The sequence below is a fragment of the Lactiplantibacillus daoliensis genome (genome assembly GCF_005405005.1).
Lineage (GTDB): Bacteria > Bacillota > Bacilli > Lactobacillales > Lactobacillaceae > Lactiplantibacillus > Lactiplantibacillus daoliensis.
Map to the genome: position 1 here is coordinate 346,027 of NZ_BJDH01000002.1, position 57,671 is coordinate 403,697.

Here is a 57,671-nt window from a genome sequence, read left to right on the forward strand (position 1 = left end):
CATCATCAACTAAAATAATGTGTTTGCCATTAATATCAACGGGAATTTCAGCACCATTTAGTTTAGCTTGACCTTGCACATCAATCGCATGATGATCATCACGATACAACGTAATATCTAAGGAACCAACCGGCACGTCCACGCCTTCTAACTGCTTCAAGCGTTGAGCCAAACGTTGGGCTAAATAAATCCCCCTCGTTTTGATCCCAATAAAGACCAAGTTTCCGACCCCTTTGTTTTGCTCGATAATTTCATACGTGATCCGCGTTAGTGCGCGGCGCATCGTCATTGCATCAACGACTTCTCGTGCCATGTTAGTCAGCTCCATTTCTATTTGATGTTCACCGAGAGGAAGAAAAAAGAGTCCCCTGTTTTTTCCTGCGAAAAAGCTGGGAGACTCCTAGTTACCGTTCCCCTTATTAGCCTCACAGGACTAATTTAAAGGTGCTGTTTAATTGAAATAAGTGTAACCAAATGCAGCGTGACTGTCAAGGAAAAATCAGTGAAAGTCGCTGATTGTCACCCAGATGATTGCCGCTCGCGGTTATTGTCGGTAACGGGCGAACGAAAAACAAGTTCATGCCTGGAAACTTTGTCAAAACCGCAACTCTCCTGAAGTCCTCCCTCACAGCACACCGATTCTGACTGACGGCGCATCGCAGCCAAATCCATTTTAGTTAATAAGCAATTGCATCGATCAATTAATACACCTTTAATCATTTTTTCATTTAATTATAGTCAAACTGCCAAATTATCGGTATACTACTTGTGAAGGATAACTAATTTTAGGGGGGGAACGACCATGCGTTTACAAACATTATTAAATACGCCGTCAATGCGTCAGATGCGGGTAATCGCGGGAATACGCGGTCTTGACCGAGAAATTAATAATATCGGTATGATCGAATCACCAGATATTGCTGATTATTTGAAAGCGCATCAGTTTTTGATTACCAATGGCTACCCTTTTATTAACACCACAACCGATCCAACTGACTTAATTACTGCCATGCAAGACGCTGGTTGCGCCGGGCTTGGGTTCAAGGACCAACGTTACTTAGACCATATGCCTCAAGCAGTCTTAGAATTGGCAAATAAATTAGATTTCCCAATTATCGTGACGCCGGCTAAGGAACTCATTTCCGAAACCATGCGAAAAATGCTCACCATTATTTTAAAGTCACAAACGGATGAATTGAGTCGGATTGTTGCCGTTAACCAGACGCTGGCTGATTTCTTATTAAAAGATCCCACTCATGCGACGGTTCTTAATAAATGTAGTGAACTCATTGACCATCCGCTATTTCTCATGGATAGCCACTTTCGAGTTGTCAGTGCCTCACCGAGCCTGCCAATGACTCGTGATAGCCTCACCGACTACTTGCGCAACCAGACTCACATCGACTATTTCAATCTACATACTCGTCTGAATTTGACGTACAATCAGCAGCTGGTGACGATTATTCCACTGTTCTCGGCTTATAAAGAAAATAAAGCCTTTGTGGGTGTGCTCAACCTTGACGCAGCTAATTCGACGGATCAGATGCTGACCCAAGTCGTCATCAATACCTTAAGCTTCGTCAATAGCCGTGTCGACATGCTGAACGAATCGGCCTTCCGTAATCAAAGTGGCTTCTATTTGAATGTCATGGACGGGGGGATTTCAAATGACCTGATCAACAAGACGCTTAAAAATCGTCAAATTGATCCCACAACTAAATTTCACTGTGCCACCATTTTAGTGACCACTAATCACCAGAGCATCCTCAGCAATCATTTGCTGGAACAAGTCCAACAGCTAACGCTCTGGTTCATCAAGGAATTTCAAGCACCGGTCATTGCCTTTTCGCTCAAACAACAATTAGTCCTCCTCATTAATGATGAACAAAGCGCACAACATTTCTTAACGGCTTTGGTAGACTTCATTCAGCCTAAATTAGACAAACAAACTCGTTTAATCGCCGGTTACAGTTATTCAACCTTACCATTAACCGAACTTGCAACCATCTATAATGAAGCGGCTGAAGCTTTAGCACTGAGTCGAAATAGCCCCAACGCCGTCACGATCTATCGGCCAAAATATGTCAAAGAACTAATTTCATTGATTCCTGATAATGAAGCCACCTCTTTTGTGGAACGCGTCCTCGGTGGTCTAGTTGGTGGTGTCAGCGCCAATGAACAATTAAATTTATTAGACACACTCTACGGTTATTTTTATTATCATCAAAATATTGCTGAAGTGGCCGGTCATTTATCAATTCACCGCAACACTGTCATTTATCGCTTGAAAAAGATTGAGAAGATGCTAACACTGAACCTCGACGACCCCGAACAGACCCAAACACTTGAGATGGCCGTGATCCTTTGGCACAATCAAGCCCAGCAAAAGTGAACGTTTACATTTTTAAATTATTACCGTTTCCGGATTTTCACGAACATTAATTTGTTCGATTCTGATTGTCTTCGGTTTTTATCTATGTTAAGATTGTCCCATTCAAATACGAAAAATTGCCTATATAATGTCATGATATGGATGACGAGTTTCTACCCAGCGCCGTAAACGCTGGACTATAAGCAGACGAGGACATCCCGTTTGCCGGGGTGTCCTCTTTTTTAGGCAATTTCGCAGAGTTGAGGAGGAGAATTTTTTGAAAGAACCAGCTGCAACCCCTAAAATCTCCAACGTCAAAGCGGCGATTTTAGGTTTTCAACATTTGTTGGCAATGTATTCAGGTGACGTTTTGGTGCCGTTGCTTATCGGAGCCGCGTTACACTTTACGACCGAACAAATGACTTACTTAGTTTCAATCGACATTTTCATGTGCGGCATTGCCACATTCTTACAATTAAAACGAACGCCGATGACCGGGATTGGCTTACCCGTTGTCTTGGGCTGTGCCGTTCAAGCAGTCAATCCACTCATTCAGATCGGACAAACCTATGGATTAGGCACGATGTACGGCTCAATTATTGGTGCTGGTATCTTCATTTTCTTAATCGCCGGCTTATTTTCAAAAATTAAAAGCTTGTTTCCACCCGTTGTCACTGGTTCCCTGATTACAATCATCGGCTTCACTTTAATTCCAGTGGCCTTTGAAAACCTAGGCGGCGGTGATGCCACGGCTAAAAACTTCGGTAACTTACCAGCTTTAGGTATCGGCTTTCTGACGATTGCAATTATTTTATTAATTAGTGTTTTTGCTAAAGGCTTCATGAAATCCGTTGCCATTTTGGTCGGGATTCTAGTTGGGACACTGCTAGCCGGCATGTTTGGCATGGTATCGCTCAAGCCTGTGGCCGAAGCCAGCTGGTTTCATCTGCCAACCCTCTTCTACTTCGGCACGCCCAAATTTGAATGGTCTTCCATCTTGACCATGATTCTCGTGTCTTTGACAACGATGGTTGAATCGACCGGTGTGTTCTTCGCACTCGGCGATATTACCGGCCGGAAAATTGAAAGTGAAGATTTAAAACATGGCTACCGTTCCGAAGGGATTGCTGTCATTCTAGGTGGTTTGTTCAATACTTTTCCTTACTCAACCTTCTCCGAAAACGTTGGGGTATTGCAACTGTCTGGCGTTAAAACCCGCAAACCAATTTATTTCTCAGCTGCTTTCTTGGTGATTTTAGGACTCTTACCTAAAATCGGAGCCTTGGCAACCGTCATCCCTGACCCCGTCCTCGGCGGCGCAATGGTCGTCATGTTCGGAATCGTCGGGATTCAAGGCATTCGGATGCTGGCACAAGTAGACTTCCGGAATAACAACAACTTGCTGGTAGCCGCCGTTTCGATTGGTTTAGGTTTAGGCGTTACGGTTCGCACCAATATCTTCCAATTCTTACCAAGCTCCTTGCAGATTATGTTAGGCAACGGGGTCGTGGTTGGAAGTTTAGCCGCGGTTGGCCTAAATCTGTTATTTAATCGCCATGCCGTTGAAAAAACAGTTGATGAAGAATCAATTGGCTTAAATGAAGAAAACAATTAACTTTATAAAAAAATATTGACCGGTCCAGTCGCAACAATTGCGATTGGACCGGCCTTTTGTTTACATTGATTTTTATGATTTAAGCCTTACTACCTGTCAGCATAAAACCGGTATGTTATACTGGATAATTGTTGAATTGTTAACCTTTTATAATGTAAGGAGCGGGACAATATCTTAGAGCAATTATTTCATTTAAGGCAACGACGCACTTCCGTCCGAGCTGAACTCATTGGTGGTTTGACCACCTTCTTAGCCATGTCATATATTTTGGCGGTAAACCCCGAACTATTAGGCAGTACCGGGATGAACAAAACGGCGGTCTTCACGGCAACCGTGTTAGCCGCCATCGTTGGCTGTTTATTGATGGGACTGGTTGCTAATTTTCCAGTCGCCTTAGCACCCGGCATGGGCCTCAATGCCTTCTTCACGTACACCGTCGTGCAAGAATGGCATATTCCATGGCAAACTGCTTTGGCTGGTGTATTTGTCGCTGGGATGCTATTTATTTTATTAACACTCTCGAAGTTGCGTGATAAATTGATCAACTTGATTCCGAGTGCATTAAAATACGCCGTTTCAGCCGGTATTGGTCTCTTCATCGCCTTCTCCGGCTTGCAAACTTCTGGCATTATTGTTGCCAACAAGTCGAATGCCGTAGCGTTGGGCAATCTGCATAGTCCAACCGTCTTACTCGCAATCTTTGGGATTATCGTCGGGGTTATGCTGGTGACCGCGAATGTCACCGGTGGTATCTTCTGGGGCATGTTCATTACTGCCGTAGTCGGCATGATTTTTAAAGTCATTCCGCTGCCAACTGGTATTATCAGTGGTGTTCCAAGTGTTCAACCGATCTTTGGGCAAGCCGTCTTACATCTAACAGACATTAACTCATTTCAAATGATTATTGTGATCCTAACCTTCTTCATCATTGGCTTATTCGATACGTCAGGCACCTTAGTCGGGGTAGCAACTGAAGCCGGAATGGTCGATCACAAGACTGGTGAAGTTGACGGCGTTGGTAAGGCCTTATTCAGTGGCGCCTTGGCAACCACGATTGGCGCAATCTTCGGGACCTCTCCAACGACCGCCTATGTGGAATCAACTTCCGGGGTCGCGGTGGGTGCTCGGACCGGTTTATCCTCCGTTGTCGTCGCATTTTTATTCGCCGTTGCAGCATTTTTCTCACCCCTTTTAACCGTAATTACGTCGGCTGTCACAGCTTCCGCATTGATTATTGTCGGGATTTTAATGTTGTCAAATGTGCAATATATTGATTGGACGAAATTTGAAATTGCCGTTCCTGCCTTCTTTACCATGATTATGATGCTGTTAACTTACAGTATTTCTGAAGGCTTGGCTGTTGGTTTTATCTTCTACCCAATCACCATGACGGTCAAAGGTCGTTGGCGTGAAGTTAATGCGCTGATGTGGACAATGATGGTTGTCTTCATCGCTTACTTTGCTTTTGTGGCTTAAAAAATAGTTTACGATTTCATTACCTGTTTCAATCATATGAACACTAAAAAGGATTCAGAAATTCATCAAAAATTTCTGAATCCTTTTTAGTTATGCCTTGAACGATTGTTAAATTAATTTTGTTTCTTTAACCGAAATAGTCGAATCAAGCCCATCCAGAGACCAAAGAATATGCCACTGAACACTGCATTCCGAATATTACCGGCTAGGCTTAAAACATCAAAAAAATTACTACCAGCTATCATCACATCAATCACGCCAGACAAAACATACGTGGCAACGCCAAAGTAGACGCCCAGCCCAAGTGCCTGCCAACCAATTTTTCGACGTGCTTGCCTAATTGATGGCTGTCCAACTTCTTGATCCGTCAAATGCGCCCGATGACTAGCAATCATCACATAAGGCGCAATGATTCCCAACGAAAATAAGACATTCGCCAGTATCAAACCGACTAAAGCTTCATAGGGTGATTGCATTCCCCACACCCCGGCGATGGCGGTGGCAAAAATCATGAAGATAAAACTAGCTAAGAAGGCATTCGTGCTGATTCGCCCCACCACTTGACGCTTATATTCATCGTAATTTCCCGTAATGCCAAAGAACCATTTGACCACCAAATCATGTAAACTTCCCCTATTTTTCATGCACTTGTCCCTCCCAAAATAGCTGATTAAGATCTGTGTGCAATACTTGCGCCAAACGAATACAAAGATCGAGTGATGGATTATATTTGTCGTTTTCGACCAGATTGATGGTTTGACGTGCAACCCCAACCGCCTGTGCTAACTCAAATTGGGTTAATTTTGCTGCCTTACGATAATCTTTCACCCGATTCAACGCAATCACTCCTTTTAAAATGTCATATATATCTGACATCTAAAGTCTAACAGCTACGGTACAAATGTCAACTATATATGACATTTAATGGCAAAAAAAGAGTCTAGAATAAAATTCCAAACTCTTTTATGACTTCAAATATTCATCGTTCCCGTTTTCCTAAGCTATACTCAGTGGCAACCGGTCTTTCATCCACTCTCTGATCATTGGTTAATTAGTCGCCCCAAACTTCTTCCGCAATCGATTTGACTAAAGCAATCTTCGCCCACTGCTGTGCTTCAGTTAAAACATTACCTTCTTCAGTTGAAGCAAACCCACATTGCGTGCTTAAACATAGCCGATCCAATGGAATATATTGAGCCGCCTCATGAATGCGATCAATTACTGTTTGACGGTCTTCCAAGTCACCGGATTTAGAGGTCAATAAACCTAAGACCACGAGTTTGTTATCACTGACCAATTTCAATGGTTCAAAACCACCCGCGCGGTCACTGTCATATTCAAGATAGTAGGCTTTGACATTTTCCCGATTGAACAAGGGATCAGCCACGGAATCATAACCACCGGCGGATGCCCAAGTTGAATGGTAATTACCACGACAAATGTGCGTATTAATAGTCAAATCAGCCGGTAAATCCTTGATAGCTTCATTATTCACTTCCAAATACAATTGTTTATTCTGATCCAGCACTGCATCGTTACGGGCTGAGACTTCCCCAGTTTCAGCGCCTTTAGCGTGGTTACCAGCTAACATGCCCCAAGTACAATCATCTAGTTGAATCGTCCGTGCGCCCACGGCGTATAAATCTTCAATGACTTGATGGTAGGCCGCCGCTAAATCTTTAACAACCGCCGCATCGGTCGCATAGACTTGCCGCAATGCCGCCACATTTTCTGGCCGTTGTAATTCTGCTAAACATTGGGCTGGCGCAGGAATGGTTTGCTTGATTTGCGTGCCAGCGCTGACATGGTCACGGACAAACTTGAAATGTTCAACAAACGGATGGTCGGCGCCAGTAATTTTGCCACTAACATAAGCTGATTCCGCCCGGGTTTCTTCGTCATGGAAAACGTAGCCTTGTTCAAGTTGCTTCTTGGTGATTCCTTGCAAGCCCCAGAAAAAGTCTAAATGCCACCAGCTCCGACGAAATTCACCATCGGAAACAGCTTTTAGCCCCGCCGCTTCTTCTTTTTGAATCAAATCAATAATGGCCGCGTCTTCAACCTTTTTGAGTCCCGCGGCATCAAGGTCACCCTTTGCAAATTGCGCGCGAGCAGTCTTTAATGCGGCTGGTCGTAGAAAACTCCCCACGAAATCATAGCGAAATGGTGAAGTGGTCCGATTAGAAAATATTTGTGTTGTTGTCGTCATAATAAAAGCCCCCGTCAAATTTTGTTTTAATCATAATCAAAAAAATCGCCCCTTCTAACCACCAATGTGATTAAAAGGGACGATTTGACTGCGCGTTACCACCCTAACTTCGCTAATTGCTAACACAATTAGCCTCAACGGTACCGATTGATACCTGGCAAGCTAACGGTTGCAACCGGTCAGTCAGCGTGAACCGCCTGACATGCTCAGAGCTCATCTTCACCCTCAGCTTAAGACCCGTTTCCACTCCTCGGGCTCACTGTACTTAAGCATAAGACCTACTCTTCTCTTCAACGCAAATATGAGATTACGATTAAATGATGATTAAACTATAAGTCGATTTTTCATAATTGTCAAGAGACTTTCTATTACTTTTGTACTAGTCCTTTAGCACCAATATCATGACGATAGACCAACTCACCCGTTCGTAACTGGGCTAGCTGCGTATAAACCGCCTGCTGAGCTGCTGCCAAATTATGGCCGTGTGCCGTCAACATCATCAAACGACCACCGGCGCTCACCAAGGCCTCTGGCTTTCCAGCAACACTGGCATAGTAGGCACCAACAACTGTCGGCACTGGTACGTCAGCTTTAGTTGGACCCGGATACCCAGGCGCAGCCAAAACTACTCCCAGATAAGTGTCGCTTGTTTGCCAGCGGACACTTGGTTGCCGATGTTTCAACAAGTCACAGATCAACTGATAAAAATCGCTCCGCAGTTGCGGCAATAAGATTTGTGCTTCGGGATCACCTAACCGCAAATTGTATTCAATCACTTGCGGCCCTTGTGGCGTTAAAATGCCGCCAACATAAATGACACCCTCAAAGCTCAGACCATCCGCTTTAAGACCTGCAATGGTTGGTTCAATGATGGTCTTCACGGTCTGCGCTAATATCGCGGGCGTCACTTGTGGTACCGGCGAATAGGCACCCATCCCACCGGTATTAGGACCACGATCATCGTCCAACAATCGCTTATGATCCTGCGCTGTTGGCAATAACACATACTTATCACCACCGACCAAGACCATTTGCGAAAATTCAAATCCCGCCACATAATCCTCGATCAAAACCGTATCAGTGGTGTTGAACGCCTTGACCAGGGCCGTTTCTGCTTCGTCACGAGTCATCGCAACCGTCACGCCTTTACCAGCGGCTAAACCATCAACCTTAATCACTTGTGGAACCACATGTTCACGACTATAAGTAATCGCACTCGTCAATTCACGAAACAGACGATAACCAGCTGTCGGAATTTGATGACGCGCCATGAATTGCTTCGCAAAAACCTTTGAACTTTCAAGTCTTGCCGCCGCTTCGTTTGGTCCAAAAACAGCTAAGCCAGCTGCTTGAAAGGCATCAACAATTCCCGCTGCCAGTGGAGCTTCTGGACCAATTACCGTCAGTTCAATCGCATTTCGACGGACAAACGTTATGAGCGCTGAAAAAGCCATTTCATCAATCGCAACGGTCTGGATACCATCCAATGACATGCCTGGATTGCCTGGGGCACAGTAGACTGTCTCGACTTGAAGACTCGCTAACAATGCTTTGGCGATGGCGTGTTCACGCCCGCCATTCCCCACAACTAAAACTTTAGCCATGTCTTGCCACCCTTTCGCTTAATGTCTGAAGTGTCGAACGCCAGTCGTGACCATCGCAATGCCATACCGGTTGGCCATATCGATAGAATCCTGATCTTTGATACTGCCACCAGGTTGAACGATGGCCCGAATGTCATGTTGCGCGGCAAATTCCACACAGTCATCCATTGGGAAGAAAGCATCGGAAGCAAGAATCGCGTTCTCGTAACCTGGCTTACTCATGGCTTTTTCAATCGCAATCTTGGTCGAATCGATTCGGTTCATTTGACCTGAGCCAACGCCTAATGTTCGGTCAGCAGTCGTGACCACAATCGCGTTACTTTTGACATGTTTAACCACTTGTTGGCCAAACGCTAAGGCTTTTAACTGGGCATCAGTGGGTTGGGTCGTCGTCACAACTGTAAAGTCTGCCGGTGTTTCAAAGGCTTGATCGACTTCTTGACGCAATAACCCACCGCCAACGGAAATGGTTTCAAATTTATCCGCTGTATGGGCCTGATCAAAGTTGACTGTCAATAAACGGACATTCTTCTTCTTGGCTAAGACCTCAAAGGCATCCTGATCAAAGCTAGGGGCAATAATAATTTCCAAAAAGATCTTGTGCATCTTTTCTGCGGTTGCTAAATCAACTGGGCGATTCAAGGCGATAATACCGCCAAAAATAGAAATCGAATCAGCCGCATACGCTTTATCCCAGGCCGCTTCAATCGTGTCTCCCAGTCCCACGCCACATGGATTCATGTGTTTCATCGCCACAACTGCGGGTGCGTCATATTCACTAACCATGTGTAGAGCAGCGTCTGCGTCTTTTATGTTGTTATACGACAATTCTTTCCCGTGTAATTGGGTCGCACCGGTGATTGAAAATGGCGTTGGTAACGCATTTTCATAGAATGACGCCTGTTGGTGACTATTTTCACCATAACGGAGCGCTTGCTTCTTGTCATAAGTGAGCGTTAATTTGTCAGGAAATTCATCCGTCGTCAAATATTGCGCAATCAACGCGTCATAGCTAGCCGTATGTTGGAAAACTTTGGCAGCCAGACGTTGACGCAGTTCTGGTGTCACCGAATGCGCCTGCAAATCGGCTAAAATTTGGTCATAATCGGCGGGATCAACAATTGGTAACACTGCCGCAAAATTCTTGGCTGCTGAACGTAACATTGATGGACCGCCGATATCAATTTGTTCAATGGCTTCTGCTTGCGTTACATCTGGTTGTAAAATAGTTGCCTTGAATGGATATAAGTTCACCACGACCATATCAATTGGCGTAATCCCAGCTGCTTTTAGTTGGGCCATATGATCAGGTAGGTCGCGCCGTGCCAATAGCCCAGCATGAACTTTAGGATGTAACGTTTTAACCCGACCATCTAACATTTCTGGGAAACCAGTCACTTCTTCAATCCCAATCACTGGCACACCAGCTGCTTCTAAAGCTTTTTTCGTTCCACCAGTTGAAATCAATTCATAATCGAGTGCCACTAACCCTTTTGCAAAATCAGTCAATCCTTGTTTATCAGAAACACTTAATAAAGCTCGCTTTGTCATTAGATAGCTCCTTCATTGATGAGTGATTGTAAAACGTCTGGATAAAATTGATGTTCTGTTTGATGTATACGCGCCGCCAACGTTTCAATGGTATCTTCCGGCTTTACCGGAACCTGCCGTTGCCCGATAATTTGTCCCGTATCGATCCCGGCATCAATAAAATGAATCGTGACGCCAGTTTCCGATACACCGGCAGCAAAAGCATCTTCGATCCCGTGCCGACCTGGGAATTTAGGCAACAACGCTGGATGAATATTAATAATTTTATGCGGATAAGCCGTTAATAATGTTTGACCGATAATCCGCATATATCCTGCCAGTAAGATGGCATCAATCTGATGCCGTTGTAACGCTGATAAGATAATGGCTTCAGCCGCCGCTTTATTCGCATAATCGTGAAAATTGACCACTAGGACTGGAATCTGATCGGCTTGCGCCTTTTTGATCACCGGTGCCGCGGCTTCATCACAAACTAACAACGCAATCTCGGCGGCAATCGGCCGGGTTTGAATCGCTTGTTGTAGTGCGACAAAATTAGTCCCATTTCCAGAAGCAAAAATCGCAATCTTTTTAAGCATGGGACGCCTCCTGAAAAGTCACCGGCTCGCCATGATCCGTCACTTGACCAACTTGATAAAATACTTGCTGTTGTTGCGTCAAGCTAGCGGTCACAGTCGCCAATTGGTCGGGATGCACAATCAAAACCATCCCTAAACCTAAGTTAAAAGTCGATCTCAAATCGGTCGTTGATAAGTTTCCAAGTTCACCTAAGAGCGACATGATCGGCGGGATCGGCCAAGTACCGACCGTAAATTGTGCCGATAATCCAGTCGGCAAAGCTCGCGCCACGTTCTCAATTAAACCGCCCCCCGTAATATGGGCAATACTAGCAACACACTTTTGTTGCAGTAACGGTAAGATTGCATCGACATAAATCTGAGTTGGCCGTAACAATTCTGTCTTCAAATCATGACCTAATTCTGGAAAAACATGGCTCAACTCAAACTGATGTTGCTTGAACAAAATATCTCGTACTAAACTAAAGCCATTAGAATGCAGCCCATTCGATGGTAATCCGATCAGAATATCACCGGCTTGGACGTTCTCTGGACTGAGTAAGTCAGCCTTATTAGCGATACCAACTGCAAAACCGGCGAGATCATAATGGTCCTGACCATACATATCTGGCATCTCGGCCGTTTCACCACCAATTAAGGCAGTTCCGGCTTGCTGACAGCCAGCGACAACGCCTTGCAAAATTGCCTTCACCCGGTCGGTATCGGTATGACCAAGCCCTAAATAATCCAAGAAGAATTGTGGCTTAGCACCCTGTGCCAAAATATCATTCACACACATTGCCACTAGATCAATCCCAATTGTGGTGTGCTGATTGGCCGCAATCGCAACCAGTAACTTGGTACCGACCCCGTCCGTACCTGCCACTAAAACTGGCTCGTTGCCAACTGCCTCGGCAGCTAACGGAAACAGGCCTCCGAAAGCACCTAGTTGGGCGTTACCACTCAGCTTCTTGACTTCTTTTAAGACTTCATAACCGGCATTTAGGTCGACGCCGGCTTTTTTATATGCGTCGCTCACCTAATCACCCCTCGACTGTTTGGCCTGTAACTGACGTTGTTCTTCATCATATTCTGCTTGGTAATCATACAGTGGTGTTGGGTAATCACCGTTAAAGTAGGCCATACATAAGCCACCATACGGCGCATCAACTTTTAACCCAACCGCATCAATGACGCCCTGTTCACTCAAAAATCCTAGGGAATCAGCCCCAAAGGTGTGACACATTTCAGGAATCGTCTGTTGCGCCGCAATCAACTCTTTGGTCGTTTGAATATCGATCCCATAAAAACATGGGAAACGTAATGGTGGCGATGCGATCCGTAAATGAACTTCTTTCGCACCGGCATCCTTAAGCAGCTTCACAATTCGGCGGCTAGTTGTACCCCGTACAATTGAATCATCAATTAAGACGACCCGTTTGCCAGCGACAACGCCCTTAACTGCCGACAACTTCATCCGCACACCTTGTTCACGCAATGCCTGGGTGGGTTGAATGAAGGTCCGTGACGAATATTGATTCTTAATCAGACCCATTTCATACGGTAAGCCACTGGCCTCCGCGTATCCAGTCGCCGCCGACAAGGATGAGTTTGGCACCCCAACCACAATATCAGCGTCAACCGGTTGTTCTTTTGCCAACGCAGCTCCCATTCGTTTACGAGCAGAATGCACATTAACGCCATGAATATCGGAATCAGGGCGAGCAAAGTAAATATATTCCATTGAACAAATCGCTAACTGCGTATCCGTGGTGTAGTGGTCAATTTTCAAGCCTTGATCATCAATCGTCAGTAATTCACCAGGATGAACATCTTGAATGAAGGTTGCCCCAACCGTATCTAAGGCGCAAGTCTCGCTACAAACGACGTACCCACCGGTGGGTAATTTACCCACTACCAATGGCCGAAAACCATTCGGGTCTAAAGCTGCGAACAGTCGATCATTGGTTAACAACAAGTAGGCGAAACCACCATGTACTTGGCGCAATGCATCTTTCAACTGATCAGTTAAACTGCCAGCTGGACTGCGCCGAATCAAATGCATCAAAATTTCACTATCGGAACTCGCATGGAAAATGGCGCCATTTTGTTCCAGATTCCGTCGCAATGAAACGGCGTTCGTTAAATTGCCGTTATGAGCCAAGGCAAACTGGGAATCACTGAAATTAAATTCTAATGGTTGAATATTTTCAACCCCATGATTGCCAGCCGTTGCGTAACGGACATGACCCACAGCCGCTTCACCAGTTAGTCGAGCTAATCGGGCCGGGTCTCGGAACACATCCGCTAATAAACCCAAGCCGCGTTCCGATTGCAACTCACCATGATCATTAGCGGTAATACCGGCACCTTCTTGACCGCGATGTTGTAAAGCATGCAAGCCAAAGTAGGTCAGTTGGGCCGCATCCGGGTTCCCCCAAACACCAAAGAGCCCACACTCTTCATTTAACCCTTTTACTTCAGTAGGCATGGTAAGGCTCCTTCCCATAACCGTTTTGCAAAATCGACCTTGATATCAAAATTTTGATCAGCGGTTTCAATAAATAATCGATTATCTGCGGTCGTAGTTCCGAGATAGGTCGCATAGGGTTCCATCAAGTTTTCAAAGGCTGCACGCTTGGCGGCTGTCACGGAAATCACGAATCGTGATTGTGTTTCTGAGAAGAAATTGGCGGCTGGCAAGTCACTCTTCAGGTTAACGCCAAAACCATTGCCAAAACAGGATTCTGCGATGGTCGTAATCAGCCCACCTTCTGAAACGTCATGGGCACTGGCAACGAGTCCTTTTTGAATCGCTCGTAATAATAAACGTTGGTTTTGATTTTCAGTAACGAGGTCAAACTCAAAGAGTTCTCCTGAAATCGTCCCCGTTAACATTTTTTGTAATTCGCTGCCGTTAAAGTCCGCGCCAGTTTCACCCAGCACATAAACCGCGTCGCCAGCTTGTTTGAAGTCTTGGGTCGTAATGTCTCGTTGATGTTTGATCAACCCAACCATCCCGATCATTGGCGTTGGATAAATTGGATCGCCATTTGATTCGTTGTTTAACGAGACGTTGCCAGAAATTACCGGCGTATTGAACAGTTGGCAAGCCCGTGCAATTCCCATTGCGGACTCATCTAAATCATAAAATTGATCAGGTTTTTCCGGATTACCATAGTTTAAGCAATCCGTAATACCAAGTGGTTGTCCACCAGATGCCACAATATTTCGGGCGGCTTCGGCAACGGCAATTTCACCACCGACACGTGGGTTCAAATACAGATAACGACCATTAACGTCTGTCGTCATCGCTAAAGCTTTATCTGTGTAACGAATCCGAATGACCCCAGCATCAGAACCAGGCTTAACCACAGTGTTAGTTTGAACCTGCGAATCATACGTGTCATAGAGACACTTTTTCGAGGCAATCGTCGGTTGTTGCAATAATTTTTTCAACGCACCGGTCGCATCCACAATTCGTGGCATAAATTGATGATGACTTTGCTTGTTCAAACGACTCGGCCGTTTCTTTTCCCGTTGGTAAACCGGTGCTTTCGTCGCTAACGCATCGACTGGAACATCTGCAACCAAATTGCCATGATGGAATAACTGATATTGATGTCCATCCGTGACTTTCCCGATGGTAACCGCGTCAAGACCATACTTGTCGAAAACTTTAGTAATTTCGTCCTCTGACCCAGCTTTGACACAAAGCAGCATCCGTTCTTGTGATTCTGACAACATTAATTCAAAGGCCGTCATATCACTTTCACGTTGGGGCACTAAGTCCAGGTTTAATTCCAGGCCACTTCCGGCCTTGGAGGCCATTTCAGCGGACGATGAAACTAACCCAGCCGCACCCATATCTTGAATGCCAATCAAGACATCGCGATGCTCATGAATTACTTCCAGGCAGGCTTCCATCAATAATTTTTCCATAAATGGATCACCAACCTGAACTGCGGAACGTTGTGAGGCTTTCGCATCGTTGAATTCGGCTGAGGCGAAGGAAGCCCCATTAATTCCGTCACGACCAGTTTTGGCCCCAACATAAATAACGGCGTTACCGATCCCCGTTGCCTGCCCTTTTTGAATATCCGCTTGATTCAAAATACCGACACACATTGCGTTCACAAGCGGATTTTTTTGGTAACTTTCATCAAAAACAGTATCGCCACCAACGGTTGGAATCCCAATACAGTTCCCATAGCCACCGATTCCAGCGACAACCTGTTCAATTAAGTATTTGGTATGAGCGTCATTCGGTTCACCAAACCGCAAACTGTCCAATAAGGCGATTGGCCGGGCACCCATTGAAAAGATGTCTCGAATAATTCCCCCAACACCTGTCGCCGCGCCTTCATAAGGTTCAACGGCTGATGGGTGATTATGACTCTCGGCCTTAAAGACCACGGCTTGACCGTCGCCAATATCAATAATCCCGGCACCTTCACCAGGACCTTCCAGGACTTGCTCACCTTGCGTCCAGAACTTTTTCAGCACTGGTTTGGAATTCTTATAAGAACAATGTTCGCTCCACATCCCAGAAAATAGCCCAGTTTCCGTATAATTTGGCAACCGACCTAGGACTTTTTCAGCAATCAGCTGATACTCCGCATCTGTCAGCCCCCATTCTCGATAAGCTTGACTGTCGCGCAACGCTTCTGGTGTTAACTCATTATTTTTAAGCATGGGTAACCTCCTCGCGATGCGCTAACAGTGACTTAAAGATGCCAAGACCATCCGTTGATCCCAGAATGGCTTCCACAGCACGTTCTGGATGGGGCATCATACCCAAGACATTTCCTTGGCGATTGATGATCCCAGCAATATTAGCGACACTCCCATTCGGATTCGTCACGTATTCAAAGACGATCTGATTGTTGGCTTGCAATTCCGCTAAAGTCGCTTCATCACAATAGTAATTGCCTTCGCCATGCGCAATTGGTAACTGCAAATGTGCTTCAGTGGCGTAGTCACTCGTGAATTGCGTCTCAACATTGCGAACAATTAACTCACTCGTCTCACAAATAAATTGTGCTGAACGATTGGCTTGTAAAGCCCCAGGTAACAGGCCAGCTTCGGTTAAAATTTGGAAACCATTACAGATTCCCATAACTGGTTTACCACTGGCAGCAAAAGCTTTTACCGCCGTCATAACTGGTGCAAAGCGCGCAATCGCACCACTACGTAAATAATCACCGTACGAAAACCCACCCGGCAAGATCACGGCATCATAAGACGTTAAGTCCGTCGTGGTTGCGGGCACTAAATCTGCGTCAGCCTGCAAAATATCGCGTAACGCATTGACCATATCGTGGTCACAATTGGACCCTGGAAAAACAGGTACGGCAAATTTCATGGTCGCTTACGCCTCCATCTCAGTAATTTCGTAACGATAACTTTCCATATTCACATTGGCTAACAAACGATCACACATTTCATCGACTTCTGCCTCAACCGTCTTTTTACCGGCGGTCAGTTTGATTTCAAAATATTTACCTAATTCAACGGAATCGACATTAGTGTAGCCGAGACGATGTAGCGCATCATGCACCGCTTCACCCTTTGGATCTAAAATTGATTCTTTATAGGTCACATAGACTTTTGCCAAATACATTATTGTTGGCTCCCTTCGACAGTGGCTAAACGTGCCAGCACTTCTTGATAAACCGTTGTTAAATCGCCAAGATTTTTCCGGAAAACATCTTTATCAAGAGACTTTTGCGTTTTTTCATCGACTAAACGACAGCTATCGGGTGAAATTTCATCGGCAAGTAAGACTTGACCGGTAGTCGTCAGCCCAAACTCAATCTTAAAGTCGACGAGTTGCACACCCATTTCGGCAAAAATGGCTTGTAATCGTGTATTAACGAGTAATGCTTGACGCTTCATCTCCGCCACCACTTCGTCGCTAGCAACTTTGAGAGCTGCGACCTGCGAGTCATTGATAAAGGGATCATCAAGCGCATCACTTTTATAGAAGAATTCCAAAACAGGTGTTTCAAATTTAGTCAAATGAGCGACGGCAAATTTTCGTTCAAAGCTGCCGGAAGCGGCATTGCGCACGACCGTTTCCAACGGAATCATCTTGACGCGCCGGACTAATTGGACATACGCAGAGGGTTGATCAATAAAATGGTTGGGAATGCCGTGTTGGGCGAGATCTTTAAAAATCAAGCTAGAAATTCGATTATTCAGTAAACCTTTTTGATCAATAGCGACTTTTCGTTTGCCATTCAATGCCGTTGCTTGATCCAAATACTGAACCCATAAGACCTCAGGATCGTTGGTCGCATACATTTCTTTTGCTTTACCGGTATAAAGTAACTCGCCTTTTTCAACTGCCGTCATAATTATTGTTCTCCCTTCAACTGTTGTAATGCCTGTAATGCTTGGTCAACGTTCGGATCTAAGACCGTAACGTGGCCCATTTTCCGTTGTGGTTTAATCTCAGCCTTACCATAATCATGAAAATGCCATTCCGGATGATTAATTAAGTTTTCCCGAGCAACAGTTAAATCTGCCCCCAATAAATTGCGCATGACTGCTGGTTCAAACTGTGTCACTGCTGGGATCGGTAAACCGCAAATACTACGAATATGTGCTTCAAATTGAGAAATATTGCAAGCTTCAATGGTGTAATGACCAGAATTATGTGGCCGAGGTGCTAGTTCATTCACTAGCAAAGTGTCATCTGGTAAAACGAAGAATTCAATTCCCAAAACACCGCGCAAGTTCAAGGCTTCTGCAACGGAAACGGCAATTTTTCGAGCGGCCGCATGAACAACTGGCCGCACATTTGCTGGTGCAATGGTCGTGTGTAAAATGTGATGTTGATGTCGATTCTCGACAAGTGGAAAGGTGGTCACCACCCCAGCCGCACTTCGTGTAACCATGATTGAAACTTCAACCCGAAACTCTTGGCGCGCTTCTAAAATACAAGGGGTTTCAATCAATTTGAGTGCCGCTAGTGTAACTTTTGATTCGGATAAGTCGGTTTGACCATGGCCGTCGTAGCCACCCGCAATCGTTTTTAAGATGGCCGGCGTGCCGACACGCTTCAAAGCATAATTAAGACTCTGCTCATCGTTCACTGGCGCAAACGGCGTGACCGGAATACCATGATCGTGTAAAAATTGTTTTTCATTGAGGCGATTGCCGGTGATGTGTAAAAGCTCGGTGCCCTGTGGTAACTGTGCATACTTTTGCGCTGCAATTAAAGCCGCTTCATCCACATTTTCAAATTCATACGTTAACACGTCGCTTTGTTGGGCTAACATAATCAGGGCTGATTTATCTTGGTAATCTGCCGTAATTTGAAAATCTGCGACCTGGGCCGCTGGCGCGTGGGGTGTGGGATCAAGCACCCCAACATGATAGCCCATTGCCTTAGCACTGAGCGCCATCATTTGCCCTAACTGCCCCCCACCGACAATTCCGATGGTTGCTGGCGGTAAAATTGGCTGATTAGAATTGCTGTTCACTTTGTTCAGCCTCCTGCCGTTGTTGTTGCCGAAAGTTAAGTACCGCGTGCTGAATTTTCTCATCTTGTAGTCCTAATATTTGTGCAGCCATTAAGGCGGCATTTTTCGCACCAGCTTCACCAATCGCCATCGTTGCGACTGGCACACCGGCAGGCATCTGAACAATCGATAGTAAGGAATCAACGCCGTTAAGTACGCGCGTTTTAATTGGCACACCAATGACTGGTAACAACGTATTGGCAGCTAACATGCCTGGCAAGTGGGCAGCACCACCCGCGCCTGCAATAATTAATTGCAACCCGCGTTGGGCAGCTTCTTCACCGTATATTTGTAAGGTTGCCGGCATTCGATGTGCTGAAATCACTCGGCGCTCATAATCAATGCCAAGCATTGTGAGTTGCTGAGCAGCTAATTGCATCGTCGGCCAATCTGAAATTGACCCCATCACTAAACCAACTTTCGCCATCTCAATCCTTCTTTCTTTGTTTTCATCATAAGTTTAACAACCTCGTTAGTTACTGTCAACGAATTTCTTAACTTTATCTATTAATTAACGTTTTAATGTTCGTGTTATTTAAAAACAGTCTTAATCATCTCTAGCTTAACATTATTAAATTAATATCTGTTTTGTCAGCATTTTGTTCGGTTACCGGCCAAATGAACAGTTAGAGAACGTTTATCGGGTATAAATAGATTTATCATTAAATTCCGAACTTTGTAAATTTCAGCACCAATTGGTATTTTTAATACTGAATTCGCCAACCACTGAGTTTAAGTTAACTAACATCATTTGAACGGAAAGCCCACACAAATCAGCCAAAAACCGATATTTTCGATTTACAGCGGCTTAAAACCGAACTAAACTGCGGATGTTTCATTAAATCATACACACCAGCCTTACGCTAAAGGGGGCACAATCATGCAATTTAAGCATCCAGTAACCTTTTATCGCTCCATCGCCTTTTGGTTCGGTCTCATTTTTGTTTGGGTCGCCATCTTCGGTTTTCCAAAAACAATGGTAACCGTTGGGGATATCTTCACGTATCCAATTATTTTCATCATTGCTATCGCTAGCATTCTCTCCGCCATCTTCCAAAAGAAAAAGAAGTATTAACCGATTAGACACCAAAACAGGCAGGCAACCCTCATCGGTTACCTGCCTGCTTTATAAACATAATTCTTACTCATCAATGCCGCCTACCGGTTGGCCTGAAATCGGCTGGAACGTGATGGCCACATTTGGAAGCCAAGGTACGGTCTTCCAAGCCGGGCTTTATCTAAGACGGAAAATCACCGTCCAAGATAAACAACACCACTGAGCCAATTTCAGACCGCCCGACGCTAAACTTGCCTTCTAATCTGTGTTTAGCCGAGAGGTTGGAAACTAAAATGCTCAGCCATGAAATTGGTCTTAGCGCGGGTGCTTTTCCCGCACTTAGACCAAGGTCGGCTTTGGAGACCGCCCTTTGGCTCCAAAACGGCCCATGGCGTTCCAGTATTTTAGTTTTCAACCGGTAGGCGGAAAATTAAACAAGTTCAACTCAGTTATCGTTGCCAGAAGCACCTGAAATACTGTCTACTTCCGGTTCGACTGGTTCGGGATCCGCTGACGCACCGGATACTTCATCCGGTTGTTCAGGCACAGCATCTGCCGAGGCACCCGACACACTGTCTGGCTTGGTATCAGCACTTTTAGCAGACGCACCTGAAATGGCATCCGCTTTCGCATTCGGATCTTTGGCCAACACTTGACCGGTATGTGCTAAATAGTATTTAACGATTGGCAAAATATCGAGGACAAATTCATTAATCCCTTTATAATCCCCTTTGGCATCATGCATGGCTTGATAATAATGCATAATGTACTTTTCGGGTCCATTTCCTGGTACAGGTAACTTGAACAAATCCGTCTTACCCGTGCGCAACATATGAATCACTTGTTGTACATGTGGAATAGCCCGCTTTGGATGACAATCAGCCATTGGATTGCCAGCTTGAGCTGGGGTCCGAGCAGCCATCATATCTTTAGCTTCCGCATTGTGATTATAGTAAATAAATTGATTATTCGCATCGGCATACGTTAATTCCATCGGCATCGAATTCAAGAAATAATTCAATTGATTAACGGTCAAAACACCCCGATCCAGCTTGACGTAGTCGTCACCGGTCGCTGCATTCGTTTTAGCCGCAGCTTGTTCGACCCAATCAGCCGCGTGCATATTCACGCCTTCAATCGTCGTTTCAACTTTGCCATGTGCTTCCAAATCTTCTGACTTCCAGCTATCGTCTTCGGCTGGGCCATTCATCGTATTGATCACTTTGACAAATTTAACGAACTTTTCAAGCGTTTCCTTTAAAAAGCTAACTGTACGTGCATCTTTTAAATTATGCTGATCATCAAACGCCTCTTTAACTTCACCTAATAAGAATTCGTTTCCCGGCATGACAATCGCATCGACACCTGGTGATTCCAAAATCTGGCGTAAGTTCAACTGTGCACGTGAAGAGCCTTGGTCGTAGTATGAAGCACCAACAATCATCACTGGCTTGCCAGACAGTGGATGAATCTTAAAAGATAGCCATTCAATGACACTCTTTAACGCTGCGGTAATCGTATGATTGTGCTCTGGTGTGGCAATGATCACACCGTCTGCTTGTTTGATTTTATGACTGAGATACTGGACCGCGTCACTATCCGTCTGGTCATCACTTTGATTAAACATCGGCACATCTTGAATATCCAAAATTTCAACATCCACCGTGTCACTAAAATGTGTCGCAATGAATTTTAATAACAGCCGGTTGTATGATTTATCAGCAACAGAACCGGCAATTCCAACTAATTTCATGTCAAAAACTCCTCTCTAAAGCTTGTCCCAATTCACATTCTGAACTTCTTTTCGGTTAGCTTCATTGGCGTGATTCAATTCAGCCGTAATATCAACGAACGTTTGAAAATCTGTGAATAGCCCAGTCAATTTCGCCAATTTTTGCTCATCCACCAAATTACCATCGGCATCAAAAGCTTGTAACGAGTGCCCTAATAAGAATTCTGAACTAGGCATGATTCGTGCTCGCAATTCTGGTGAGTCCAAAATCTGACGTAAATGTGCCTGAGCACGCGACGTGCCTAATGAGCCGTATGACGCCCCAATAATCATGACCGGCTTATCCACAAAGGGATGAATATGAAATGACAACCACTCCAGCGCATTCATTAAAACCGCTGGTGCCGAATGATCATACTCGGGAGTGCTAATAATCACGCCATCCGCTTGGTCAATTTTTTCAGCAATCGCGGTGGCTGCCGCTGGAACTTGTTTATTTTCTGGCTTATTAAACATCGGTAAATCTTTAATTTCAACCAGTTCAATCGTTGCTTGCGCCGCAAAATGTTTTTGCATGAATTGTAATAACGTTCGATTCGTCGATTCATCTGAATTGGTCCCGACGATGGCAATAAACTTGTGCATTTTCAAGAACTCCTTTTTAACGGCCTAATTGCTGCTTGATATAAAATAGTTATCGTTAATGATATTGTAAACGATTTCACGAATTAAATCAAAGTAAGTTTAACTTCATTATCAACGCTTTTTCAAAAAAAGATTGCCAACAACGACAATCTTTTTTTAGGTCACTATTTAGTTGTTTCACCTTGTTCAACTAACAAGCTAATCAACTCATTACGATCAATTTGTCCAAAATACAACTGTAAGTCCAGATCCGCCAGAGCTGCGGTCACAGCCGTGCGAGTATATTTAACCCCTTTTAGCCGATCTAGGACCGTTTGAACAGGTTGTGAACCGAAGAAGTCACCGTAAACTGTCAAATCCGCAATTCGACCGTTGGCGATATTGAGTCTAAAATCAACCGTACCAGCCGTAAAATGCCGCCGATGCTGGATTTCAAAGGCTGGCGATTGACCATAAATCCAATCCCAATTTTTGAAGTAACGCTGATTTAAGTCAGCCACTCCGGCTCGAATCGTATCATCTAACGGATAGGTCTTCGCGTCGGCTAAATCGGACACACCTAAAATTTCACGAGCTAACCGATCTCTGAATTCCTCAATCGTTAAGTTCTGATAGGCCGGTGCCAAGTACGGCCGCAAGTTAGTCACCCGACTACGCACCGATTTGATACCTTTAGAGGCCATTTTATCTGCCGGCACAGTTAAGGCCTTAGCAATCTGAGACTGATCCACATCATACATCAACGTGCCATGTGAAAACATCCGACCATTTTCCACATGCATCGCATTGCCAGAAAACTTTTTACCATCGATCAGCAAATCGTTGCGACCGCTCATCTCGGCCCCAGTCGCGCCCATCGCATGCAATGCCTTGAGTACTGGTGCCGTGAAACGCTTGAAATTGCCAAAGCCGTCACCATCATCTTTAGTGATGAAGCTAAAACTGACATTCCCAAGATCATCAAAGACCGCACCACCACCAGAGGTTCGGCGCGTCAAAATAATCTTTTGCTGCTCAACATACGCCTGATTAATTTCGGCCAACACATTTTGGTAGCGGCCGACAATAATACAAGGTGAATTGATATAGAAGTATAAAATTGGTTCGGATAAATCGGCATGAGCCATTAGATAAGTTTCAATGGCTAAGTTCGTCCGAATATCGTGACTAGGACTAGTTAAATAACGCATGCTGTCACTTCCTGATTAATCTAAATATAACTCGCGTAATCGTAAAATTTCTGTTTTAGTTAACTTTAATTCAGTCCGCAAATAATGTTCAATATTACCGGATTGATGTTTGATTTCTGAGAGAGCCGTGTCTAAATAGTCATTATCAACTGACCAGAGTGCGCGAATACTTTCTACCGTCTCAGCACTGACACCTTGTTTTTTGGCATCCGCCACCACGCTGTCAATTCGTTCGGCAGAAGCTGAGTTAGTTAATAAATAATCGGCCCGAATCGTTTCAAGGTCAACACCCAGTGCCGTTAACAAATATACTGCCCCCATCCCTGTCCGGTCTTTACCGGCAGTACAATGGAACAAGAGCGATTCACCTGGTTGGTCATTGGCTAATAAAGCGTCAAAGAACCGGCGATATTCGCGCTTGGCATGATTTTCAGTCACGACCATTCGATAAACCTTGAGCATGTGACGATAACCACTATCTGGATGATTTTCAAGATCCGCCGCCATTTTGTCAGTGCCGTCAGAGTTCTTGGTTTCATCTACGTTAAAAACGGGTGCATATAAGTATTTGGCCCGACCAGGAACTCGGTCAGGTGTATCTAAAACTTCTTGTGGTGACCGGAAATCCACATCGTAACGAACACCGTACTCGTCCAAAAATTTCAAATCTGCTTGTGTTAAACGATCTAAGCCGCCACTCCGAAGCAATTTATGCCATTTGATATGATGACCATCTTTCGTTGCATAGCCACCTAGTTCGCGAAAATTAAAGCCTTGTTGAATTGGTAATAATCGTTCATTTGCCATGAGTCCTGCCACCTATTCTATGAATTTAACGACGAACTGACGTGTTTGATTGCTTGTTAGTCCGTCTAAGCTACTTTCTATTCTAACATTGTGACGCACGTGATTTGATAAAAAGATTCATCATTAATTGACAAAGTCGGCCACCGTGAGAAAATAGAGAGTAAGACATCATTTACGGAGGTTTTTTCATGACGACATTAGACTATTCAACCCAAGCTGACTGGCAATCCGTCGGCGGCAATCAGCAATCCCCAATTAATATTGAAACCGCCAACACCACTGCTTCACAATTATCTGCCATCAGTTGGCGTGGCTTGTACCAAGCAAAAACGATTATCGGTACCGACACAACGCTAGAAGCAACTGGTACTGGCATGGCCTATTTAAATGACCGTGATTTCAACTTTGATCAAATTCATTTTCATACCCCGGCCGAACATTTAATTGACGGGCAGGCCGCGCCAATTGAATGGCATCTCGTCCATCGCAGTGCAACCGGACAGCTTGCAGTCGTCGCTATTTTTGGTCGCATCGGCAAGCCCAATGCTAGTTTCCAAGGATTATTGGATCAATTTACGCCAGCCACTAGCCATGCGTTAACTGAACCAATTAACCTAACCGAACTATTGCCCGACACCGGTACCGTTTACCACTACCTTGGCTCATTAACCACGCCACCATTGACCGAGACCGTTGAATGGTATATCTGCGCGGATTCGGTCATGATTGGTGAAAAACAATTAGCCGCTTACCAAAACTTATTTGGTCCTAATAACCGCCAAGTTCAGCCTTTAAACGACCGCCCAATTATCGCTGAACGGCTCTAATCAAACGAGGTGTAGCCCATGCCCAAAAAGCTTAAATGGGGATTAATTGTCTGCATTGCTTTTCTCCTATCAATTATCGGTTTAGGGTTGGTCACTCAATTGCATACTGACCAAGCCAGTCATGTCATTACTGGTCAAAAACGGCCACTAATGTTGATTGCTGGTAGTGATAGTCAGCGTGATGACTTCGACCAGATGATCAAATCTTTGAACGGATCACAACCACACCCAGTCATTAATGTGACCGTCGACAAGGACTTAAACGTCACTGCCACAGAAACCCGCGTCAAGCACTCCCAATTTAATGACAGCTTTATTGTGATTTTTTTCGAGAACAGCGCGGATACCAACGACACCATTATTGAACAAACTAAAGGGTTAGCAAATGCGGTCACCTATTTGCAGAAGCATTACAAACTCACAACCGCCAACGCTCTAGGCTATTCAAATGGTGGCCTGATTTTCACCCGTTATCTTGCAGGGATGGCGACTTCGAAGCCATTAGCAATCCGTGATTTAATGCTAGTCGGGACACCATTCTTAGGCACTAGCGAATCACAACCGGATGAGACACTTTTTAAGCCACTGTTGGCTAAAAAGTCCCACTTTAAGTCGCTACACACCGTTCTCAATATTGCGGGCGACGCGGGCGATGGTGACGATCACGTGGTACCACTGACCAGCGTCACTGCTGGGAGCAAGCTATTTATGAACGAGAGTCATCGCTATAACGCCATGACCATTAATCAAAAGAACATCAACCACGGCGACCTCTTAAAAGAACACTATCTAGCACGATTGGTACGTCAAAATCTATTAAATCAATAACACGACTAAAAATCGAGAGTGGGACAAAAGGCGGTCTGCTACCGAGCATAGCCCAGAAAGTCGAATGATTGGCATTTTCAATCGTTCGACTTTCGTAGCTAAGCGGAGGTCGCAGCCTTTTGTTCCACGTTTCGGCTATAAATATTAGGAACAACAAAAAGAGCCTGGGGTTTTGTCCCAGACTCGATTTTTTTACTATTATGTTAATAGACTGACTTGAACCAGTCCCTCGTCGGCATGTTACCGGTAGCAACCGGAAATGTTTCTTATGAGTTAGCCGTGGCAACAAACCGCGCTAATTCATCTGACGACATGCCGGCACTTACGCCGACCAATAGCTTGATGCGCGCCTTTTGACCATTCAAGCCTTGGCAGAAAATCACGCCCATTTGCTTCAATTGAACCCCGCCGCCTTCGTAGTCATACACATCCTGTGCAATTCCGTTAAAACAACGTGATACTAAGACAACTGGAATCCCCATGTCTAACAGTTTTTGTACAGCTGGTAAGGTTGCTGGTGGTAAGTTGCCGGCCCCTAAGGCTTCAATGACTACCCCGTTGGTCGTTGGTTGGGCGATAGCGTCAAACAATTCTGGTCCCATGCCCGCATAGGCTTTGATCAAAAAGACATTGTCTGCGACCGTCCGAATCGGACAAACCGTTGACCGCAATAAGGATTCAAAGAACACCACGCCATGTTTTGCGACCAAACCAATCGGGCCAAAAGTTGGTGTCCGGAAGGTTGCAACATTGGTTGTATGCGTTTTGGTGACGTAGCGTGCCGAATGAATTTCGTCATTCATAACAACCAAGACCCCTTTGTCGGCGGCATCTGGTGTGCTAGCGGTTTGAATTGCCGTTTCCAAATTATGCAATCCATCCGAGCCAATTTCATTGGCAGAACGCATCGCTCCCGTGACAACAACCGGTAATTCATTCGGTAATGTTAAATCTAAAAAGTACGCCGTTTCTTCTAACGTATCCGTCCCGTGGGTCACGACAACACCATCGACGCCTTCACTTGCGGCTTTCGCAATTCGCTGCTTCAATTCCAACATCCGTGCTGGCGTGATGTGTGGTGACGGTAAATTAAACACGTCTTCTGTTTCTAATTGAACTTCCCCACTAAATGGATTTTCATAGCTATCCAAAGGGTTTTGAGCGCCCGGCGCCATATTACCAGCCGCATCTGCGGACATCGCAATCGTCCCACCCGTATGCAACACTAAAATCTTTTTCAAATCGGTTTCCTCCTATATACCCTGCCTAAACTCAGTAAATGTAATTTTAGGCTAGCTGGCGATTGATTGCAATCAAAAGTCGATCAGCATAGATTCACCTTCGTTACGTGGAGTTTTACCACACCCATGATTAACTAAAGATTGAAAGACTCAAAAGTATCACTACTGTAACAGTATCAGTAACTGTTATGTCTAAAATCAACTCACCCAAATTTAGCGCTTCGTCAGTCAAAACCGATGTGCGGTGGGGGACGGTGCCAGCCAAGGTGCGGTCTGACGCCTCAATTCCAAGCCGACAAAACACGTCTTTGAATTGCCCTGCAAGACTAGCCAGCCAAGAACGCCGACTAGTCTTGCCGACACTGCACACCGATTTTGACTGACTCCGCTAAGCGTAATTAACTGATTTCCAGAATCAGCTGGAGGTTGTTGCCGATAACATCGGACGTGCAGGTGGCGTTAGGTCGGCATGTTTTTGCCGGTCTTACACCACGGACGGTCCGGGAGATTTGCGGTTTTAGCAAAGCTTCCGGGCGAGGGTCAAGACGTTCCCAAGGCTTGGGCCGGTCCCTCGTCCGCATGTTATCGGCAACAATCGGAAGCGGTAATATTCGACAAGTTTTCATTACCTGATTGTTGACGTAGTGGTGCAGACCGGTAATTTTTAACTTTCAGCCTTTAGTAATTAACCTAATTACACTCACTAACTAGCCTATTTACCTCCACGTTCACTTTTTTCCAAATCAAGAAATCATTGATAAATTAACGTTTAGCCGCCTAATAGCCGCCAGACGTTGCGAATTTTGTTGACAAAATAATCGGCCACCTTTATAGTTAGTTACATAAGCAACTAACCAAATAACAAACTAAGCTAATTAAAAAAGGAGTTACACATCATGTCAACTACACCAATTATGACCGTAACCAACTTACACAAAACATACGGTAAAGCCGGTTCTAAGCAATACGAAGCTTTAAAAGGCATCAACTTCGACGTCAATGCGGGCGAATTCGTCGGCATCATGGGCGCTTCCGGCTCAGGTAAAACGACCTTACTGAATATGCTCGCAACTTTAGATCAACCCACAAGTGGTGAAGTCACCATCAATCAACAACCCATCACTCATTTAAAAGGGAATCAACTGGCTGATTTTCGGGCCAAGGAAATTGGCTTCATTTTCCAAGATTTCAATCTGCTTGAAACCATGACAGCCTACGAAAACATTGCCTTACCCTTAACGTTACAAAATACAGCTGCTAAAAAAATTAAGCCAGCCGTTGAAACCGTAGCTAGTCACTTAGGCATCGCTGAATTTTTAAACAACTATCCCAATGAACTTTCAGGTGGACAAAAACAACGAGTTGCCGCTGCACGTGCTTTAATCAACGAACCTGCCATGTTATTCGGTGATGAACCAACTGGGGCGCTTGATTCCAAATCGGCTCGCGAATTATTAGATTTATTCACTACCATCAATCGCGAACAAGCTGTCTCCATCCTACTCGTCACCCATGATCCCTTTTCAGCCAGTTATTGCCAACGAATTTTATTCATTAAAGACGGTAAGATTGGTCAAGAATTAAAACGTGCGGACTTATCACGCAAAGATTTTTACCAACAAATTTTAGACACCCTCGGAACATTCGAACAATAGAAAGGAGCCGTTCACAATATGTTAACTAAACTTGCCATGACCGGCTTTCAAAAACGCTGGCGTGATTACTTGGTCTTATTCTCTGGTTTGATCATGTCCAGCGCCATCTTCTACATGTTTGAATCCTTAGCCACTAACAAAACATTCTTGAAACAAAATACCGGCATTAGTATGGTCGGCATCATTTTCCAATTTGGTTCTGTCCTCCTTACCATCATCACCTTGGTTTATATCGGTTACGCCAACTCGTTCCTGCTCAGCATGCGCAAACGTGACTACGGTCTGTTCATGCTAGTCGGCGCCCGCAAAGGTAAAATTGGTCAACTCATTTGGTTAGAAACGCTCTTAGTTGGGGTTACGGCCACACTGTTTGGAATTATCGTTGGGACCTTGCTCACATTAGGACTGAGTCAACTACTCATCAATAGCCTTGGCTTAACTTTGCATCACTTATCCGCTTGGTATTTTCCAGCAGCGTTAACGACACTCTTACTCTACGTTGGCTTGTTCTTACTGGCTGGGTTCTTCAACTTACTGGCCTTAACGAAAACGCCAGCGTTGAAATTATTACACAGTAACGATCAACCCAACCGTCCCAAGTTAAAACCAGCCCGTCAATTAGTTGAAGTTATCATCGGTCTCATTTCAATTGCGATCGGTTACTGGTCAATGGCTAATTTGGACAAGTTACAGATGGCAGGCATTGGGATTGCCTTAGTGACAATCGTTTTAGGCACCTACCTCCTCTTTAACGCGATCTTTGTCTGGCTGGTTGTCTTATCAAAACGCTTGCCATTTGCCAATCGTGGGCTCAATGGATTCACTTTATCGCAATTAAGTTTCCGGATTCGCAACTACACCAAAATTTTATCGATCGTCGCCATGCTCTTCGCATTGGCGCTCGGTGCGATTACAGTTGGGATGGGCTTTCATCGCCAAGTCCCACTAATGGTCAACGGTGGAAATGCCTATGATATGGGTCTGGTTAACGCCACTCATAGTCAACAGCAACAGATCAAAGCGCTAAACCCAACTACCGAAAGCACTTATCGTTTCAAAGTTGGTCCTAAAGCGGTTTACTATCGTGCGAGTGATTTTGACCGCAATCCATTTATCACCATGGATCAGGCTGGTCATAACCAACTCAAGTTTACTACGGCGCATAACAACGCTAAACAATTACTCAAATCACGGACCAGTTATCAACTTAGTGCCTTGCAAGGTAGTGCACAACAACGATTAGGGACCCAGATGTTATCAGACGCGCAATATGCAAAACTGACCCAACCAGAACAACGCTTGACCGTTTTTGCCACACAAGATGTTACAGCGCACACAGCCGCCTTGAAACAGCTCGCTACCAGTCAACGCCACCGCGATGCCGGTTTGACCGGTGAAATGTTGGGTGGTCGTTACACTGGCTACCAACTGATCAATAGCATGTATTCCGGCTTACAATTCATGGGCTTCTTCTTAGGAGTCGCTTTCCTAGCCATGTTAGCCAGTTGCTTAATGTTCAAAATCCTATCGGGTGCCGCCGCGGACCAACACCGTTACGTCATGCTTGATAAGATTGGTACTCGTAAAGCCTTATTGAACGGTGCTTTACGCAAAGAAATTGCTGTCTTATTCATCCTGCCTGGCATTGTCGGTGTCATTCACGTTCTTTTCGGTTTAAAAATGTTTAGTTTCATTATGGTCGGGTCACCTTACACCGGCATCTGGTTACCATTTTTAATTTTTGCGGGACTCTATTTAATCTACTATCTCATCACGGTCCAAATTTATCGGCGGATCGTCTTACAATAACCTTTTGGAGGAGGAATGAATCATGGTATACTTTGGATTAGTCGCTTTATTAATCGTTATTACGCCAATTCATCGTTACGTCTTAGCTAGTCAGAAACAGTTCTGGCTCGGTGGCTTGATGCCATTACTTTGGCTCGCCGCCAACTTGATCACCGCCAATGTTATCGGCTTTGCCCATCAGGATACATTGTTAGCAGTGCTTGGAATGCTGCTACTGGTCTCCTGCTGGATTGCCGCGCGCATTGATCGGACTGAACATCAATTAACCTTGACACGTCACCATAAAATTGCAACCAAATAACGATTAACCCACTGCAATGAGGTGAAAAATATGCAGTTCAACTTTAATAGTACCGAACCAATCTATTTACAAGTTGCTGAACAAATTGAAGAAGCAATCTTTGCACGCACATTTGCAGAAGGTGAACAGATTCCTTCTACAACTGAAATTTCTAAAGAGTTTCACATTAATCCCGCCACCGTTTTAAAAGGCATGAACATCCTAGTCGATGCCAATCTGATTGAAAAACGGCGAGGTGTCGGCATGTTCGTCATTGGCGGCGCCCAAGGACGGATCGTCGAGAAACGGCGCAATCAATTCTATGATGACTACGTCAAAAATTTGGTGAGTGAAGCCCGAAAATTGCACATTACGAAACAAGAACTTGCACAATTAATTGAACGGGGGTTTTCAACGAAATGAGCATTCAAATTCACGCCGTTAGTCAAAGTTTCCACGGCAGATCAATTCTTAAAGATATCAATTTAACGATTGAACCGAATAAGATTTATGGTCTGCTTGGCCGTAACGGGGCCGGTAAAAGTACCTTACTGAACATTATCAGTAATCGGATCTTTCCCAGCCAAGGAACCGTTACTTTAGACGAAGAATCCATGAATGACAATGATCGGACACTTGGCCGCATCTATTTAATGAGTGAAGTCAACTTGTATTCTGAACGGGCCAAGCTTAATAAATTATTTGATACTACGGAACTGATGTATGGTAGCTTCAATCGCCAATACGCCAATGACCTCGCTGATAAGTTTGGCTTAGATCTCACGTCGCGCTTCGGCAAACTTTCAACCGGTTACCGGTCCATCTTCAAGTTAATTGTCGCGTTGTGTGTCCCCGCTGACTACATCTTCCTAGACGAACCGGTCTTAGGTCTCGATGCTAATCACCGTGAATTGTTCTACCAAGAATTGATTGAAACTTATTCGGAGACGCCCCGGACATTTGTGATCTCGACCCACTTAATTGAAGAAATCGCCAATTTAATCGAGCACGTTTTCGTCTTAGATGACCACAAGATCGTCATCAATGGTAGTGTCCCAGACATTCTGGAACGTGCCTATACGATTTCCGGTCCAGACGCCGACGTCAAACAATACACTGCCGGCTTAAATATCATCGGCGAAGACCATTTGGGTGGTATCACCGCGCACTACGTCTATGGTGCCTTAGCTGATGACCGCCCCATTCCAGACACCGTTAAGTTGGAACACTTGGACTTACAAAAACTGTTCATCAACTTAACGACTGAAAAGAAGGCTGCTGCCCATGTCAGCTAAACTAAAAGCAACGACACGTTACTTGTTGCGAGAACAATTAAGCTATTTAGGCATCGTTTATCTGATCGTGCTCGCGGTATTGATTGGGATGCCCCTGATTTCGGCCATCTTCAATCATAATCTCACTTGGCAGCTCTTCCTGAACTCATTATCGATCAATGTTGGCTTTATCTTCAGTTGCTTCATTTTCATCCTGCCAATGCTGACTTACGATAACTTCAAACTTTTGATTCAAAATGGGACCTCACGGAAAACGTACTGGCGAGCTCGGATGCTTAACATCATCAGTCTGAGCTTCATCGGGGAAGTCATCGCCATGGCCTACTACTTTTTCGTCACGAATGCGATCGCACATCGCAGCTTTAGCGCTGGCTTTAAATATGAATTTTACGGCCAGCTTTACGGTAACTTCTTTGGTGCCCATAATCTTGCCGGTAATCTCCTGATGAACTTCATCTTCATGTGGCTGGCTTTCATCATGCTAGGCTTATGTGGCATGGCCGTTGGCAGTATTTTCAGCTTGCTGACGAAGACCGTTCGACGCGTTGTGATTATTGCAGTACCAATCTTAGGACTTTTCTTTTTAGGCTTTTTGGTCAATTGGATTGCCCGGACCTCGATTCATCTCAACTTTGAAGGGCTCGCAAAATTTCTCGGCTTTTTAGTTGGGTTCACGGGTGATCACCAAGTTGGCCCATTGAATCCGCTGATTGCGACTGGCACCATGCTCGTCATCAGCGTCATCATGGCCGGCATCGCCTACTACTTCAATCACAAGCTTAAAATCAAGAATGCCTAAGTCGGAGGAGGTTAACAATGTCGAATAAAACTTGGCGTTTATCCCGTTACTTGTTCAAGGATCAGTTGTTCTACCTGGGTTGGTCCTACCTAACGATTATCTTAGTTGAAACACTGTTGCCGTTTGCCTCGGCCTTGCTGAGTGGCACGGCCAGCACGTTTAGTTGGCGGTCACATTTAAGTGGTCTAGGAATCGGCGCCATCTTCGCGTTCTTCGTGCTCATTTTCAGCTTACAGACTTATGAAGGCTTCAAGCTGTTCATTCAAAATGGCATTTCGCGCCGCACTTACTTACGGGCCCGCCTTGGTAACTTAGGCTTGATGAGTTTACTGGGCGTCGTCCTAGCGGTGATTAATGATTTTGCCATCTCCGCTCCATTATTGCGTATCGACGTGTTCGGCTTTCTGGCACGCGGCCCATATGAAATGTACGCGAAGTTCTTCGGTAACAACGTCTTTGCAACGGTGCTCATTTATATGCTATTCTTATGGATTTTCTTTATTACTGTCGGCCTGTTCGGTATCGCTGTCAGCAGTCTACTGGACTTGTTAACCAAAACAGTGCGCCGTGTGATTTATATCGTCGTCCCAATTTTAGGAATCTTCCTACTAGGATTCGTTGCCTCAAATGGCACTACCAATCAGGCTTCGATAGGGGTTGTCAACTTCGCCAAATTTCTGCTCGGTTATCGCGAAACACTTGGCCTGTTTAACCCGTTCATGCCAATGTTGACAATGGTTGTCTGCAGCCTCATCTTTGGCGCCATTGCTTACACGTTCCATCTTAAATTAAAGGTCAAAAATTAAGCGCTAAAAAACGGCTATCCGCGATTGGATAGCCGTTTTTGTCTGCCAAGATTATTTGGCAACTTGTGTATTATTTAAATCAGTTTTTACGACGATGACATCCGTCAAGGCATTCCGCTGTACGAATGTGGTCACGGAGCCTTCAAGGACCCGTTCCATCGCATTTAACCCAGTGGCGCCCATCATGATCAAGTCGTTGTGATGATCTTCAACGAAGTCTTGCGAGATGATTGGTTTAGGACTACCCATTCGAATATGGAACTCAATATCATCAAAACCATTCTTTTTAATGGTTTCGACAAGCCCCTTCAAATAAGCTTCTGAATCCTGAACCAATTGGTACGTAATGTCGCCATCCGCCAAGCCGGCCAAGTTGTACCCAAATTGACCAGGGTCAATCACGGATAAAACGTCAACGTGAGCTTGATTACGCTTAGCAACTTCAATCGCCTTATTTAAAGCGACTTCCGCTTGTTTCGAACCGTCTAGGGGAACTAAAATATTCGTATATTCTTGTAACATTTGCGCCACACCCTTTCCATCTACTGTCTTCATTTTACCATTTATCGCTGGTGAATGCGTTCTCAATTCGTTTGTTCAATGGAAAAAGACCGTTAAGTGGCCGAACAGTGACTTTTACACGATATTTACACAAACAGAATCACCCCTTTACACTCAGCGGTTACAATGGCCTTATTCCACTGGGGAGGCGGTTTACATGTTAACGCTTGAGAAAAGACATCATGGCGTGATTATTAGTCAAACCATCGTCATTAATGATGAAGTCGAATATCAGCTTGATTTAACTAGCAAACGTTGGTCTAAGTATCCCTTTACCGTCAAAATTACCGCATTAACGCTGGTCGGTCATACTATCATTTCGGTCGCCCACTTTTCAGATTTAGCCGCAGCCCAATCCGCTTATGAAGCGTATTTTACAGATTTAGCACAAAAATAATGATTAACCCCCGCACAACTTGTTTTTTTATGCTACGATAATAGCACTTAATTTAACACCTTGGAGCGGGAAATCTTGAAAACAATTATGCAACTATGGCATCGCTATCAGAGCGTTTTGTCTTATTTAATCTTTGGTGGCCTCACCACCGTCGTGAACTTTGTGGCCTTTTGGCTGTTCAACGACCTGGTTGGTTGGCCCGTCTGGCTCAGTAACGCCATCGCTTGGTTCTTGTCTGTGCTATTCGCCTACATCACCAACAAACTTTGGGTCTTTGACTCCAAAACACCGACTGTCAAAGCAGTCATGGCCGAAGCCACGTCATTCTTTGGCTTCCGTCTCTTGAGCTTCTTCGTTGACGAAGCCATCATGATTATTGGGGTTACCGTCTTACATGGCAACAACTTACTTGTGAAGTTCTTAGATCAAGTAATCGTCGTAGTCATGAACTGGTTTTTCAGTAAATTATTCATTTTTAAAGATCGTGCCGATAAAGACTAAAAAAAGTGGCTGAGAATTTTCTCGGTCACTTTTTATTTGGGCATACTAGACGAATCTTGTGCCATCATTCCGTGATAGCGGGTTAAAACTAACCTAACTTCTGATTTGCAGTATGTAATAACTGTAAAGTTTGCATGACTTCATCGATATTAATACCGTCCCAGTTGTAAAAAGTGAACTGCCGACCGCCCTTCATTTGAATCAGTAAATGGCGGGCCGTCGACTCGTAACCGTTACGGATCTCACTCTGCGTCGTCGTCATTTCGTAATACTGAATCTGTGCCAAATTGATGACGATCTCGCCGATCCGGACAAATCGTGGGCCATCCGCGGTAGTTGGTACCGGCACGACGACACGTGAGCCATCATGATGATGCAAACATAATTCTGTCGCTAGTAACCCGGCAGCGGTCAACTGCGGCGTAAAACAGATTTCCTCCCCCAAGTGTACCGGTCCAACGGTGGGTGCCGCTGACAAAGCAAACTTAAAATGACGTCCATGGAAATCGGTTAGAATCCCTTGATTCAAGGGACGGTTAATTTTAGTAACATGGCCAATCATAATAATCCTCTCCTCTCTACCGATACTGTAAATTTACCACGCTAATTAATGGTTAGCGCCTAATTTCCCCAAGCTTGCGCAGATTTGGACAAATTCCGTGAGCAAGTAACTTAATTATCCTTTTTAAGCCACTAAACGTGCTACACTATAATGAATTAAAGCAGTTTAGGGAGGTTGTCAAATTGGGATTTAGCCCCGCAGAAACCGATTACTTAACCGATATTTTAACCACGCATTTGTTTACACTGTTGTCACGTGTCACTCGTTGGCAAACGCACAGTTTATCACAACAACAATATGATCAGCAGGTCGCTGAAACCCTCACGCCTAATCTGGAAAAGCTGCAGTCAATTGCCGCTCAGTTGGCACCGACCGTGGGGAATCAGGAGCAGTATCAAGCCTTACAACTGGGGATTGATAAATTGGTGCAAGCCCAGAGTTATCAACTTACTGAGGAACAACTCAGCCAAGCCAATGAACGGCGGCTCAGTCGCCATCGTTTTCGCTAAAATAAGCGCAACCCATAAAATTGGGTTGCGCTTATTTTAGTGTGATTCAATTAGTTAGACTTGCGTCGTGTGCGTAATAACCAGATGATCCAACCGATCAATGCCAAGATTACAGCGCCCATGCCGCCAATTAGCCACCAGTTAATGGTTTGGGCTGGTTTACCAATCGTCAACTTGTTCATTTGCTGTGCTTTAGCAGCACTGATAGTGAACTCTTTCTTGAAATTCCACTTATACCTACCCTTTTCGGAGTCAGCCTTCAAGTGCAGCGTATACTTACCTGGTTCTAACTTTTCCACACCATCTCCTAACGCATAGTTGAAATTACTGTTCGGTGCCATCCGCAGCTCTTCTTTGCTCGTTTTGAGAAGCTTTTTAGAACTGCCCGCCTTGGTCACGTAGCTGTTCACTTTCAACTCTCTCATAATCGCAGCCTTCGGATTCTGCAGCTGGGCGACAATCCTTTCACGACCATTCAGCTTACGTGGTCCTGCATAGAGTAGTTTCATATCGGGTTCAACCGTTAAGTCATCTTCCTCTTGCAGTTTCAGCGCGATCGTGTAACCAAATTGGTTTTGAATGCCGGCTTGTTTCTTCACTTGTTGCCGAATACTAATCCCACCTAAAGCGACCCCTTTATAGGCCTTTTTGGGCATTTCAATCGTGATTCCAACTTTTTTAGTTGAATTCGCTTTAACCTTAACGTTTTTGGAATTAGTCGTTGCTTCTGCAATATTGAATCCTAACGATGAATCGACTTTATCATCATCACTCGTATGATAATTAAACGTCCCATTATTTGTCGTTGTTGCCAAGCTCGTAATGACATCATACGTATGCTGAATCTTGTCACCATTGTGAATATCGACATAAATAGTCTGTTCTTGCCCAGGTTCCATCTTAAGGTTAAAGTACGAATTCTTATCATCAAGCTGATTACTGGGCAGCTCCGGATGCACAGTGAAATGATTTTCTTCAGCGTATGCTGTTCGCGTCACAATCAGGCTACTAAGTCCAACCATTATTCCTAAGAGCCAACAAATTTTTTTGAACATAAGAACCTCCAAATAGTTGATTTATTTGTCACCCGCAATAACCAATATATCGGGCATTGAGTGGCGAACAAGTTTAAACGTTCTGGGGATATCAAATAATCCAAAATTTTGCTGGATTAGGTTACATCCTTACAGTCCGACTTAATTTTACACACAGTACTTAATTAATCTGCAACCTCCCCATGTTCCAAATCCCAATAAACTCTTGCAGCATATTCCCCAGCTGGATAACCACCACGTCCTGTTAAGTCAACTGCATTATCATTAAAATAAAGATGCGTTTCTCCCTTTGCAGCCATCTTTCCACTCTCGCTAGAAGACAAGAGTAGCGTTTTTTCTCCATCTTCCGCCATAATCGAAGCAGGGTTAGTCTGTACAGTAGCCTGATCATCTGTTCTATCAGAACTCACATCATTTGTCTTAAAATCTAGTTGTGCGCCTTTCCATTGAATGTTATTTCCCATAAATGGTGTCATTGAAACGTTCACAGTCCAACCTTCAATATCTTTAGTATTCAATACAGTTAGATGCTTTCCTTTGCCTTTATTTGGTACAGTAAAAGTATTCGTTTCTGAGACATTATCAACAGTCCCAAATTCAAGTTCCGGTGCTGATTTTAAGTATATCGATCCTACCTCACCTTCGATGTTAACCGTCGCGGGAGTGTCTAATTCTGTTGGTTCCGCCGCATGTACAACCGCAGGAGCCATAAACAGGGTTGCCGCACCTAACGCTACTAAACTCATCTTCTTCATTTTAAACATGTGGTAATCCTCCTTGTTTTTTCAAACTGACTTACTGACCGACAACGGTGAAACGCGAATTTGACTTAACCAACTACCACCACTTTCATCATTAGTCCTTCTTCTCATTAACTTTCAAGTTTGCCCACTAATCAGACAATCTCGAGTGAATCGCCCACAACCTAAGAATTTAGAGAAACTCTTCGATTTAATTCACCCGGAGTGATTCCTTTAAAATCAATGTTGCCATCAACTTTAACTGGTGTCAGGTTATCAAGACATAACTTTAGTCGCTAACCGATAAGAATTATCTAATTAGTTTGATAATTTATTACAAGACTAAATTTATCAGATAATCGAAACTCTGACAAGCCTGATGCTCGATAAAATTCAACTTTTTTTGTTGATATATCACCTTTTGGACCGTTTTCAGGCCGACAAAGTTCAGGGTTGTACAAGCATGGGGTTAGTCTGAAAAATAAGGTAAAATCCGCCAGCAGCCTGATCTTATCAGTTTGATAATAACCAATTTATTTCCGCATTGATACTATCGGCAAAAAAAGTTGATTTTTTTGAAATTATTCTGCTCAAATCAGTTTGACTGGGCTCATTTCCCGACTCAAAGTTGAAAATAATGACCATTTTCTGACCAATTAACTTGGACTCTTAACAGAAAATTCAAATTTAGATCACGGGATAGCTATTTTTAGTCGTTACAATTAAGTCATTAAGTTAAACGATACGATGTGAAAGAAGGAGGATTCCAATGTTTTTACTCATTTACTGTACGCTCGCCATTGCCGTTTTCTTTTTAATCTTCGGTTTCAAAACCGCCGCGGCTGTCATTGGCCTGCTAGCGCTCGTCTTATTGGCTTACTCCTTCATTCGTCGACAAATTGAACGGAAACGCCTGTTAAAACAGCACACCACCAACAAAAGCCGTAGTTAATATCGTCGGCAAAAAAATGACCTCCTTAAATCTGATGAGATTTAAGGAGGTCATTTTTTAACTAGGCAGTCAGTTCCGCTAAACAACGGACAATATTTTGGACTGCTTGATGCACATACTTAGGATCAGTCGCTAAGTTCAAACGGACAAAGCCCTGATCATTGGAACTGAACCATTCGCCAAAATCGACGGCCAGGCCACATTTATCCTGTATAAATTCACGCGTGTATTCTGGTTTCACGTAAGCCCGAATATCCAACCAAGTCAGATAGGTACCTTGTAAGTCAGCAACAACGATTTTTGGCGCGTGTTCGGCCAACTCAGTCTTCAAATAATGATAGTTACTACGAATAATATCTAAAATCTGATCGAGCCATTCTGCACCGTAAGTGTAAGCCGCTTCCCCCGCTACTTGGCCTAAAATATTCGTTTCAGTCTGATTAATCGTCTGAATGAAATCATCATATTGTTGGCGCAAGGCATCATTTGGAATAATGACATGTGAGTTCAACAAGCACGCCACGTTAAATGTCTTCGATGGCGAATTGACGACAATTACATTATTTTCAAAGCGCCTGTTAGAAACCGTTAAAGCTGAGATGAAAGGATGATTTTCTGGATCAATTTCCAAGTCTTGATGAATTTCATCTGAAATCACAAGTACATGATATTGTTCGCATAACGCTAAGATTTTTGTTTCTTCGGCTTCGGTCCAAACATGACCAACCGGATTATGTGGAGAACATTGAATGAATAACCGCACTTCATTGGCTTTAATTTTCGCTTCAACATCATCAAAATCAATCGAATAACTCCCATGGTCATTCACCAACTCAGATGTCACCAACTGCCGATGATTGTCCTGAACAGCATTAAAGAAAGGATAGTACACGGGTGTCAAAATCAAAACGCCGTCCCCTGGTTGGGTATAAGCATTGACTAAGGCGTATAGTGAGTTAACCACGCCGGTCCCAAATCGAATCCAATCCTTTTTTAACGTAAGTCCGTGGCGCTGTTCTTCCCAATTAATGAAGGCGTCATAATAACTATCTGGTGTATACGAATAGCCGTAAATACCATGAGCAACTCGTTCAGTTAAGGCCTGTGTCACCTGTTCAGGAACCTTAAATTCCATATCTGCGACCCACATTGCAATTAAATCCTTGTTTCCATAACGTTGATCCAACGCATCCCACTTGAGTGAGTTGGTATTTAACCGGTTCGTGGCGTACTTTTCAATAAATGCTGATTGATCCATCTTTAAAACTCCCCTTCATGACATTGCTGAACAATAAAAAAACTCCGTCCTCATTACGAAGGACGAAGTTTTTAACTCCGAGGTGCCACCTATCTTCACAGCTATTGCTGCCTCATTATCGCGCTAAACACACGCTTAATCTGGGTATCGGTGATCAATCCGGACCAGTTGCGTCAACAACTGATCAACTCCGAGTTCATCTTCATTAAGCACCTACTGTCAATTTCCACCAACCATTGACTCGCTGTTGGCACATGCTTAACTACTCTTCTCATCAACGTATCATTTTTTAAGTTGTTTCTAACTTACAACGTTCATTCATGATTGTCAAGCAAGCTAAATTGTGGTCGTTCAGGCGTTTCATAACTGGCGATTACCTGATCAGCAATGGGAAACGCTCCCGTTTCCAAGTAGCGCTTCGCTTGCAAAACGGCTGGCGAACTATTCGCCCAATTCAATTGATCTAAGGACACACGTGCTGCCCCCGCAGATAAAGCCGGCGTATAATTTGGTCGCTGCGTCATCAACTGACCACCAACTGGTTCCAGTAAATAGTATGTACTGACAACCATTCGTGGGGTCCATTCTGACGTCGTCGCTGGTAATATTAAACGAATCGTACCAAGTTGTTTTTCAATGGTCGTTTGTAAGCCCGTTTCCATCGCCGCAATGGCGGTGACAGTTTCACTCAGGGTCTTCGCTACCGTCACTGGTGCAGTTGCTAAATCATAACGATTTTCAAATGGTCCCGTTAGGCATTTGGTCACAACTAAAGTGGTTTCATCACCAATGATGCCACATACCACTAACGGTGTCTCTTGTTCGAGTATCATCGGTTCCGCTTCCTTCATCTATGTCTTAAATTTCGTGATAAGTTAATTTTACCCCTTTAATCAATCAGCATAAACTAAAAACTATTCCAAATATAAATATTTAACAACTTATCACAATTAATTATTCTTTGAGTGTCAAAAAAGCTGAGGTCAGCCCCCAGCTTTTCTTGGTCCTAACTATTGATTTTGAATATCAGTCGTGTTGATAAATGACTGTGCTGGCACGCGAATAAGCCAACGCGTCATTGCTTGATGACCAACGCGCACACCCAGACCATTGATAAATGATGGTTGGTAAGTGGCGGTCATTTTAGCAACATAAGCATTTTCATTTTGAGCATCCTTTTGCTGCAATGTTTTTTGCGACCACGGAATCCCGGTATCAATAATTTTAACTTGCTTTAAACTGCTAACTACCGTCGCTTTGTTGCTAGAAACCGTGTACTTAGCACCCTTGACCCAGTAATTGTAAACATGGACCGGCTTATTGCTCGTACTCCGATCAACAGCGACATAATATGAGCCTTCGTTACCGACTCGCAAAACTAATGGTTCGTACTCATAGGCAACTTTAACTGCATTCGTATCTGATAAATTAACGCGCCGACTAAAGGTAACGTAACCCATCCCGATGACTAAACAAAATGCGACGACTAATTCTACGCCGCTAATGATTAAATTGCCCCATTCAAATGTATGCTTGCGTTCCACGATCATTTTAATCCGACGAACGCGGATATGATGAAATACCCAAACAAACACTGCTAAAGCAATAATCCAAGCAATGATTCCAATCCAGTTCCATGCAGAAGTCATTGATAGGCCAACCCTTTCCCTATTTCATTGTTGTTATGTTCTAATTGTAAATAATTCGAGAATAAATAACAAGTAATGCCACCAAACTTATTATTTGAGCTGATTGTGAAAATTATCACTGAGGTCTCCCAATGTAATCGAATTCATGGTAAAATAAAGTTATTAACTTGTAGAAAGAAGGAGTACCAATGATCGCAGCAATTATTTATTGGGTCGTTGTCGTAGGCTTAATCGTCTGGGGCGTTTGGATGGCCATCTTATCAGCATACTGGGCTAGTCAAAAACAAAACGGCAATATTTTCTTTATCGCAATTATGAATACTTTAGGGGCTTTAGCCGGCTTGTTAGTTTGGTGGGTATTCAACAACCAACACTGGCAATATTACTGGTTATCCAGCAACGTTAACACCACTAACCTATTAGGGATCGTCTTGATTTGCTACGTTGTCTTGATTGTAATTGAATTCTTCCAAGGCCGCAGTATCAAACCAGCCGCAACTAAATAACACTTTTAAGTCGCTCGAAATCTGATTGGATTTCAGCGGCTTTTCTATTGCTTTATAGTTAAACAGGAATATGGGAATATGGCGGTTGGGGGCACGGATGCTGGAACGTGGTAGGCACCACTAAGCATCCTCGCCCCCAACCGGCCAGCTGAATTTTTATTCACATGTTACAACCTATTTGTCGCAATCTTGCACTGAACAAAATTTCGACCCGTCATCCGCTATAAAAATTAAATTATTAAACATTATATTTCATAATAAAACACTTTAAAGAAGGCCTCATCTTGAAAATTTTTCTCATTCGGCATGGCGAACCCGATTATACCGCTGTCGTCGAAAAACATTATGTTGGCTACGGTCGTGATTTAGGTGGTCTGACACCAGCAGGCATTAAAATGGCCCAACAATGTGCATTACGACCGGAGCTACAGCAGGCACAATTGATTTTGACTTCCCCATTCACCCGTGCAATGGCAACAACCCTTGAAATTGCACGGCAAGTCGCTGCACCGGTCAAAGTTGAATTAGGATTACATGAATGGCAACCCGACCGCACTGGCACATTGATTGAAAACAATGATCAAGTTCTGAAATCCTATACCCAGTACCGCCGCACACCACATAGTCGTCCCGCAGACTTCCCTTATCCTTACGAAACTGCCGATGAAGTACAGGAGCGAGTCAAAGCGGTCTTTGCGAAATACGCCGATCACTATGACTGCATCGCCTGTGTCACTCACGGCGAGGTCATGCACCAATTTGTTAATCAAGATAAATTTGATTATTGTGAAATTCAAACTATTAATTATCCCAACTAAAAAAATCGCTGACGACATTTAAACCTCGTCAGCGATTTTTTCTTTTATTCCACAATCAAAACAAATCCATTTTCAGCTAGTTTACCTGCCGCTAATCCAGTTGATAAAATCTGACCAGCAGTCGGCACATTGACTGATTTCGTCCCTAGATTAAAGGTCGCGGTAACCGTCTGCGTCTTATTTTTTCGACTCAAACTGAGTACATCGCCATCAATTTGCCAGCTCAACTCACTATCGGCCAAGAAATCGGCCTGACTTTGCCGCCAAGTGACCAATTTCGTTACAAATGCCCGCATTGCCAAGTTCTGCTCAGCCGGTTGCCATGGCATGCAGCGGCGGTTATCTGGGTCTGGTCCGCCAACTAGCCCAACTTCTGTCCCATAATAGAGACAAGGCGTTCCTGGCAGCAACATCAACAGCGTGAGGGCAGCTTTGACTTGATCAACATTTTCATTTAACACCGTCAATAGCCGCGCTGTATCGTGGGTGTCCAAGGCGTTAAACATGACCTGTTGGTTGGGTTGACGATATTGCATTAATTGTAAATTGGCTTTGCCAACGTAATCACTAATGGTCAATTCATGCTTAAATAACGCCAAGATTGGTTGCGTCAACGGGTAATTCATGACCGCATCAAACTGGCCGTTGCTGACCAAAGCTTGACTGCTATGCCAGGCCTCACCGAGCAAATAAACATCGGGCTTAACTTGCCGTAAAGCACCGCACAACTTTCGCCAAAAACCGTGATCGACTTCATCCGCCACATCAAAACGCCAAGCGTCAATATTGAATTGTTCGATCCAGTATTTCGTGACGTCAATCAAGTATTGCTGAACAGCTGGATTCTGCGTGTTCACTTTGGGCATCGCCGCCCCGGTCGCAAAGGTTTCATAATTCAGCTCACCAGTTTTGGCGTCCCGGCCGACTGGCCAATCATGAATGTGAAACCAGTCTGAAAACCGCGAATCCTGGCCGTTTTTAACTACATCTTGCCACTGCGGTGACTGGTCGCCAAAATGATTGAAGACCGCGTCCAACATCACTTTCATACCACGTGCATGCGCTTGATCGACCAATTCTTGAAAATCTTTTTTCGTCCCAAAATGTGGATCAATCTCAAAATGATCAATGGTATCGTACTTATGATTGGACGGCGAGGTAAAGATTGGGCAAAGATACAGACCATTCACACCCAAGTCTGCAATGTCATCCAGATGATCAATAATCCCGCGTAAATCCCCACCATAGAAAGAGTCGCGCTTAACTGGTCCCTGACCCCACGGTTGTGCATTGGCGGGGTCATTGTGGTGATTGCCATTCGCAAAACGTTCTGGGAAAATTTGATACCAAACCGTGTGTTTAACCCAAGCTGGTGGCAACTCCGCGTCGCTCACATGTAAATAAGGCAAGTGGAAATATCGCCCTGCGACTGCCCAATTCGCCGCCGTATCAGCGAAGAAGCCCTCATCACCGTAACCAATCGTCTGACCAACTTGATCCGTGATCTTGAAAGCATAAATGGCGCGATTAGTGGGAAGCTCAACGGGTAACGTCCAGTACTGGTTTGCTTGCGTTGCTAGTCCCTTGGTCATCGCCACGTGGTGCATTGGCGCGCCTTCCTGCCATAAATACATATCGGCATACAGCAATTCGACTTTTGCGACATCGTCTAATGCCGTCTGTAAACGAATCAACACTTGATGATCGGCTAGAATCGCGCTGTCTTCACTTTCAGGCCGATGTAAAATTCCTGCTAATTGCATGTTCTCAATCTCCATTTCTCGTAACCGGTTACATTTATCGCAATTAAATTTAGTTGATTCATGAAATGTCCGGGGATTTTTCTTGTAAACGCCCCCGCTTGTGCCTAATTTAGTGTATCATTTAGACAAAATCAATTGAAAGGACGTTCATCCATGGAAACACTTTATCGCAGTACCCGTGAAACTGCAAGTCACACCATGACCAGTTCACAAGCGGTCTTACAAGGCCTAACTCCCGACGGTGGTTTATTTGTCCCCGTTGATTTACCGACCACCCATTTCAACTTCGACCAACTCGCAACGATGTCCTATCAGGAAGTTGCATACGAGGTGCTGAAACTTTTCTTCACCGACTACACCGAAGCGGAATTAAAAGCCTGCATTCAAGCGGCTTACGGCGATCAATTCGACGATCCTGCCATCGCCCCAGTAACGAAACACGGCAAACAATACTATCTTGAACTTTTTCACGGCCCAACGATTGCCTTCAAAGACTTGGCCTTACAAATTTTGCCACAGTTGATGACCACGGCCGCCAAAAAAAATCAGCTTGCACGTGAAGTCGTGATTCTGACAGCTACTTCTGGCGATACTGGTAAGGCCGCGATGGCTGGCTTTGCTGACGTGCCCCAGACGCGCATCATCGTGTTCTATCCAAAAAATGGCGTCAGCGCCATTCAAAAACAACAGATGATTACACAAACTGGCGAGAACACCTATGTCGTCGCCATCAACGGTAATTTTGACGAAGCCCAAACGAAGGTCAAAGAGCTCTTAAATGATCCAGACTTGCAGGCAAAATTAGCCGCTAGCCAATTCCAATTTTCGAGTGCCAACTCGATTAATATTGGCCGGCTATTCCCACAAGTCGCCTACTATGTATATGCCTATGCGCAACTCATTAAACAAGGTCAGATTAAGACTGGCGATGAAGTTAACTTTAGTGTGCCAACCGGGAACTTTGGTGACATTTTGGCTGGTTACTATGCTAAGCAGCTGGGCACGCCCATTCATAAATTAATTTGTGCTTCAAACCGCAATAATGTGCTGACGGATTTCTTCAACACCGGCGTTTACAACAAAAACCGCGAATTTTTCCTAACCAGCTCACCTTCAATGGATATTCTCGTTTCTAGCAATTTAGAACGTTTAATCTTCTACCTAACCGGTGAAGATCCAGTCCAAACAGCAAGCTTGATGCACGACTTGACCACAACTGGCGAGTACACTTTAACACCAGCCATGCGCCAAGCCATTAAAGACTTCTGGGCTGGCTTTGTCACTGAGGGTCAAGATCAAGCAGAAATTCATCACTTGTCTGCTCATCATCATTACACGATTGATCCCCATACGGCGGTCGCTTCTGCCGTTGCCAAGCAATATCGTACCGCCACTAAGGATCAGCGGCCCATGGTAGTTGTTTCAACTGCTAGTCCCTACAAATTTCCACAAGCTGTTTTATCAGCAATCAATGGGACACCTGCCGATGTGGATGGGTTAGCCGCAGTTGACCAATTACATGCCTTGATCAAGACGCCTATTCCCGCGACAGTTGAGAAACTTCGGGATGCCCCAGTACGACATTCTCAAACAACTGAGACAGCCAACATGGGCGCAGTGATTCAACAAATTTTGGCTTTAGATTAAGCTTTAGAAAGGAAACTTGTCATGATTACGACGATTGCGCTCGACTTAGATAATACTTTGCTAACTTCCGAAAAGACGATTTCACTGCGTACCGAGAAAGTGCTCAAGCAATTACATGATAACGGCATCCGCGTAGTACTCTGTACCGGTCGCCCCATAAAGGCGATTCAACCGTTGCTTAAACAGCTAAACTTACTGACACCCGATGATTATTCGATTACTTTCAACGGGGGCTTAGTTCAACAAAACGCCACTGGTGATATTCTCGCCAGAACGAGTCTCAGTAAAGCTGACATCAAGCCCTTGCATGCTTATGCCAAACAGCAAGGGATTCCGTTAGATGTGATTGATTTGACCCAAGTCTTCTCATTGGTTGATTTAGGTAAATCAGAATATGAGGCCTTTTTGAAAGGGCTCATGCCATTCACCGATTTATCGTTCGCTGATTTACCCGCGGACGATAAATTCGGCAAAGTCGTCAGTGCTTCAACTAAAGCCGTCGACAATCGTGAACAGTTGCCCGCTGAAATCACCAACAAGTTTCATGCCGTGCCATCACGCCGTAATTTGTTGGAATTCTTACCGCAACACACCGACAAAGCCAGTGGCTTAAAGCAGCTACTCGCCCACTTCGATGATGATTACAGCAATCTCATGGCATTTGGCGATGAAGAAAATGACCTTGGCATGTTGAAAGCTGCTAAAGTTGGTGTCGCCATGGACAATGCCATTCCAGCCGTCAAAGCCATTGCGACCGACCATACGCTGAACAACGATGACGACGGCGTGGCCGTTTTCCTAGAAAAATATTTCAGCTTAGTTTAGCGTTTACTAACAATCAAAAAATGCCGACGGTTATCAACTGTGATAGCTGTCAGCATTTTTTTGTTTACATTAAATCTGACTTAAATAATCGGCATAGTCGTGCCAGCGCTGATAGTTGGCTTCAAAGCGGTAATTGCGGGTAACGTCATGGCCGGATTATTAATCTTAGCTAATAGCAGTTGACAGCTGGTTTGTGCCAACTCAGTCAGAGGCTGGGCAACACTACCAATGCGAACTGCTAAATTATCCGAATCATACAGCCCATCGAAGCCCATTAAAGCAACCTGCGTTGGTACTTTGATTTTAAGTGCAATCAAACAGGTATAAACTTTCAGCGCAATTCGATCCGTGGCACAGAATAAAAATAATTGATCCAGCGGTAGCCCCTGCAAATCGTGTTGCAGCTTTTTGGCCGGCGCATCCTTGATAAAGTTTGCGCTAATAACTGGCAAGCCCGCGTAACCCAAGGCGTTTTTATACATCGACTCACGGTGACCAACACCTATCTGGTCACTTCCCACATAACCAAAATGTTTAAAGTTAGCCGGTGATAAACTTTGGACCATGGCATCAATTCCCGCAGCATCATCAGTCCGAACCACAGGCGTCGCTGGATCACCGAAGCTGCCCGTGACGATTACATAAGGTTTAGACTGTGCTTGCAAGAAAGCTAACAAATGACTATTGGTTGGAATATAGTCCACAATAATAATGCCGTCGAAATAGTTCGCTAACATGAATTTAATTTGTTGAGACGCTTCATCAAAATCCTGATTAGAATTACTAATAAATGTCTCATAACCAGCTAGTCTCAACTGAACTTGGATCTGCTGAATCAATTTTGCTAACAACGGATCATTAATATCACGAATCACAATCCCAATGACCTGACTTGCCTTGTCGTGCTTCGTCAACGACGCAAATAAATTCTGCTGGTAACCTAATTGCTGTGCCACGGCCTGCACTTTTTCTTGAGTCGCCGCACCAATTTTAATTGATTGGTTACCTTCATTTTTAAGATTTAAAACTCGTGAAGCTGTGGTTACGGAAACCCCGGCTGCTTTAGCCACTTCCGTTAAAGTTACACGTTGCATCTCCATCACATCCTAGTAGTCATTATAGCCTACTGAACTAATTTTGACTGCTCATTTGTGGGCAAAAACCGCGCGCATCTCTTCCAAACTACGATTTTTAGTTTCGGGTAATGTCCGCCAGACAAAAATCAGAGAAACAACGCACATTAAACCAAAGAACCCAAAAGTCACGCCAATCCCAAGTTTAGCTAACAAGGTCGGAAAGATTTCAGAAATAGCCCAGTTGGCAACCCACATACAAACCGTACAAATTGACATTCCTTTGCCACGATAATCATTTGGAAAAATTTCACCCAAAAGAATCCAGACAACTGGTCCCATTGAAATATTGAATAGGAACAAAAATAACGTGATGAGAAATGGCGTAAACATCCCCAGATCGATTTTATTAGCTAAAATAATGCCTACAACCAACTGAACGATGGCCATCCCAGCGTTACCCCATAATAACAAGCTTTTACGTCCTGTTTTGTCGACCAACCACATTGAAACTAAGACCCCAAAGAAGGCCGCAATCCCAATCATACTATTGGTTAAAGTTTGCATATTTCCGGGAGCACCGGCCGCTTTAAAAACCATCGGCGCGTAATAAATAATGACATTAATTCCGACCGCTTGTTGCAGGACAGCCAAAATAATGCCAATTCGAGTCACTTTACGGATATAGGCACTATTCTTGAGGGTTTCGTGCGTCCCACTTGCGTGAATTTGCGCAGCTGTTGCGGCAGTCATGATACGGTCATATTCAGCATGCCCTTCAGTTTCGCCATTCAATAAATAGAGTGTTTTGATTGCTTGCTCACCCTGTTCATGATAAATCAACCAACGAGGACTTTCTGGCAAAGGCAATAGAATTAAGAAATAAATTGCTGCTGGTACGGCAGCCAATCCCAAAATGACACGCCAACCAAGATTAACGCCCCAATCACTAGTATGACCACTCAACACCATCGCGTTAACAAAATAAACGGAAACAATCCCAACCGCATTTGCCAGTTGATAAACCGCTCCTAAACGGCCACGAATATTAGTTGGAGCTGTTTCAGAAATATAAGTCACTGACAGCATTGACGCCATCCCAATCCCGAGTCCACCAAAGATCCGCGCTGCAATCAAAACAGCCACACTTGGCGCCGTACTTTGCAGGATTGCAGAGATTAAAAAGATTAACGCCGAAGCTGAGAGCACGTGCTTACGGCCAAAGTGATCACTGATTACTCCGGCAAAGCCTACACCTAGCGTCCCACCAATCAGAATACTTGAAACAACCAAACCTTCAATTAACGTTGATAAATGAAAGTAACTGGTTAGTGGCCCAATCGCTCCAGAAATAACCGCCGAATCATACCCATATAGAACCCCACCAAACGCTGCTGCAATACTGACAAAGATAATGTAACCCAAAGAACGTTGCACTGGTTTAGAAACTGAAATGTTTTTTGTCATTTTAATTGCCCCCCAAGACAAATGATGATAACGTTACACGTAGAACGTTAATCTCAAATTTCAAAATATATTCTAGCGTGTCAAAACCATTTTTGCAAGCGCTAACATCGAGGCTGAGTAAAATGTCATTACATGAAACACGATTCTTTTCTAATACGCTCCAAATGCTGACAACCGTAGAGGTCATCTTGCCGGAAGCCAAAAATTCAGTTGGTAAAGTACCAACATTAACCGCAACTAGTCCAAAATTTCCGGTTATTTGGTTACTTCACGGTTTGTCTGACGATGAGAGCGCTTGGCTACGTTATTCAAATATTGAACGGTACGCCTCTGATTACGGTTACGCCATCGTGATGCCGCGCGTTGATCGGAGTTTTTATACCGATATGACCTATGGCCCTAACTATTGGACCTATCTCACTACCGAACTCTATCAACGGATGCAATTTTTCTACCCAATCGCCACGGAACCAGCAAATAATATTGTGGCCGGCTTGTCAATGGGTGGCTATGGTGCACTCAAGTACGGTCTCAACTTTCCAGAACGCTTCCGGGCCATCGGTGCCTTTTCACCTGTCATTAACATTGCCGAGTTTCAACATAATACCACGGTAGATATGCAAGACTGGTCCTTAGTCTTCGGCGGTCGGCCGTTAAAGGATACCAGTCTAGATATTGACTGGCTCATGAGTGCTAAAAATCCGCAACAAGCCGCTGTTAAAAAGTTAGCAGTTTACACGGCAGCCGGCGATGTCGATTTTATGCGTACTGAAAATGAGGCTTATCGCCAGCGCTTTGCTGCCACATTTGCCCATTATCAGTGGCATTTAGGCACTGGTGGTCACGAATGGCGCTTATGGGATGCCGAAATGCAACACTTTTTAGCATGGTTAGCAACTTTGTAAAAATCAAAGCCTAGTCAAAACATACTAAGATTAGCTCCGTAAGATCTTTCAATCTTGCGGAGTTTTTTTGAGTTACAGTGAAGATGAAGCTAAAATCGAACATACTCTTTTAGATTTCGAATCCGTAATATAACATGATTTCCGTCATTTTCATTTATAATTCAGTTTTAAGTATGTTGGTCTTCGAGACCGTGTTTGGGAAATTAGATTCAAGAAAATGAAAATTACGTTTAGCTGTATTTAGGAAGTTATATTTTGAATCAAGTAGCTGTTATTCGGTATTGATGTTTCGATGGGAAAAAGTCACTGTGCCGTTTTTCATGCCGGACAGTGTATCCATGTTTTTGTGTTTTCTCATGCACAAACGGGATTTCATATATGACATGATACTGCCTGCTCGTTCACTAGTCCTGTAATTTATTTTGAGTCAACTGGTATCTACTCCCGACCTGTCAAAGCCTTTTGTGAGAATAAGCGCCAGCTTACGTGGAATTGAACCCACTGAGCCTACACTTTCAAGTTAGCACCTTGAGACAATCAAAAACAGATCATACTGATGCCAAAAAAATTGCTTAATTTGGTATCCAATACCGCAATCACATTCTCATCAATTTACTGTAACTTATCAACGAATTCGTGAGTTAACCCGTTTTATTTATAGAAAAATATCAAGTATCAACGACTACAATTTCATCTTCGCTAGAACGTATTGATTGACATATTTCTAAACTGTTGGTTCCTGATTTTTTTACTATTATTAGACCAGTGACTGTTAAATTGACTTTCTTTGTCTTATCAGTTAACAACTCGTAATCTGATCGCTGTTTCAATTTAAATTTCATCGATGTCCCTCAAAAAAAGCGCGCGAATTTGCTCACGCACTCATTACTACCGTCTAATGATTAATACCACTGATGCCCCCCCGAACATCTAATTCTAAATTTGATGTACTGGTTTCTTAACTATACGCACCGAATAAAAATGAGAGTCCGCCCAAAGTAAGAATTGCACCAAATGTGAATCCACTCCAAAGAGCCAAAGCAGCGAAGATTGAAGTATCGGCATTAACATTTGCCTTTAACTGCTTGAGATATAGACGTGCAGCATATATTTCGTATACACCTACAGCCGTTATGCCTAATCCAATAACGATTTGTAAAAATAATTTTGTCATAGAATCTCCCCCTCCTTTTTTTCATGATTATGACTAAACCGTTTTAAAAATATAACAACTTAGCATCAAAAACTCAGCAATATTTAGTCACTTTGTATTCAGGAGTATCAAAATGTTAACTAACTAAAATAAAAATTAGTTGCAGGAATTGTCATCTCCGCGTATACATAAGTCAAAAAAGGTAGTATTGAGAAATCACATAATTTCTCAATACTACCTTTTTACTGTGATCCGAGAGCTTTTTCCCAGACTCATTTTTATTATTTAACGCAAACAAATCTAAATCATTATAATTCGTAAGTTGTGTCATCAAACCCAGTTCGATTATCTGCAACGGTTGTCGAATCACCTAACAAGGGTTGCTGACTACCGTATAAGTAATTTTATCACTTAAAGTTATCATTTAACCTTCTCGAATAAAATTCAAATACCAAGTAATCGCACAAATACCTTGGGCTGAGCGAATCTTGCCAGCCTTTAATAGCTCAATCACTTGTGACAATGGCACCAACTGGGTATTCACATATTCATCATGATCAAAATGACGGTCACCGTGTTCACTCGGATCAATGTGCGTCAAGATCAAGCTCACGGATTCATTGGTGAAACCTTCCGAAGAACTAATCGTCGTCATAACTTGACTATCATGCGCAATATAGCCGGTCTCTTCTTGTAATTCGCGCTTGGCAGCCGTCAGCGGTTCCTCTCCAGCGTTAATCAAACCAGCTGGTAAGCCAATCGTTTCGGAATTACGGCCAACCCGATACTCTGTCCCTAATACCACTTGATCATCCGCAGTAATCGCCAAGATGGTGACGGCGTTGCCGTGATCAATCAAATCGCGTTCGACTTCTAATCCATCTGGTGTTTTGATTGTTTCTTTGACCAAATTAAAAATTGGACCACTATAAACTTGATCTTTACTTAAAACCGTCCCTTTACGACCGGCTTTATCTAAGGCATCTGCCATGTGCTAACGTCTCCTCAATTCGTTTTTTCACCCGGCAACATTTTACGAATACCACCTTCTGGATGTGGGTTATCGCCATGGTAACGCGGAATCAAATGGACATGACAATGCATCACCGTCTGTCCTGCGGCTGCGCCGACATTAATCCCAATATTATAACCATCAGGCTGATAACGGGCATCCAAATACTGTTTGGCCGTTTCAATCAGATCAGCCATCGCAACTCGGTCAATTGCCGGAACATCAAAATACGTCGCATAATGCTGCTTGGGAATAATTAATAAATGTCCCCGACTAACGGGGTGGTTATCGAAAAACGCCGCGGCTCGATCGTTTTCAAGCACGTACGGCAAGGGCTGACAAAATACACAGTTTGTCATCTCACTCACCTACTTTTCTAACCAACCACCATCAATTGGCGTCACCGTACCATGAATATAGTCTGCATGTCGACTCGCCAAAAACAGCGTTAAATCCGCAACTTCATTAGGCTTAGCCCAACGTTGTGCCGGCGTCTCACTAGCAACCCACTTAGCCATCTTACCGTCACCAGCAAAATCAGCCGCATTCATGGGGGTGTCAATGGCGCCCGGCGCAATACAGTTGGCCCGAATTCCTTTGGCTGCGTAGTCTAAATCAAGTTGTTTCGTATAGCCAATGATCGCATGTTTCGCAGCCGTATAAGCTGCGCCGCCACCACCAGCGACCAAACCAGCAATTGAAGCCATATTGACAAAGACTCCTTGCTTGGCCGCTAACATTCCTGGTAAAACGGTATTCGTGACAATAAACTGGCTCGTTAAATCAGTGGCTAAAATCGACTGCCACTGATCCAAACACGTTTCTAACGTTGGCCGATACCCGTCGAGTTTTCCAGCCGTATTGCAGACAATTAGTGGTTGTCCTAATTCCGCAACGCCTGCTTGAATCGCTCCCACCAAGGCAGCCTCGTCACAAACATCCGCCACTTGATAATTCAGCGATTCAGTCGACATCAGTTCCACCGGTTGTGGTTGCCGATCAATCGCAATGACCTTAGCACCTTGTGATAAAAATTCTCGGACTTGCGCCAAGCCAATTCCGGACGCCGCGCCGGTGATTAGAACAGTTTGACCTTGATATTCACTAAATTGCATTAGTCAACAAGTTGCCAATCTTCAGCTAAAATATCGCAATCCGTTGGTGACCACAAGCTGAACGCTTCGTCAGCCGTCTTAATTAGAAAATAAGGATTTAGGACATCCCCTTGATACGTCGTAGTTGGTTGTAAAACCACATACAATTCGGTTCCTTCCCAGCCAGTCCGAACGGCTTTTTGACCTTTTTTCAATGCGGGTAAAATTGCTTCAAATGTCATATTGTTTCCTCCATTTAGGTTGTTTATTACTTGATTACCACTTTGATTAAACTTTTTCCTGCCTGTTAGTTAGAACTCAAACGACATGTTTCCATTAGTAAATAACTTCATAATTGCTCGTTAGCTTAACGCCGGGCGAGTCAGAATTGACTCAACCAGAGTGGCAAGACAACTCATCGCCAAGCAGGTTAATACTCAAATCGTAGCATAATCCCAGCGATAAAAACAGCGGTCAAATTTGTACCAACAAATTCGTAGTTTTGCTGGTATGGACCAATTAATCATGCTACAATGAAAGCGAATACAACTACGACTAATTGGAGGAATTATTTTATGAGTAAACTCGGCGTATCCGTCTATCCTGAACGGTCAACCTTTGAAAAAGACGCTGCTTATTTAGACCTAGCAGCGAAGTATGGTTATCAACGTGTCTTCACGTCATTGTTGGAAATCAAGGGTGACAAAGATGAAGTTGTCGCTAACTTTAAAAAAGTCATTACGTATGCCAATAAACTCGGTTTACAAGTGATGGTCGATGTGAACCCCGGTTTGTTCAAACAACTCGGCGTTTCCTACGACGACCTCTCATTTTTCCATGAACTCGGTGCTTGGGGTGTCCGCTTAGACCTTGGTTTCACTGGCCAAGAAGAAGCTCGGATGACCCACAACGAATATGGGATCAAGATCGAAGTCAATATGTCTAAAGGGACGCACTATGTCGACACAATTATGGACTACTTCCCCGAAAAGGATAACCTGTTGGGATCACACAACTTCTATCCTCAAGAATACACCGGCTTAGGTTACAACTACTTTGTAGAAACCTCCAAGCAATATCGGCAATATGGCATCAATACCGCGGCGTTCGTTTCATCAAATGACGCCACTTATGGTCCTTGGCCAATGCAAGATGGTCTCTGTACCTTGGAAGACCATCGCGGGTTACCAATTGCGACTCAAGTCCAACATTTGAAATTGACTGGTTTAATTGATGATGTCTTAATCGGAAATGCCTATGCAAGCGAAGCTGAATTGAAGGCTGCCAGTGAAGTCTTCTTCAGTCCACTACCATTGTTACACGTTGAAACCCCAGCTGATTTATCAGAAGCTGAAACTGCCGCGCTCTTCAATCAATCACAAACTTATCGTGGCGATTGTTCCGACTATGTCATCCGTTCCTCACAAACACGGGTCATTTACAAGGACGAAGACTTCCCTGCCCATCATACTGATGATGTCCATGTTGGTGACGTCCTAATTGATAATGACGACTATGGTCAATACAAAGGTGAAACCCAAATCGCTTTACGTGACTTCAAGAACACCGGTCGGATCAACGTGGTTGGTCACATTCCAGCCGCAGAATTACCGATTATGAACTTACTAGTTCCTTGGATGGACTTCAAGTTTTTACCTGCTAAATAAGGAGGATAACTGATGACAGCAAACTTACGGTTAACGACTGATGAGGACCGCGAAGCCTTTTATCAGTTATATCAATACGCGTTTAATCGGCAAGATACCCCTGAACGCCGAGCCTTTTTCATGGATCGCTATCAACACGGCCGGATCTATGGACTCCACGACCACGACAAATTGGTCAGTGGACTGTACAGCCTGCCATTTGAAATTAACTTTCATGGTGTTAAATATGGTATGCATGGGATTGGCGACGTGATGAGTGCACCAGAGTATTCAGGTCGCGGCGGGGCGGGTAAACTATTGACCACCGCGCTCACAGAAATGGCGGCTAAGCACGTTGAACTCTCGTACCTTGCCCCATTTTCATATGCTTATTATCGAAAATTTGGCTACGAGCAGACTTTCAATCACACAGTCCAAACGATAGCGGCCAAAGACCTGCCAAGGCTCAAGCCAACTGATTTTAGTGGCACAATTACACGTTATGGCAATGATGGCTTAGCCTTAATTAACGATTTTTATGCCGCCCAACCAGTCAATCAACGTGGCGGCCTGATTCGCCCTGACTGGTGGACCCACTATCTTAGTCTGAAACATGATTGGTCCGTTGCCATCTATCGAAATGCAGCCGCCAAAATCGAAGGCTATCTTATTTACGAACGGCAAGCTACTAATTTTGCCATTCAAGAATGGACGACCAGTACGCCGGTTGCGTTTGAACGTCTCGCTAACTTTGTCACTAAGCATGGAACGAGCTTCGAAACGTTTAGTTATGAAGGTCCCAGTGATGAACACGGGTTGGACCTGCTGGCAGATCCATACCCACTCACCGTCAAAACGGTGCCATACATGATGGCTCGTATCGTTTTGCTGCATGACTTCATCAAAAAGTATCCTTTTACCGGAACTGACCTAGCCCCCGTTCGGCTAGCGATTACCGATGAGACCTTACTCCAAAATCAAGGCATCTGGGAATTACAACTTGCTGGTGGAAAAGTGACGTTGAACCGAGTAACTACCGATTTAACGAAACGTTCAGATTTACAACTTTCAATTCAGCAACTCACAAAAGCCTTATTCGGTGCTCGTTCACTTGCGAGTGCATGGCAACATGGTCAAATTAAAGGTAAGTTAGCTGCTGCCCGACAATTGGACGCCGTCTTAGTACACGAAAAGCCAGCACTGATTGATTACTTCTAAGCTTAATTTCAAATAGCACTTCACTAAACTGAACTGGTTTAGCGAAGTGCTATTTTGGTTTGCCCATGATGAACCATTTTTAGCGCTAACTATTTGTTCCCGGTAGTGTACAATAAAACCTATCAACAGAAAAACCAAAGGTTGAAAGACTCAAAAGCATCACAAATGTCACAATACCAGTAACCATTACGTCTAAAGTAGACTTGCTCAAATTCAACGCTCCGTCAGTCAAAATCGGTGTGCTGTGGGGAGCGGCACCAGCCAAAGGTCGGTCTGGCACCTCAATTCAAAGCCGATAAAACACGTCTATGAATTGCCCCGCGAGATTAGTCAGCTCAGAACGCCGACTAATCTTGCCGCCACTGCACACCGATTTCGACTGACTCCGCTAAACGTAAATAACGGCTTTAGTCAAGAAAGAATCACTGATTAGCTGGAGGTTGTTGCTGATAGTATCGCACGTGCCGGCCTTACACC

The 57,671-nt window shown here is 44.2% G+C and carries 59 protein-coding genes and 1 riboswitch (1 of these 60 running past the window's edge); of the genes, 24 read left to right on the top strand and 35 right to left on the bottom strand.

The features are described from left to right. Positions 1-313 carry the 5' portion of a bifunctional pyr operon transcriptional regulator/uracil phosphoribosyltransferase PyrR gene (gene pyrR / locus FFM64_RS03965; protein ID WP_137606700.1) on the bottom strand. 230 nt of this gene lie to the left of the window's left edge, so only the first 313 of its 543 coding nucleotides appear in the window; its start codon is at positions 311-313; the stop codon falls past the left edge of the window. Positions 314-802: 489 nt separating this feature from the next. Between pyrR and FFM64_RS03970 the strand changes: the two genes are divergently transcribed. The 3 genes from FFM64_RS03970 (at position 803) to FFM64_RS03980 (ending at position 5,462) form a co-directional block, all read left to right on the top strand. Then, positions 803-2,392, top strand: coding sequence for a PucR family transcriptional regulator (locus FFM64_RS03970; RefSeq protein ID WP_137606701.1), 1,590 nt, complete (start codon positions 803-805; stop codon positions 2,390-2,392). Positions 2,393-2,492: 100 nt separating this feature from the next. After that, a riboswitch (purine riboswitch) is annotated at positions 2,493-2,591 on the top strand. A 57-nt stretch (positions 2,592-2,648) separates the two neighbouring features. Further along, positions 2,649-3,986 (top strand): nucleobase:cation symporter-2 family protein, encoded by a 1,338-nt coding sequence (locus tag FFM64_RS03975; RefSeq protein WP_137606702.1) that lies wholly within the window; start codon positions 2,649-2,651, stop codon positions 3,984-3,986. Positions 3,987-4,157: 171 nt separating this feature from the next. Next, a complete protein-coding gene (locus tag FFM64_RS03980) occupies positions 4,158-5,462 on the top strand; it encodes an NCS2 family permease (RefSeq protein WP_137606703.1) in 1,305 nt (434 codons plus the stop codon). 113 nt (positions 5,463-5,575) lie between these two features. On the opposite strand, the gene FFM64_RS03985 is transcribed toward FFM64_RS03980, so the two are convergent. The 14 genes from FFM64_RS03985 to purE form a co-directional block, all read right to left on the bottom strand. Then, entirely contained in the window at positions 5,576-6,106 is a 531-nt protein-coding gene (locus FFM64_RS03985) for a DUF3278 domain-containing protein (protein ID WP_137606704.1), read from the bottom strand. Beyond that, entirely contained in the window at positions 6,096-6,299 is a 204-nt protein-coding gene (locus FFM64_RS03990) for a helix-turn-helix transcriptional regulator (protein WP_137606790.1), read from the bottom strand. The genes FFM64_RS03985 and FFM64_RS03990 overlap by 11 nt, the downstream gene beginning before the upstream one ends. Before the next feature lie 214 nt (positions 6,300-6,513). Continuing rightward, positions 6,514-7,671 (bottom strand): 5-methyltetrahydropteroyltriglutamate--homocysteine S-methyltransferase, encoded by a 1,158-nt coding sequence (locus FFM64_RS03995; protein ID WP_137606705.1) that lies wholly within the window; start codon positions 7,669-7,671, stop codon positions 6,514-6,516. 368 nt (positions 7,672-8,039) lie between these two features. Beyond that, positions 8,040-9,275: a phosphoribosylamine--glycine ligase gene (purD, locus tag FFM64_RS04000; RefSeq protein WP_137606706.1), complete on the bottom strand. Its 1,236-nt coding sequence runs from the start codon at positions 9,273-9,275 to the stop codon at positions 8,040-8,042. An 18-nt stretch (positions 9,276-9,293) separates the two neighbouring features. After that, entirely contained in the window at positions 9,294-10,826 is a 1,533-nt protein-coding gene (purH, locus tag FFM64_RS04005) for a bifunctional phosphoribosylaminoimidazolecarboxamide formyltransferase/IMP cyclohydrolase (RefSeq protein ID WP_137606707.1), read from the bottom strand. Continuing rightward, positions 10,826-11,404, bottom strand: coding sequence for a phosphoribosylglycinamide formyltransferase (gene purN / locus FFM64_RS04010; RefSeq protein ID WP_137606708.1), 579 nt, complete (start codon positions 11,402-11,404; stop codon positions 10,826-10,828). The genes purH and purN overlap by 1 nt, the downstream gene beginning before the upstream one ends. Then, a complete protein-coding gene (purM, locus tag FFM64_RS04015; RefSeq protein ID WP_137606709.1) occupies positions 11,397-12,422 on the bottom strand; it encodes a phosphoribosylformylglycinamidine cyclo-ligase in 1,026 nt (341 codons plus the stop codon). The genes purN and purM overlap by 8 nt, the downstream gene beginning before the upstream one ends. Further along, positions 12,423-13,874, bottom strand: a complete 1,452-nt coding sequence (gene purF, locus FFM64_RS04020) for an amidophosphoribosyltransferase (protein WP_137606710.1) — start codon at positions 13,872-13,874, stop codon at positions 12,423-12,425. It lies immediately after the preceding gene. Then, positions 13,859-16,078, bottom strand: a complete 2,220-nt coding sequence (gene purL / locus FFM64_RS04025; RefSeq protein WP_137606711.1) for a phosphoribosylformylglycinamidine synthase subunit PurL — start codon at positions 16,076-16,078, stop codon at positions 13,859-13,861. The genes purF and purL overlap by 16 nt, the downstream gene beginning before the upstream one ends. Then, positions 16,071-16,748 carry a phosphoribosylformylglycinamidine synthase subunit PurQ gene (gene purQ, locus FFM64_RS04030; RefSeq protein ID WP_137606712.1) on the bottom strand — a complete coding sequence of 226 codons (678 nt, stop codon included), beginning with the start codon at positions 16,746-16,748 and terminating at the stop codon, positions 16,071-16,073. Before purQ ends, purL begins: the two co-directional genes overlap by 8 nt. A 6-nt stretch (positions 16,749-16,754) precedes the next feature. Then, a complete protein-coding gene (purS, locus tag FFM64_RS04035; RefSeq protein WP_137606713.1) occupies positions 16,755-17,006 on the bottom strand; it encodes a phosphoribosylformylglycinamidine synthase subunit PurS in 252 nt (83 codons plus the stop codon). Continuing rightward, positions 17,006-17,743, bottom strand: coding sequence for a phosphoribosylaminoimidazolesuccinocarboxamide synthase (gene purC / locus FFM64_RS04040; protein WP_137606714.1), 738 nt, complete (start codon positions 17,741-17,743; stop codon positions 17,006-17,008). The genes purS and purC overlap by 1 nt, the downstream gene beginning before the upstream one ends. Continuing rightward, entirely contained in the window at positions 17,743-18,873 is a 1,131-nt protein-coding gene (gene purK / locus FFM64_RS04045) for a 5-(carboxyamino)imidazole ribonucleotide synthase (protein ID WP_137606715.1), read from the bottom strand. The genes purC and purK overlap by 1 nt, the downstream gene beginning before the upstream one ends. After that, the gene (purE, locus tag FFM64_RS04050) at positions 18,857-19,339 is read right to left on the bottom strand and encodes a 5-(carboxyamino)imidazole ribonucleotide mutase (RefSeq protein ID WP_137606716.1); all 483 of its coding nucleotides are present in this window, start codon (positions 19,337-19,339) and stop codon (positions 18,857-18,859) included. Before purE ends, purK begins: the two co-directional genes overlap by 17 nt. A 453-nt stretch (positions 19,340-19,792) precedes the next feature. On the opposite strand from purE, the gene FFM64_RS04055 reads away from it, so the two are divergent. Continuing rightward, positions 19,793-19,987 (top strand): hypothetical protein, encoded by a 195-nt coding sequence (locus FFM64_RS04055; protein WP_137606717.1) that lies wholly within the window; start codon positions 19,793-19,795, stop codon positions 19,985-19,987. A 427-nt stretch (positions 19,988-20,414) separates the two neighbouring features. On the opposite strand, the gene FFM64_RS04060 is transcribed toward FFM64_RS04055, so the two are convergent. The 4 genes from FFM64_RS04060 to FFM64_RS04075 form a co-directional block, all read right to left on the bottom strand. Continuing rightward, positions 20,415-21,722: an NADPH-dependent oxidoreductase gene (locus tag FFM64_RS04060; RefSeq protein WP_137606718.1), complete on the bottom strand. Its 1,308-nt coding sequence runs from the start codon at positions 21,720-21,722 to the stop codon at positions 20,415-20,417. A gap of 15 nt (positions 21,723-21,737) precedes the next feature. After that, positions 21,738-22,346 carry an NADPH-dependent FMN reductase gene (locus FFM64_RS04065; RefSeq protein WP_137606719.1) on the bottom strand — a complete coding sequence of 203 codons (609 nt, stop codon included), beginning with the start codon at positions 22,344-22,346 and terminating at the stop codon, positions 21,738-21,740. A 164-nt stretch (positions 22,347-22,510) separates the two neighbouring features. Then, a complete protein-coding gene (locus FFM64_RS04070) occupies positions 22,511-23,536 on the bottom strand; it encodes a lipoate--protein ligase (RefSeq protein ID WP_137606720.1) in 1,026 nt (341 codons plus the stop codon). Between the two features lie 15 nt (positions 23,537-23,551). Beyond that, complete coding sequence (locus FFM64_RS04075) at positions 23,552-24,343, bottom strand: tyrosine-protein phosphatase (protein WP_137606721.1); 792 nt, start codon at positions 24,341-24,343, stop codon at positions 23,552-23,554. 188 nt (positions 24,344-24,531) lie between these two features. Here FFM64_RS04075 and FFM64_RS04080 point away from each other — a divergent pair, with 188 nt between their 5' ends. Together FFM64_RS04080 and FFM64_RS04085 are read left to right on the top strand one after the other, a co-directional pair. After that, complete coding sequence (locus tag FFM64_RS04080; protein ID WP_137606722.1) at positions 24,532-25,170, top strand: carbonic anhydrase family protein; 639 nt, start codon at positions 24,532-24,534, stop codon at positions 25,168-25,170. A gap of 18 nt (positions 25,171-25,188) precedes the next feature. Further along, positions 25,189-25,998 carry an alpha/beta hydrolase gene (locus FFM64_RS04085; RefSeq protein WP_137606723.1) on the top strand — a complete coding sequence of 270 codons (810 nt, stop codon included), beginning with the start codon at positions 25,189-25,191 and terminating at the stop codon, positions 25,996-25,998. Positions 25,999-26,264: 266 nt separating this feature from the next. Here the strand turns inward: FFM64_RS04085 and FFM64_RS04090 are convergent, their stop codons facing one another. Next, a complete protein-coding gene (locus tag FFM64_RS04090; RefSeq protein WP_137606724.1) occupies positions 26,265-27,239 on the bottom strand; it encodes an asparaginase in 975 nt (324 codons plus the stop codon). Positions 27,240-28,135: 896 nt separating this feature from the next. Here FFM64_RS04090 and FFM64_RS04095 point away from each other — a divergent pair. Genes FFM64_RS04095 through FFM64_RS04125 form a run of 7 tightly spaced genes read left to right on the top strand, consistent with a single transcriptional unit; the run spans position 28,136 to position 33,883 of the window. Further along, entirely contained in the window at positions 28,136-28,894 is a 759-nt protein-coding gene (locus tag FFM64_RS04095; RefSeq protein ID WP_137606725.1) for an ABC transporter ATP-binding protein, read from the top strand. An 18-nt stretch (positions 28,895-28,912) separates the two neighbouring features. After that, entirely contained in the window at positions 28,913-30,703 is a 1,791-nt protein-coding gene (locus FFM64_RS04100; protein ID WP_137606726.1) for an FtsX-like permease family protein, read from the top strand. A gap of 22 nt (positions 30,704-30,725) precedes the next feature. Next, on the top strand, positions 30,726-31,004 hold the full coding sequence (locus tag FFM64_RS04105) for a hypothetical protein (protein ID WP_137606727.1): 279 nt from the start codon (positions 30,726-30,728) through the stop codon (positions 31,002-31,004). Positions 31,005-31,034: 30 nt separating this feature from the next. Beyond that, positions 31,035-31,406: a GntR family transcriptional regulator gene (locus FFM64_RS04110; RefSeq protein WP_137606728.1), complete on the top strand. Its 372-nt coding sequence runs from the start codon at positions 31,035-31,037 to the stop codon at positions 31,404-31,406. Beyond that, positions 31,403-32,278: an ATP-binding cassette domain-containing protein gene (locus FFM64_RS04115; protein WP_137606729.1), complete on the top strand. Its 876-nt coding sequence runs from the start codon at positions 31,403-31,405 to the stop codon at positions 32,276-32,278. The genes FFM64_RS04110 and FFM64_RS04115 overlap by 4 nt, the downstream gene beginning before the upstream one ends. Then, entirely contained in the window at positions 32,268-33,077 is an 810-nt protein-coding gene (locus tag FFM64_RS04120) for a hypothetical protein (protein WP_137606730.1), read from the top strand. The genes FFM64_RS04115 and FFM64_RS04120 overlap by 11 nt, the downstream gene beginning before the upstream one ends. Positions 33,078-33,094: 17 nt before the next feature. After that, the gene (locus FFM64_RS04125; protein WP_137606731.1) at positions 33,095-33,883 is read left to right on the top strand and encodes an ABC transporter permease; all 789 of its coding nucleotides are present in this window, start codon (positions 33,095-33,097) and stop codon (positions 33,881-33,883) included. A 51-nt stretch (positions 33,884-33,934) separates the two neighbouring features. Here the strand turns inward: FFM64_RS04125 and FFM64_RS04130 are convergent, their stop codons facing one another. Continuing rightward, positions 33,935-34,405 carry a universal stress protein gene (locus FFM64_RS04130; protein ID WP_137606791.1) on the bottom strand — a complete coding sequence of 157 codons (471 nt, stop codon included), beginning with the start codon at positions 34,403-34,405 and terminating at the stop codon, positions 33,935-33,937. A gap of 196 nt (positions 34,406-34,601) precedes the next feature. Here FFM64_RS04130 and FFM64_RS04135 point away from each other — a divergent pair, with 196 nt between their 5' ends. Together FFM64_RS04135 and FFM64_RS04140 are read left to right on the top strand one after the other, a co-directional pair. After that, positions 34,602-34,841 carry a hypothetical protein gene (locus tag FFM64_RS04135; protein WP_137606732.1) on the top strand — a complete coding sequence of 80 codons (240 nt, stop codon included), beginning with the start codon at positions 34,602-34,604 and terminating at the stop codon, positions 34,839-34,841. 87 nt (positions 34,842-34,928) lie between these two features. Further along, on the top strand, positions 34,929-35,342 hold the full coding sequence (locus FFM64_RS04140; protein WP_379858324.1) for a GtrA family protein: 414 nt from the start codon (positions 34,929-34,931) through the stop codon (positions 35,340-35,342). Between the two features lie 88 nt (positions 35,343-35,430). On the opposite strand, the gene FFM64_RS04145 is transcribed toward FFM64_RS04140, so the two are convergent. Then, positions 35,431-35,904, bottom strand: a complete 474-nt coding sequence (locus tag FFM64_RS04145) for a hypothetical protein (RefSeq protein ID WP_137606733.1) — start codon at positions 35,902-35,904, stop codon at positions 35,431-35,433. A gap of 182 nt (positions 35,905-36,086) precedes the next feature. On the opposite strand from FFM64_RS04145, the gene FFM64_RS04150 reads away from it, so the two are divergent. Further along, entirely contained in the window at positions 36,087-36,413 is a 327-nt protein-coding gene (locus FFM64_RS04150; RefSeq protein WP_137606734.1) for a hypothetical protein, read from the top strand. A gap of 50 nt (positions 36,414-36,463) precedes the next feature. On the opposite strand, the gene FFM64_RS04155 is transcribed toward FFM64_RS04150, so the two are convergent. Both FFM64_RS04155 and FFM64_RS04160 read right to left on the bottom strand, forming a co-directional pair. Then, positions 36,464-37,468 (bottom strand): WxLIP family cell surface protein, encoded by a 1,005-nt coding sequence (locus FFM64_RS04155; protein WP_137606735.1) that lies wholly within the window; start codon positions 37,466-37,468, stop codon positions 36,464-36,466. Positions 37,469-37,632: 164 nt separating this feature from the next. After that, positions 37,633-38,232: a WxL domain-containing protein gene (locus tag FFM64_RS04160; RefSeq protein ID WP_137606736.1), complete on the bottom strand. Its 600-nt coding sequence runs from the start codon at positions 38,230-38,232 to the stop codon at positions 37,633-37,635. Positions 38,233-38,977: 745 nt separating this feature from the next. On the opposite strand from FFM64_RS04160, the gene FFM64_RS04165 reads away from it, so the two are divergent. Next, positions 38,978-39,160, top strand: coding sequence for a hypothetical protein (locus FFM64_RS04165; RefSeq protein ID WP_137606737.1), 183 nt, complete (start codon positions 38,978-38,980; stop codon positions 39,158-39,160). Between the two features lie 61 nt (positions 39,161-39,221). Here FFM64_RS04165 and FFM64_RS04170 read toward each other — a convergent pair whose 3' ends face one another. The 3 genes from FFM64_RS04170 to FFM64_RS04180 all read right to left on the bottom strand — a co-directional run bounded on the left by FFM64_RS04170 (position 39,222) and on the right by FFM64_RS04180 (position 42,067). Further along, positions 39,222-40,418 (bottom strand): MalY/PatB family protein, encoded by a 1,197-nt coding sequence (locus FFM64_RS04170; RefSeq protein WP_137606738.1) that lies wholly within the window; start codon positions 40,416-40,418, stop codon positions 39,222-39,224. 314 nt (positions 40,419-40,732) lie between these two features. Further along, complete coding sequence (locus FFM64_RS04175; protein ID WP_137606739.1) at positions 40,733-41,251, bottom strand: NUDIX hydrolase; 519 nt, start codon at positions 41,249-41,251, stop codon at positions 40,733-40,735. Positions 41,252-41,428: 177 nt separating this feature from the next. Next, positions 41,429-42,067 (bottom strand): LVIS_2131 family protein, encoded by a 639-nt coding sequence (locus FFM64_RS04180; RefSeq protein ID WP_137606740.1) that lies wholly within the window; start codon positions 42,065-42,067, stop codon positions 41,429-41,431. A 188-nt stretch (positions 42,068-42,255) separates the two neighbouring features. On the opposite strand from FFM64_RS04180, the gene FFM64_RS04185 reads away from it, so the two are divergent. Together FFM64_RS04185 and FFM64_RS04190 are read left to right on the top strand one after the other, a co-directional pair. Next, positions 42,256-42,573 (top strand): hypothetical protein, encoded by a 318-nt coding sequence (locus FFM64_RS04185; RefSeq protein ID WP_137606741.1) that lies wholly within the window; start codon positions 42,256-42,258, stop codon positions 42,571-42,573. 284 nt (positions 42,574-42,857) lie between these two features. Further along, entirely contained in the window at positions 42,858-43,391 is a 534-nt protein-coding gene (locus tag FFM64_RS04190; RefSeq protein WP_137606742.1) for a histidine phosphatase family protein, read from the top strand. A 44-nt stretch (positions 43,392-43,435) separates the two neighbouring features. Here FFM64_RS04190 and FFM64_RS04195 read toward each other — a convergent pair whose 3' ends face one another. Then, positions 43,436-45,154, bottom strand: coding sequence for a glycoside hydrolase family 13 protein (locus FFM64_RS04195; RefSeq protein WP_137606743.1), 1,719 nt, complete (start codon positions 45,152-45,154; stop codon positions 43,436-43,438). 153 nt (positions 45,155-45,307) lie between these two features. On the opposite strand from FFM64_RS04195, the gene thrC reads away from it, so the two are divergent. Then, positions 45,308-46,801, top strand: coding sequence for a threonine synthase (gene thrC / locus FFM64_RS04200; protein WP_137606744.1), 1,494 nt, complete (start codon positions 45,308-45,310; stop codon positions 46,799-46,801). A 21-nt stretch (positions 46,802-46,822) separates the two neighbouring features. Next, positions 46,823-47,626: a Cof-type HAD-IIB family hydrolase gene (locus tag FFM64_RS04205; protein ID WP_137606745.1), complete on the top strand. Its 804-nt coding sequence runs from the start codon at positions 46,823-46,825 to the stop codon at positions 47,624-47,626. Between the two features lie 80 nt (positions 47,627-47,706). Here FFM64_RS04205 and FFM64_RS04210 read toward each other — a convergent pair whose 3' ends face one another. Then, a complete protein-coding gene (locus tag FFM64_RS04210) occupies positions 47,707-48,720 on the bottom strand; it encodes a LacI family DNA-binding transcriptional regulator (RefSeq protein WP_171000270.1) in 1,014 nt (337 codons plus the stop codon). 51 nt (positions 48,721-48,771) lie between these two features. After that, entirely contained in the window at positions 48,772-50,166 is a 1,395-nt protein-coding gene (locus FFM64_RS04215; protein ID WP_137606747.1) for a sugar porter family MFS transporter, read from the bottom strand. Between the two features lie 122 nt (positions 50,167-50,288). Here FFM64_RS04215 and FFM64_RS04220 point away from each other — a divergent pair, with 122 nt between their 5' ends. After that, positions 50,289-51,071: an alpha/beta hydrolase gene (locus FFM64_RS04220; protein ID WP_137606748.1), complete on the top strand. Its 783-nt coding sequence runs from the start codon at positions 50,289-50,291 to the stop codon at positions 51,069-51,071. 958 nt (positions 51,072-52,029) lie between these two features. Here the strand turns inward: FFM64_RS04220 and FFM64_RS04225 are convergent. The 5 genes from FFM64_RS04225 to FFM64_RS04245 all read right to left on the bottom strand — a co-directional run bounded on the left by FFM64_RS04225 (position 52,030) and on the right by FFM64_RS04245 (position 54,572). Further along, on the bottom strand, positions 52,030-52,245 hold the full coding sequence (locus FFM64_RS04225; protein WP_137606749.1) for a hypothetical protein: 216 nt from the start codon (positions 52,243-52,245) through the stop codon (positions 52,030-52,032). A 403-nt stretch (positions 52,246-52,648) separates the two neighbouring features. Then, complete coding sequence (locus tag FFM64_RS04230; RefSeq protein ID WP_137606750.1) at positions 52,649-53,215, bottom strand: NUDIX hydrolase; 567 nt, start codon at positions 53,213-53,215, stop codon at positions 52,649-52,651. 14 nt (positions 53,216-53,229) lie between these two features. After that, entirely contained in the window at positions 53,230-53,595 is a 366-nt protein-coding gene (locus tag FFM64_RS04235; RefSeq protein ID WP_137606751.1) for an HIT family protein, read from the bottom strand. 9 nt (positions 53,596-53,604) lie between these two features. Next, positions 53,605-54,351, bottom strand: a complete 747-nt coding sequence (locus tag FFM64_RS04240) for a 3-oxoacyl-ACP reductase (protein WP_137606752.1) — start codon at positions 54,349-54,351, stop codon at positions 53,605-53,607. Beyond that, entirely contained in the window at positions 54,351-54,572 is a 222-nt protein-coding gene (locus tag FFM64_RS04245; RefSeq protein WP_137606753.1) for a DUF2829 domain-containing protein, read from the bottom strand. The genes FFM64_RS04240 and FFM64_RS04245 overlap by 1 nt, the downstream gene beginning before the upstream one ends. 333 nt (positions 54,573-54,905) lie before the next feature. On the opposite strand from FFM64_RS04245, the gene FFM64_RS04250 reads away from it, so the two are divergent. Together FFM64_RS04250 and FFM64_RS04255 are read left to right on the top strand one after the other, a co-directional pair. Beyond that, positions 54,906-55,997, top strand: a complete 1,092-nt coding sequence (locus FFM64_RS04250; protein WP_137606754.1) for a DUF871 domain-containing protein — start codon at positions 54,906-54,908, stop codon at positions 55,995-55,997. Between the two features lie 12 nt (positions 55,998-56,009). Then, entirely contained in the window at positions 56,010-57,194 is a 1,185-nt protein-coding gene (locus FFM64_RS04255) for a GNAT family N-acetyltransferase (protein WP_137606755.1), read from the top strand. The last annotated feature ends 477 nt before the right edge of the window (positions 57,195-57,671 follow it).

Bases quoted from the DNA above. Each gene is read 5' to 3' on its own strand.
- purN (WP_137606708.1), bottom strand. From the start codon at position 11,404: ATGCTTAAAAAGATTGCGATTTTTGCTTCTGGAAATGGGACTAATTTT.
- FFM64_RS04175 (WP_137606739.1), bottom strand. From the start codon at position 41,251: ATGATACTCGAACAAGAGACACCGTTAGTGGTATGTGGCATCATTGGT.
- FFM64_RS04230 (WP_137606750.1), bottom strand. From the start codon at position 53,215: ATGGCAGATGCCTTAGATAAAGCCGGTCGTAAAGGGACGGTTTTAAGT.
- FFM64_RS04065 (WP_137606719.1), bottom strand. From the start codon at position 22,346: ATGCACAAGTTTATTGCCATCGTCGGGACCAATTCAGATGAATCGACG.
- FFM64_RS04240 (WP_137606752.1), bottom strand. From the start codon at position 54,351: ATGCAATTTAGTGAATATCAAGGTCAAACTGTTCTAATCACCGGCGCG.
- purQ (WP_137606712.1), bottom strand. From the start codon at position 16,748: ATGAAATTTGCCGTACCTGTTTTTCCAGGGTCCAATTGTGACCACGAT.
- FFM64_RS04055 (WP_137606717.1), top strand. From the start codon at position 19,793: ATGCAATTTAAGCATCCAGTAACCTTTTATCGCTCCATCGCCTTTTGG.
- FFM64_RS04205 (WP_137606745.1), top strand. From the start codon at position 46,823: ATGATTACGACGATTGCGCTCGACTTAGATAATACTTTGCTAACTTCC.
- FFM64_RS03985 (WP_137606704.1), bottom strand. From the start codon at position 6,106: ATGAAAAATAGGGGAAGTTTACATGATTTGGTGGTCAAATGGTTCTTT.
- purS (WP_137606713.1), bottom strand. From the start codon at position 17,006: ATGTATTTGGCAAAAGTCTATGTGACCTATAAAGAATCAATTTTAGAT.
- FFM64_RS04080 (WP_137606722.1), top strand. From the start codon at position 24,532: ATGACGACATTAGACTATTCAACCCAAGCTGACTGGCAATCCGTCGGC.
- FFM64_RS04120 (WP_137606730.1), top strand. From the start codon at position 32,268: ATGTCAGCTAAACTAAAAGCAACGACACGTTACTTGTTGCGAGAACAA.
- FFM64_RS04100 (WP_137606726.1), top strand. From the start codon at position 28,913: ATGTTAACTAAACTTGCCATGACCGGCTTTCAAAAACGCTGGCGTGAT.
- FFM64_RS04235 (WP_137606751.1), bottom strand. From the start codon at position 53,595: ATGACAAACTGTGTATTTTGTCAGCCCTTGCCGTACGTGCTTGAAAAC.
- FFM64_RS04170 (WP_137606738.1), bottom strand. From the start codon at position 40,418: ATGGATCAATCAGCATTTATTGAAAAGTACGCCACGAACCGGTTAAAT.
- FFM64_RS04210 (WP_171000270.1), bottom strand. From the start codon at position 48,720: ATGCAACGTGTAACTTTAACGGAAGTGGCTAAAGCAGCCGGGGTTTCC.
- FFM64_RS04130 (WP_137606791.1), bottom strand. From the start codon at position 34,405: ATGTTACAAGAATATACGAATATTTTAGTTCCCCTAGACGGTTCGAAA.
- purE (WP_137606716.1), bottom strand. From the start codon at position 19,339: ATGGCGAAAGTTGGTTTAGTGATGGGGTCAATTTCAGATTGGCCGACG.
- FFM64_RS04220 (WP_137606748.1), top strand. From the start codon at position 50,289: ATGTCATTACATGAAACACGATTCTTTTCTAATACGCTCCAAATGCTG.
- FFM64_RS04180 (WP_137606740.1), bottom strand. From the start codon at position 42,067: ATGACTTCTGCATGGAACTGGATTGGAATCATTGCTTGGATTATTGCT.
- FFM64_RS04085 (WP_137606723.1), top strand. From the start codon at position 25,189: ATGCCCAAAAAGCTTAAATGGGGATTAATTGTCTGCATTGCTTTTCTC.
- FFM64_RS04135 (WP_137606732.1), top strand. From the start codon at position 34,602: ATGTTAACGCTTGAGAAAAGACATCATGGCGTGATTATTAGTCAAACC.
- FFM64_RS04245 (WP_137606753.1), bottom strand. From the start codon at position 54,572: ATGACATTTGAAGCAATTTTACCCGCATTGAAAAAAGGTCAAAAAGCC.
- purF (WP_137606710.1), bottom strand. From the start codon at position 13,874: ATGCCTACTGAAGTAAAAGGGTTAAATGAAGAGTGTGGGCTCTTTGGT.
- FFM64_RS04140 (WP_379858324.1), top strand. From the start codon at position 34,929: ATGCAACTATGGCATCGCTATCAGAGCGTTTTGTCTTATTTAATCTTT.
- FFM64_RS04095 (WP_137606725.1), top strand. From the start codon at position 28,136: ATGTCAACTACACCAATTATGACCGTAACCAACTTACACAAAACATAC.
- FFM64_RS04165 (WP_137606737.1), top strand. From the start codon at position 38,978: ATGTTTTTACTCATTTACTGTACGCTCGCCATTGCCGTTTTCTTTTTA.
- FFM64_RS04185 (WP_137606741.1), top strand. From the start codon at position 42,256: ATGATCGCAGCAATTATTTATTGGGTCGTTGTCGTAGGCTTAATCGTC.
- FFM64_RS04105 (WP_137606727.1), top strand. From the start codon at position 30,726: ATGGTATACTTTGGATTAGTCGCTTTATTAATCGTTATTACGCCAATT.
- FFM64_RS04250 (WP_137606754.1), top strand. From the start codon at position 54,906: ATGAGTAAACTCGGCGTATCCGTCTATCCTGAACGGTCAACCTTTGAA.
- FFM64_RS04155 (WP_137606735.1), bottom strand. From the start codon at position 37,468: ATGTTCAAAAAAATTTGTTGGCTCTTAGGAATAATGGTTGGACTTAGT.
- FFM64_RS04160 (WP_137606736.1), bottom strand. From the start codon at position 38,232: ATGTTTAAAATGAAGAAGATGAGTTTAGTAGCGTTAGGTGCGGCAACC.
- FFM64_RS04070 (WP_137606720.1), bottom strand. From the start codon at position 23,536: ATGCGTTATTTAACTAGTCCTAGTCACGATATTCGGACGAACTTAGCC.
- FFM64_RS04215 (WP_137606747.1), bottom strand. From the start codon at position 50,166: ATGACAAAAAACATTTCAGTTTCTAAACCAGTGCAACGTTCTTTGGGT.
- purH (WP_137606707.1), bottom strand. From the start codon at position 10,826: ATGACAAAGCGAGCTTTATTAAGTGTTTCTGATAAACAAGGATTGACT.
- FFM64_RS03995 (WP_137606705.1), bottom strand. From the start codon at position 7,671: ATGACGACAACAACACAAATATTTTCTAATCGGACCACTTCACCATTT.
- FFM64_RS04075 (WP_137606721.1), bottom strand. From the start codon at position 24,343: ATGGCAAATGAACGATTATTACCAATTCAACAAGGCTTTAATTTTCGC.
- FFM64_RS04060 (WP_137606718.1), bottom strand. From the start codon at position 21,722: ATGAAATTAGTTGGAATTGCCGGTTCTGTTGCTGATAAATCATACAAC.
- purD (WP_137606706.1), bottom strand. From the start codon at position 9,275: ATGGCTAAAGTTTTAGTTGTGGGGAATGGCGGGCGTGAACACGCCATC.
- FFM64_RS04195 (WP_137606743.1), bottom strand. From the start codon at position 45,154: ATGCAATTAGCAGGAATTTTACATCGGCCTGAAAGTGAAGACAGCGCG.
- FFM64_RS03970 (WP_137606701.1), top strand. From the start codon at position 803: ATGCGTTTACAAACATTATTAAATACGCCGTCAATGCGTCAGATGCGG.
- FFM64_RS04125 (WP_137606731.1), top strand. From the start codon at position 33,095: ATGTCGAATAAAACTTGGCGTTTATCCCGTTACTTGTTCAAGGATCAG.
- FFM64_RS04255 (WP_137606755.1), top strand. From the start codon at position 56,010: ATGACAGCAAACTTACGGTTAACGACTGATGAGGACCGCGAAGCCTTT.
- thrC (WP_137606744.1), top strand. From the start codon at position 45,308: ATGGAAACACTTTATCGCAGTACCCGTGAAACTGCAAGTCACACCATG.
- FFM64_RS04145 (WP_137606733.1), bottom strand. From the start codon at position 35,904: ATGATTGGCCATGTTACTAAAATTAACCGTCCCTTGAATCAAGGGATT.
- FFM64_RS04225 (WP_137606749.1), bottom strand. From the start codon at position 52,245: ATGACAAAATTATTTTTACAAATCGTTATTGGATTAGGCATAACGGCT.
- FFM64_RS04115 (WP_137606729.1), top strand. From the start codon at position 31,403: ATGAGCATTCAAATTCACGCCGTTAGTCAAAGTTTCCACGGCAGATCA.
- FFM64_RS04110 (WP_137606728.1), top strand. From the start codon at position 31,035: ATGCAGTTCAACTTTAATAGTACCGAACCAATCTATTTACAAGTTGCT.
- purL (WP_137606711.1), bottom strand. From the start codon at position 16,078: ATGCTTAAAAATAATGAGTTAACACCAGAAGCGTTGCGCGACAGTCAA.